The 56,102-nt window shown below is 69.5% G+C and carries 54 protein-coding genes and 1 pseudogene (1 of these 55 running past the window's edge); 31 read left to right on the forward strand and 24 right to left on the reverse strand.

Features of this window, described 5'->3' with window-relative positions:
* The first annotated feature begins 1,035 nt into the window (after positions 1 to 1,035).
* From EGM46_RS04750 to EGM46_RS04770, 5 genes are all read left to right on the forward strand, one after another.
* Positions 1,036 to 1,617: an HNH endonuclease gene (locus EGM46_RS04750; RefSeq protein ID WP_206427502.1), complete on the forward strand. Its 582-nt coding sequence runs from the start codon at positions 1,036 to 1,038 to the stop codon at positions 1,615 to 1,617.
* A gap of 1,737 nt (positions 1,618 to 3,354) precedes the next feature.
* Positions 3,355 to 3,555 carry a hypothetical protein gene (locus EGM46_RS04755; protein WP_125099034.1) on the forward strand — a complete coding sequence of 67 codons (201 nt, stop codon included), beginning with the start codon at positions 3,355 to 3,357 and terminating at the stop codon, positions 3,553 to 3,555.
* 58 nt (positions 3,556 to 3,613) lie between these two features.
* A complete protein-coding gene (locus EGM46_RS04760) occupies positions 3,614 to 3,970 on the forward strand; it encodes a DUF1801 domain-containing protein (RefSeq protein ID WP_125099035.1) in 357 nt (118 codons plus the stop codon).
* On the forward strand, positions 3,955 to 4,830 hold the full coding sequence (locus tag EGM46_RS04765) for a helix-turn-helix domain-containing protein (protein WP_125099036.1): 876 nt from the start codon (positions 3,955 to 3,957) through the stop codon (positions 4,828 to 4,830). The genes EGM46_RS04760 and EGM46_RS04765 overlap by 16 nt, the downstream gene beginning before the upstream one ends.
* 48 nt (positions 4,831 to 4,878) lie before the next feature.
* A complete protein-coding gene (locus tag EGM46_RS04770) occupies positions 4,879 to 5,574 on the forward strand; it encodes a transglutaminase-like domain-containing protein (protein WP_125099037.1) in 696 nt (231 codons plus the stop codon).
* Here EGM46_RS04770 and EGM46_RS04775 read toward each other — a convergent pair.
* From EGM46_RS04775 to EGM46_RS15190, 4 genes are all read right to left on the reverse strand, one after another.
* Complete coding sequence (locus tag EGM46_RS04775; RefSeq protein ID WP_125099038.1) at positions 5,554 to 6,210, reverse strand: Fur family transcriptional regulator; 657 nt, start codon at positions 6,208 to 6,210, stop codon at positions 5,554 to 5,556. The two genes, EGM46_RS04770 and EGM46_RS04775, sit on opposite strands and share 21 nt — an antisense overlap.
* Entirely contained in the window at positions 6,102 to 6,746 is a 645-nt protein-coding gene (locus EGM46_RS04780; RefSeq protein ID WP_125099150.1) for an MIP/aquaporin family protein, read from the reverse strand. Before EGM46_RS04780 ends, EGM46_RS04775 begins: the two co-directional genes overlap by 109 nt.
* A gap of 181 nt (positions 6,747 to 6,927) precedes the next feature.
* Entirely contained in the window at positions 6,928 to 7,161 is a 234-nt protein-coding gene (locus EGM46_RS15185) for an alpha/beta fold hydrolase (protein ID WP_431194065.1), read from the reverse strand.
* Positions 7,088 to 7,681 (reverse strand): alpha/beta fold hydrolase, encoded by a 594-nt coding sequence (locus EGM46_RS15190; protein ID WP_431194066.1) that lies wholly within the window; start codon positions 7,679 to 7,681, stop codon positions 7,088 to 7,090. The genes EGM46_RS15185 and EGM46_RS15190 overlap by 74 nt, the downstream gene beginning before the upstream one ends.
* A gap of 71 nt (positions 7,682 to 7,752) precedes the next feature.
* On the opposite strand from EGM46_RS15190, the gene EGM46_RS04790 reads away from it, so the two are divergent.
* Together EGM46_RS04790 and EGM46_RS04795 are read left to right on the forward strand one after the other, a co-directional pair.
* Positions 7,753 to 8,304, forward strand: a complete 552-nt coding sequence (locus EGM46_RS04790) for a DUF1648 domain-containing protein (RefSeq protein WP_125099039.1) — start codon at positions 7,753 to 7,755, stop codon at positions 8,302 to 8,304.
* Positions 8,301 to 9,662: a cryptochrome/photolyase family protein gene (locus EGM46_RS04795; protein ID WP_125099040.1), complete on the forward strand. Its 1,362-nt coding sequence runs from the start codon at positions 8,301 to 8,303 to the stop codon at positions 9,660 to 9,662. Before EGM46_RS04790 ends, EGM46_RS04795 begins: the two co-directional genes overlap by 4 nt.
* On the opposite strand, the gene EGM46_RS04800 is transcribed toward EGM46_RS04795, so the two are convergent.
* From EGM46_RS04800 to EGM46_RS04810, 3 genes are all read right to left on the reverse strand, one after another.
* A complete protein-coding gene (locus tag EGM46_RS04800; protein WP_125099041.1) occupies positions 9,632 to 10,540 on the reverse strand; it encodes a TIGR01777 family oxidoreductase in 909 nt (302 codons plus the stop codon). The two genes, EGM46_RS04795 and EGM46_RS04800, sit on opposite strands and share 31 nt — an antisense overlap.
* Before the next feature lie 70 nt (positions 10,541 to 10,610).
* On the reverse strand, positions 10,611 to 11,315 hold the full coding sequence (locus EGM46_RS04805) for an SDR family NAD(P)-dependent oxidoreductase (protein ID WP_125099042.1): 705 nt from the start codon (positions 11,313 to 11,315) through the stop codon (positions 10,611 to 10,613).
* A 52-nt stretch (positions 11,316 to 11,367) separates the two neighbouring features.
* Complete coding sequence (locus EGM46_RS04810) at positions 11,368 to 12,024, reverse strand: hypothetical protein (protein WP_241156187.1); 657 nt, start codon at positions 12,022 to 12,024, stop codon at positions 11,368 to 11,370.
* A 191-nt stretch (positions 12,025 to 12,215) separates the two neighbouring features.
* Here EGM46_RS04810 and EGM46_RS04815 point away from each other — a divergent pair, with 191 nt between their 5' ends.
* Complete coding sequence (locus EGM46_RS04815) at positions 12,216 to 14,399, forward strand: heavy metal translocating P-type ATPase (RefSeq protein WP_125099043.1); 2,184 nt, start codon at positions 12,216 to 12,218, stop codon at positions 14,397 to 14,399.
* A 174-nt stretch (positions 14,400 to 14,573) separates the two neighbouring features.
* On the opposite strand, the gene EGM46_RS04820 is transcribed toward EGM46_RS04815, so the two are convergent.
* The gene (locus EGM46_RS04820) at positions 14,574 to 15,068 is read right to left on the reverse strand and encodes an FBP domain-containing protein (protein WP_164512814.1); all 495 of its coding nucleotides are present in this window, start codon (positions 15,066 to 15,068) and stop codon (positions 14,574 to 14,576) included.
* Between the two features lie 81 nt (positions 15,069 to 15,149).
* Between EGM46_RS04820 and EGM46_RS04825 the strand changes: the two genes are divergently transcribed.
* Together EGM46_RS04825 and EGM46_RS04830 are read left to right on the forward strand one after the other, a co-directional pair.
* Positions 15,150 to 15,692 carry a TetR/AcrR family transcriptional regulator gene (locus tag EGM46_RS04825; RefSeq protein ID WP_125099045.1) on the forward strand — a complete coding sequence of 181 codons (543 nt, stop codon included), beginning with the start codon at positions 15,150 to 15,152 and terminating at the stop codon, positions 15,690 to 15,692.
* Positions 15,693 to 15,742: 50 nt separating this feature from the next.
* Positions 15,743 to 16,366: a CueP family metal-binding protein gene (locus EGM46_RS04830; protein WP_125099046.1), complete on the forward strand. Its 624-nt coding sequence runs from the start codon at positions 15,743 to 15,745 to the stop codon at positions 16,364 to 16,366.
* Here the strand turns inward: EGM46_RS04830 and EGM46_RS04835 are convergent.
* Complete coding sequence (locus EGM46_RS04835) at positions 16,363 to 17,268, reverse strand: LysR family transcriptional regulator (protein ID WP_125099047.1); 906 nt, start codon at positions 17,266 to 17,268, stop codon at positions 16,363 to 16,365. The genes EGM46_RS04830 and EGM46_RS04835 overlap by 4 nt on opposite strands.
* A gap of 111 nt (positions 17,269 to 17,379) precedes the next feature.
* Between EGM46_RS04835 and EGM46_RS04840 the strand changes: the two genes are divergently transcribed.
* From EGM46_RS04840 to EGM46_RS04850, 3 genes are all read left to right on the forward strand, one after another.
* Complete coding sequence (locus tag EGM46_RS04840) at positions 17,380 to 17,940, forward strand: NADPH-dependent FMN reductase (protein ID WP_125099048.1); 561 nt, start codon at positions 17,380 to 17,382, stop codon at positions 17,938 to 17,940.
* Entirely contained in the window at positions 17,937 to 18,875 is a 939-nt protein-coding gene (locus EGM46_RS04845; protein ID WP_241156188.1) for an EamA family transporter, read from the forward strand. The genes EGM46_RS04840 and EGM46_RS04845 overlap by 4 nt, the downstream gene beginning before the upstream one ends.
* Before the next feature lie 118 nt (positions 18,876 to 18,993).
* Complete coding sequence (locus tag EGM46_RS04850; RefSeq protein ID WP_206427503.1) at positions 18,994 to 19,572, forward strand: PACE efflux transporter; 579 nt, start codon at positions 18,994 to 18,996, stop codon at positions 19,570 to 19,572.
* Between the two features lie 74 nt (positions 19,573 to 19,646).
* On the opposite strand, the gene EGM46_RS04855 is transcribed toward EGM46_RS04850, so the two are convergent.
* Positions 19,647 to 20,474 carry an SDR family oxidoreductase gene (locus EGM46_RS04855; protein ID WP_125099050.1) on the reverse strand — a complete coding sequence of 276 codons (828 nt, stop codon included), beginning with the start codon at positions 20,472 to 20,474 and terminating at the stop codon, positions 19,647 to 19,649.
* 11 nt (positions 20,475 to 20,485) lie between these two features.
* On the reverse strand, positions 20,486 to 21,025 hold the full coding sequence (locus EGM46_RS04860) for a MarR family winged helix-turn-helix transcriptional regulator (RefSeq protein WP_125099051.1): 540 nt from the start codon (positions 21,023 to 21,025) through the stop codon (positions 20,486 to 20,488).
* Positions 21,026 to 21,107: 82 nt separating this feature from the next.
* Between EGM46_RS04860 and EGM46_RS04865 the strand changes: the two genes are divergently transcribed.
* Positions 21,108 to 21,755 (forward strand): NAD(P)H-binding protein, encoded by a 648-nt coding sequence (locus EGM46_RS04865; protein ID WP_125099052.1) that lies wholly within the window; start codon positions 21,108 to 21,110, stop codon positions 21,753 to 21,755.
* A 214-nt stretch (positions 21,756 to 21,969) separates the two neighbouring features.
* On the opposite strand, the pseudogene EGM46_RS04870 reads toward EGM46_RS04865, so the two are convergent.
* From EGM46_RS04870 to EGM46_RS04890, 5 genes and pseudogenes are all read right to left on the reverse strand, one after another.
* Positions 21,970 to 22,278: pseudogene (locus EGM46_RS04870) on the reverse strand (GNAT family N-acetyltransferase); the annotation flags it as partial.
* 51 nt (positions 22,279 to 22,329) lie between these two features.
* Entirely contained in the window at positions 22,330 to 23,412 is a 1,083-nt protein-coding gene (locus tag EGM46_RS04875; RefSeq protein ID WP_125099054.1) for a pirin family protein, read from the reverse strand.
* Positions 23,413 to 23,495: 83 nt separating this feature from the next.
* On the reverse strand, positions 23,496 to 24,269 hold the full coding sequence (locus EGM46_RS04880) for a lysophospholipid acyltransferase family protein (protein WP_125099055.1): 774 nt from the start codon (positions 24,267 to 24,269) through the stop codon (positions 23,496 to 23,498).
* The gene (locus EGM46_RS04885) at positions 24,266 to 24,772 is read right to left on the reverse strand and encodes an NUDIX hydrolase (protein ID WP_164512815.1); all 507 of its coding nucleotides are present in this window, start codon (positions 24,770 to 24,772) and stop codon (positions 24,266 to 24,268) included. The genes EGM46_RS04880 and EGM46_RS04885 overlap by 4 nt, the downstream gene beginning before the upstream one ends.
* 21 nt (positions 24,773 to 24,793) lie before the next feature.
* Positions 24,794 to 25,609 carry a M15 family metallopeptidase gene (locus EGM46_RS04890; protein ID WP_125099056.1) on the reverse strand — a complete coding sequence of 272 codons (816 nt, stop codon included), beginning with the start codon at positions 25,607 to 25,609 and terminating at the stop codon, positions 24,794 to 24,796.
* Between the two features lie 43 nt (positions 25,610 to 25,652).
* On the opposite strand from EGM46_RS04890, the gene EGM46_RS04895 reads away from it, so the two are divergent.
* Positions 25,653 to 26,939: a CapA family protein gene (locus EGM46_RS04895; RefSeq protein WP_125099057.1), complete on the forward strand. Its 1,287-nt coding sequence runs from the start codon at positions 25,653 to 25,655 to the stop codon at positions 26,937 to 26,939.
* A gap of 27 nt (positions 26,940 to 26,966) precedes the next feature.
* Here the strand turns inward: EGM46_RS04895 and EGM46_RS04900 are convergent, their stop codons facing one another.
* A complete protein-coding gene (locus EGM46_RS04900) occupies positions 26,967 to 27,839 on the reverse strand; it encodes a nitrilase-related carbon-nitrogen hydrolase (protein ID WP_125099058.1) in 873 nt (290 codons plus the stop codon).
* 100 nt (positions 27,840 to 27,939) lie between these two features.
* Here EGM46_RS04900 and EGM46_RS04905 point away from each other — a divergent pair, with 100 nt between their 5' ends.
* The 3 genes from EGM46_RS04905 to EGM46_RS04915 are packed head-to-tail and all read left to right on the forward strand — an operon-like array spanning position 27,940 to position 30,227.
* Positions 27,940 to 29,376 (forward strand): glycosyltransferase family 2 protein, encoded by a 1,437-nt coding sequence (locus EGM46_RS04905; RefSeq protein WP_125099059.1) that lies wholly within the window; start codon positions 27,940 to 27,942, stop codon positions 29,374 to 29,376.
* The gene (locus EGM46_RS04910) at positions 29,373 to 29,633 is read left to right on the forward strand and encodes a hypothetical protein (protein WP_241156189.1); all 261 of its coding nucleotides are present in this window, start codon (positions 29,373 to 29,375) and stop codon (positions 29,631 to 29,633) included. Before EGM46_RS04905 ends, EGM46_RS04910 begins: the two co-directional genes overlap by 4 nt.
* Positions 29,634 to 29,651: 18 nt before the next feature.
* Positions 29,652 to 30,227: a DUF4916 domain-containing protein gene (locus EGM46_RS04915; RefSeq protein ID WP_125099060.1), complete on the forward strand. Its 576-nt coding sequence runs from the start codon at positions 29,652 to 29,654 to the stop codon at positions 30,225 to 30,227.
* A gap of 229 nt (positions 30,228 to 30,456) precedes the next feature.
* On the opposite strand, the gene EGM46_RS04920 is transcribed toward EGM46_RS04915, so the two are convergent.
* From EGM46_RS04920 to EGM46_RS04935, 4 genes are all read right to left on the reverse strand, one after another.
* The gene (locus EGM46_RS04920; protein ID WP_125099061.1) at positions 30,457 to 30,909 is read right to left on the reverse strand and encodes a SprT-like domain-containing protein; all 453 of its coding nucleotides are present in this window, start codon (positions 30,907 to 30,909) and stop codon (positions 30,457 to 30,459) included.
* Positions 30,902 to 31,756, reverse strand: coding sequence for a spermidine synthase (locus EGM46_RS04925; protein WP_125099062.1), 855 nt, complete (start codon positions 31,754 to 31,756; stop codon positions 30,902 to 30,904). The genes EGM46_RS04920 and EGM46_RS04925 overlap by 8 nt, the downstream gene beginning before the upstream one ends.
* Before the next feature lie 21 nt (positions 31,757 to 31,777).
* Positions 31,778 to 32,071, reverse strand: a complete 294-nt coding sequence (locus tag EGM46_RS04930; RefSeq protein WP_125099063.1) for a glutaredoxin domain-containing protein — start codon at positions 32,069 to 32,071, stop codon at positions 31,778 to 31,780.
* Between the two features lie 89 nt (positions 32,072 to 32,160).
* The gene (locus tag EGM46_RS04935) at positions 32,161 to 32,871 is read right to left on the reverse strand and encodes a phosphatase PAP2 family protein (protein WP_125099064.1); all 711 of its coding nucleotides are present in this window, start codon (positions 32,869 to 32,871) and stop codon (positions 32,161 to 32,163) included.
* A gap of 209 nt (positions 32,872 to 33,080) precedes the next feature.
* On the opposite strand from EGM46_RS04935, the gene EGM46_RS04940 reads away from it, so the two are divergent.
* The 5 genes from EGM46_RS04940 to EGM46_RS04960 all read left to right on the forward strand — a co-directional run bounded on the left by EGM46_RS04940 (position 33,081) and on the right by EGM46_RS04960 (position 42,893).
* Positions 33,081 to 36,578, forward strand: coding sequence for a DNA-directed RNA polymerase subunit beta (locus EGM46_RS04940; RefSeq protein WP_125099065.1), 3,498 nt, complete (start codon positions 33,081 to 33,083; stop codon positions 36,576 to 36,578).
* A 35-nt stretch (positions 36,579 to 36,613) separates the two neighbouring features.
* Positions 36,614 to 40,507 carry a DNA-directed RNA polymerase subunit beta' gene (locus EGM46_RS04945; RefSeq protein WP_125099066.1) on the forward strand — a complete coding sequence of 1,298 codons (3,894 nt, stop codon included), beginning with the start codon at positions 36,614 to 36,616 and terminating at the stop codon, positions 40,505 to 40,507.
* Positions 40,508 to 40,726: 219 nt separating this feature from the next.
* Positions 40,727 to 41,776: a hypothetical protein gene (locus EGM46_RS04950; protein ID WP_125099067.1), complete on the forward strand. Its 1,050-nt coding sequence runs from the start codon at positions 40,727 to 40,729 to the stop codon at positions 41,774 to 41,776.
* Positions 41,773 to 42,255 carry a hypothetical protein gene (locus EGM46_RS04955; protein ID WP_125099068.1) on the forward strand — a complete coding sequence of 161 codons (483 nt, stop codon included), beginning with the start codon at positions 41,773 to 41,775 and terminating at the stop codon, positions 42,253 to 42,255. Before EGM46_RS04950 ends, EGM46_RS04955 begins: the two co-directional genes overlap by 4 nt.
* Before the next feature lie 2 nt (positions 42,256 to 42,257).
* Complete coding sequence (locus EGM46_RS04960) at positions 42,258 to 42,893, forward strand: spermidine/putrescine ABC transporter substrate-binding protein (RefSeq protein WP_125099069.1); 636 nt, start codon at positions 42,258 to 42,260, stop codon at positions 42,891 to 42,893.
* A gap of 42 nt (positions 42,894 to 42,935) precedes the next feature.
* Here the strand turns inward: EGM46_RS04960 and EGM46_RS04965 are convergent, their stop codons facing one another.
* From EGM46_RS04965 to EGM46_RS04975, 3 genes are all read right to left on the reverse strand, one after another.
* On the reverse strand, positions 42,936 to 44,291 hold the full coding sequence (locus EGM46_RS04965; RefSeq protein ID WP_125099070.1) for an MFS transporter: 1,356 nt from the start codon (positions 44,289 to 44,291) through the stop codon (positions 42,936 to 42,938).
* 46 nt (positions 44,292 to 44,337) lie between these two features.
* Positions 44,338 to 46,014, reverse strand: a complete 1,677-nt coding sequence (locus tag EGM46_RS04970; protein ID WP_125099071.1) for an AMP-binding protein — start codon at positions 46,012 to 46,014, stop codon at positions 44,338 to 44,340.
* Between the two features lie 259 nt (positions 46,015 to 46,273).
* On the reverse strand, positions 46,274 to 47,089 hold the full coding sequence (locus tag EGM46_RS04975) for a PaaX family transcriptional regulator (protein WP_125099072.1): 816 nt from the start codon (positions 47,087 to 47,089) through the stop codon (positions 46,274 to 46,276).
* A 294-nt stretch (positions 47,090 to 47,383) separates the two neighbouring features.
* On the opposite strand from EGM46_RS04975, the gene rpsL reads away from it, so the two are divergent.
* The 8 genes from rpsL to rplC form a co-directional block, all read left to right on the forward strand.
* On the forward strand, positions 47,384 to 47,755 hold the full coding sequence (rpsL, locus tag EGM46_RS04980; RefSeq protein ID WP_025134286.1) for a 30S ribosomal protein S12: 372 nt from the start codon (positions 47,384 to 47,386) through the stop codon (positions 47,753 to 47,755).
* Positions 47,755 to 48,225, forward strand: a complete 471-nt coding sequence (gene rpsG / locus EGM46_RS04985; protein ID WP_125099073.1) for a 30S ribosomal protein S7 — start codon at positions 47,755 to 47,757, stop codon at positions 48,223 to 48,225. The genes rpsL and rpsG overlap by 1 nt, the downstream gene beginning before the upstream one ends.
* Before the next feature lie 113 nt (positions 48,226 to 48,338).
* Positions 48,339 to 50,453, forward strand: a complete 2,115-nt coding sequence (gene fusA / locus EGM46_RS04990) for an elongation factor G (RefSeq protein WP_125099074.1) — start codon at positions 48,339 to 48,341, stop codon at positions 50,451 to 50,453.
* Between the two features lie 160 nt (positions 50,454 to 50,613).
* The gene (gene tuf, locus EGM46_RS04995) at positions 50,614 to 51,807 is read left to right on the forward strand and encodes an elongation factor Tu (protein ID WP_125099075.1); all 1,194 of its coding nucleotides are present in this window, start codon (positions 50,614 to 50,616) and stop codon (positions 51,805 to 51,807) included.
* Between the two features lie 202 nt (positions 51,808 to 52,009).
* The gene (locus EGM46_RS05000; protein ID WP_125099076.1) at positions 52,010 to 53,809 is read left to right on the forward strand and encodes a polysaccharide biosynthesis protein; all 1,800 of its coding nucleotides are present in this window, start codon (positions 52,010 to 52,012) and stop codon (positions 53,807 to 53,809) included.
* A complete protein-coding gene (locus EGM46_RS05005; protein ID WP_125099077.1) occupies positions 53,806 to 54,963 on the forward strand; it encodes a UDP-phosphate alpha-N-acetyl-D-fucosaminephosphotransferase in 1,158 nt (385 codons plus the stop codon). The genes EGM46_RS05000 and EGM46_RS05005 overlap by 4 nt, the downstream gene beginning before the upstream one ends.
* Before the next feature lie 671 nt (positions 54,964 to 55,634).
* Positions 55,635 to 55,943 carry a 30S ribosomal protein S10 gene (gene rpsJ, locus EGM46_RS05010; RefSeq protein WP_025133701.1) on the forward strand — a complete coding sequence of 103 codons (309 nt, stop codon included), beginning with the start codon at positions 55,635 to 55,637 and terminating at the stop codon, positions 55,941 to 55,943.
* Between the two features lie 14 nt (positions 55,944 to 55,957).
* Positions 55,958 to 56,102, forward strand: the 5' portion of a protein-coding gene (gene rplC / locus EGM46_RS05015; RefSeq protein ID WP_125099078.1) for a 50S ribosomal protein L3. It continues 509 nt past the right edge of the window; only the first 145 of its 654 coding nucleotides appear in the window; the start codon lies at positions 55,958 to 55,960; its stop codon lies beyond the right edge, outside the window.

Genomic DNA, 56,102 nt, shown 5'->3' on the forward strand with positions numbered 1-56,102 from the left:
TACACCACTTTACGGGGCACCACTCTGAGCGCGGGAGATGCTCGCAGGGAAGGTCTGGGCTCTGGTTGTTCATGCTTACTCCTGACAGGAGTAAGCATGCTCCGTTGCTCCCGCGGGAACAACGGCTCCTGGTCCCCATATGGAATAGCCGGCACGTGGCTTCCTCAGCGGATCGCGGAGTGGGCCTTCCCGCTTATTCCCGACAGGAATAAGCGGGTGGAGATGCGCATGCCCCGTTATTCCTGCCAGGAATAACGGGGCATCGGGGCTGCAACTGCGCAGGCTTCTGCATCTAGAAGCATGAACGAAAACTATGAGTCAATCCAGTTTCCACCGTCGTGCGTTGTTTGTGGCTCCACCATTTGCGCTCTTCGGTCTGAGCAAGCCGAAATGCTTGATCCTGGAACCTTCGTGTTCTGGTGTCTTGAAACTGGTGGGTATCCCGCATCTATCCCGCACATTCCCGGAAGACTAAAACAAGCTCCGGTCATTGGAAAGCAAATCTGATCTGCATAAAGCGAAGAACCTGGCATCCCGCACAATCTCTCGATATGGTGTACTTCTAAATCGAAAGGTCACCGGATCGATGCCGGTCGGAGCCACGAAGGAGTATTACGCCTTCACCGAACCCCCATGAGGCTTCTACTCGTGGGGGTTCTTTTGTATCCCTCGCTGAACGAGCCCAGAGCGGCAGGGGCAACGGCCCACTTCTGCCGAAATGGCGTAGGGCGCCCTCGTCGTGTTCGGCAGTGTCGGGAGCGAGCTGCCGGGATGCCACTCCATGAGGAGCGGACTTGCGCAACGTCTCTCCTCAAGTCCGGTGAGTGTTGCACTGCGGATCCTCATCTCTTCGAAAGTGCAACTTCCGGGGGGCTGGTCCCCGTCCAGGGAAAAGCCCCGCCGATGTAGTGGGGAGCAACGGGCATTTGTTCTCTAGCCGCTCGGCGGTGAGTCTCCGCTGCGCTCTCCAGCGAGGGACTTGTCGGTATCAGAGGCCCTCCGCTGTAAGCTCCTCCACTTTGCTATGGTTCGTGAGTGAGTTTCGATGACGACGTCCGCCTGCTGAAGCTCTTCGCGATGCCGAAGCCAGTGAGGATCACCGCCCGAGCGTCAAGTATCACCAATTCGTTCGTGAACGGTGTGATTCCCGTGATCGCGCCGACGGCGTCGGAGATCCGAGATGCGCTTGAGGTCTTGGGCATGGTGGCCGAGGTGTCGTGCTCGTATTGCGGCGGCACGAGCACTGAGTGGGATCATCTCCGGCCCCTCGTGGTCAACCAACGTCCGACCGGGTTCATCTCAGAGATTCAGAATCTGGTGCCGGCCTGTGGCAAATGCAATCAGAGCAAGGGGAATAAACCCTGGAAGGCCTGGATGCTGAGTGCCGCGCCGCTCTCCCCGAAGACCCGTGGTATCGCAGACCTCGCGCAGCGGGCGCTTCGGCTTGAGGACTACGAGCGCTGGCGGGAACCCACCTGCGTGGATTTCGAGTCGCTCGTGACTCCCCAGCTCTGGCAGCTGCATTGGCAGCACCACGCGACGGTGCTCGGTGCGATGCAGGAGGCTGAATCGGTTGCGGCGCGCATTCGTGCGGAGATCACGGCAGCGGCGCGGTGATTCCACGCAGTATCAGCGCTCGAGCGAACTTGCCGGCAGTGTGAGCGCCAGGTAGAGGACCGTACAGACCGCTGCGAACACGCCGCCGGTGCCAATGCCGCGCCGCGGTCGTCACGCCAGCGCTCCCACTGCGTCACTCGTGCGTCAATGGCGGTGAGCGCTCGCGCAAGACGATCCCAAGCTGCTGGATCACGGGTGACCAGATCGCGCCGCGCCTGCTGTCGTAGGGCGGTCGGCTTTCAACGAAAATCAACGTTCCAGTAGGCGGGCCACCAAGCATGACGAAGAAATCTCGCCAACGCGTAGCCCTTTGGAAAGGCAACTCCGACTGTGGGACAAGTCACTATGTGTCTGCCATTCAACTGGCTGGTGCGGGAGCAGCAAACTACTCGGAACTTCCGGGAAAGCACCCGTTCGAGGCTCGTGCCTCGACATCTTGTGGCGGAATTGGGCGACATTGTGGTTGCGAACGGGTGTCTTCTGTCGTCATTGTCCAGTCAGTGAGCTCTCGTCCCTATTCAGAACTTCAGACTCTCTGTGCCGAACACCGGGGCCACCTCGGTTCGGAGCGTTCGTGAGGGAATCGCGAGCCCTCTAACCTGGACGAAGCCCTCTTTGTTTGTTTGGAGGAAGAGGCTCTCGGAGAGGAAACCCACTGGTGCAGAGTAGCGATCTCGACCTTGATTCCCCAGTGTTCGCTGAGCATCCTCAAGGTTGGCGAAGTCCAAATCAAGTGTTTGACGGGTTCCTCCTTTGTTGGGCGCTTGAGATGCAAGTGCGACGGCAGATCGCCCCTGAGAATCCTCTTCAGGATCTTGCAGAGAGACTGCCATCACGCTTCATGCACGATTCTCTCGGGGGGCTTGTCGGGGGCTTTCACGCGGCTGATGCAAGATGGTTCAGCGGGCAGGCAGTACCACGTCTCGTTGCTTTCGCGGCTGCGGCTCGAGTGTACGAGCGATTTGAGCCCCACTGGTCGCCACTTCTCCACGATTGGGGGCGATACAGCTCAGCCCTAGCGGAAGCGACTGGCGGGGCAGACCGGCTATCTGTGTTCCAAGAGCTTCACGGGAATGTTGCGCGTGGCTTGCTCGCTGCTCGAGTGGAACGCGCCTACTCGGGCTCTCTAGAGCTGTCTAGCGCTGAGGAATGGTTTGCCAAAGGAGATGAAGAGCTTCTTCGTGCTACTGCAAGTGGTTCTGCACCATCGTTCCTAATTGGGGGAACACCCGTCCCTGTGCCGATTACGGCCGATGAGCTGAAATCGTCAGTTTGGAGTTGTGCGAGGGTACTGGTGAGGGCCGGAGACGTTGGGGAGATTCTCGAGCGATACTCGTCGCAACGAGGCCAAGTGGAGGACATTCTGGACCGAGGCTGCCAGCGTGCAGAAGGAATTGTTGAGCTAGGCCTCAATCCTCGCTTCCAGAACCTTTGGCCAGGCTGGTCGTAGTCCCTTCTTGGAGGACGCTCAGTATCTGGGTGGCGAGGCCCCTGCTGTCCGCTGTGAGTGTGAGGAGAGACTCAGTGTCGCCGGTCCCGGCACTCTGGGCTCGCGCCCGTCTCACTCACCATGGCGTTCAAGAAGTGCCCGACTGAAGTGCCGGACATTATCTGGATAGCGACAAGGAACGGTCCTGCTCTGGGCGCGACAGCGCTGCTGGTAGGAGGTCCGCGCGGTTGGTTGCTCGGTCGAGACCAGAGGCATCGGCGACGCATAGGTGATCTACAATGTTCAGCATGACTCAGCACGAGACGCCGCAGCTCCCGTCCCCGAAGATCCTGCTCCCGCTGGGCATCGTCCTCATCGTCCTCGCGGTACTCGGGTTCATGTTTCTTGAGCTGCACGTCGTATCGGGCGCGTTCGCGGTACTCATCGGGCTCGCCGGTCTCGGCATGACGGTGCAGAGCATCATCCGGCTCCGGAAGGGCGAGCGCTGATCCCGGCGCGGCTGAGCGCTGCACACTACCCGCACCTCCCCGACGAAAGGCAGCCACCATGGATGAACGCATTGCGCAGTTTCTCGCCGGGCTCGAGCAGGACGGCGACGAGCGGTTCCGCATCGTGACGGAGGTGCGCGAGATCTTTCGCACGCGCTTCGCAGACGCCGAGGAGACCTTCAAGTACGGCGGTCTGCACTACCTGATCGATGGCGCGGCCTTCGCGGGGATCTTCGCGTACACGCGGCACGTGAGCGTGGAGATCAACGGCGCAGCGCACCTCGACGACCCGCACGGACATCTCGCCGGCGTCGGCGGGAAGTCCGGCCGCAAGCACGTGCGGCTCGACCGGGCGAGCGACGTCGCCGACAAGCGGGTGGGCGAGTACCTCGCGCGCGCGTGGGAGCTGTTCTGACGGAGCCAGTGCAGCCCTGGTCGGGCACGTTGACGCTCTTCCCTGGCGCGGTGCTGTTTCAGGGGCTGGGCGGCGATGCGGCGTGGCACGCGCACCATGCCGTGCAGCTGATGAGTGCCGAGCGCGAACCGCTGATCCTCGCGACGCGGCCACCAGCGGGCGAGCCGGGCGGCGGCGTGCCGCACCGCCGGGAGACGCGCGCAGCCCTGATCCTGAGCGGGATCCCGCATGAGGTCAGGTGCGCGCCGCAGCCGCTCCTCCTGCTGCTCGTTGAACCGTTCGGGCCACGTGGCCGCGCCCTGCGCGACGCCGCGAGCGCCACCCCAGCTCACCTGCACGCTGCGGAGCACGCGCTCGCGGGAGCGTCCAGCGCCGGGGCGGAGCCAGCCGAGCTCGCTGAGGCCATGCTCGCCGCGGTGGTGCCCGGCCTGGTGCAGGCGCCGACGCCGTCGTCCGAGGTGCGCGCTGCGCTCCGCCACATCGAGCGTGCCGCGCCACACGGCGAGGTTCGCCTCGCGCGCGCCGCCGCTGACGCGAGCCTCTCGCCGTCGCGGCTCACCCACCGTTTTTCGGCGGAGACCGGCATCCCGTTTCGTCGCTACGTGCTGTGGGTGCGGATCCGCCTCGCGGTCGAGACCATCGCGGGCGGGGCGCGCGGGATTTCCGAGGCCGCGGCGGCCGGCGGATTCAGCGACGGCGCACACCTCAGCCGCGTGTTCAAGCGGAACTTTGGGCTGCCGCCCTCGGCGCTGCTCGGCATGCGGGTCTCGGAGGGGAGCTGGGCGGAACGGGCGCCACGCGACGCGGCAGCCGGGAGTACCGGCACCGGCACCGGCGCCGACACCGGCGCCACAGAATAGCCGCAACGTTCAAGACCGCGACGCGTGCGCCCCCATAGCGTTGCCGTCATGGACACACACCTGAACGCAACCCCGGTGCTCGACTTCGATCACCCGTCGATCCAGTCCCTGCTCGCTGCGCGAGGGTGGGCAGCGCTGGATCGCGATGCGCGGATCGCCGCCGCCTACGACTTCGTGCGCGAACTCCCGTTCGGCTACAACCTGTCGGACGATCGCGCGGCGTCGGAGGTGCTGAGCGACGGCTACGGGCAGTGCAACACGAAGACGACGCTGCTGATGGCGCTGCTTCGCGCGCTCGGGATCCCCACCAGGTTTCACGGCGCCACGATCCACAAGCGGCTTCAGCGCGGCATCGTGCGCGGTGTGGCATACCGGCTCGCACCGGAGAGCATCCTGCACTCCTGGGCGGAGGTCGAAGTTGACGGAGCCTGGGTGGGCCTTGAGGGAGTGATCCTCGACGCGCCGTACCTCGCCGGGCTGCGGCGCCGGGTTCGCGTGTCTGGCGCGTTCCTCGGTTACGGGGTCGGTACGGAGAACCTCGCTGATCCGCCGATCGCGTGGTGCGGAGCGGACACGGCGATTCAGCAGACCGGCGTCAACCGGGACTTCGGGGTGTTCGACGATCCAGATGCGTTCTACGCGAGATACGGGGCAAACCTGACGGGCCTGCGCGGCGTGATCTATCGCTCGGTGGTGCGGCCGCGGATGAACCGGCGGGTGGCCTCAATCCGCGCGGCTGGTTGATCCCGCGCCGCTGTCTGATCCCGCGCTGCTGTCTGATCCCGCGCTGCCGGGTGACGCCGCGCCGCAGGCCGCGCAGACCCCGAGGTAGGTCACCTCGACGCCGATGATGGTCATGCCGTCGGCGCCATCGCGCGCGGCGGCGGGGGCGGGGAGCTTCGCCGCTGGCACGTCGACCACGCTGCCGCAGTGCACGCACTGGACGTGGTGATGCGCGGCGTCGTCAGCGATCTCGTAGAGCGCCGCACTCGAGGCCGGCGGGCTGATGCGCTGCAGGATCCCCACCGCGGCGAGATCCTGCACGATGTTGTGCACCGACTGCTGCGTGAGGGAGGGAAGTTCGGGCGTCACGCCGCGGTGGATCGCCGCGGCGGAGCTGTGCGGGTGGTCCGCGAGGTATGCGAGGGCCGCCTCGCGGCCGGCGGTGACGCGGAGCCCGTGCGCGCGGAGGAGCTCGGCGTGCGTGCCGGCAGCGCGAACGGGGCCGCGGCGATCAGCCGCGGCCCCGTCTCGACGCGCAGGGGACAGTGTTACGCCTCCTGGGTGATGCGATCGTCCGCGTTCAGCGCGCGGAACACGAGGCCAGCGAGCAGGCCGCCGACGAGCGGAGCGAGGAGGTAGAGCCAGAAGTTCGACCACGCGAAGGTGCCGTTGATCGCGAGCCCGAGCGCCACGGCCGGGTTGAAGCCGCCGCCGCTGATCGGGCCGACTGCGAGTGCGCCGACGAGCACGGTCGCACCGATCGCGAGGCCGTAGAAGGAGTTGTTCGGGTGGTCCTTCGAGGTGGCGACGTTGAGCACCACGGTGACGAGGGTGAAGGTGACGACGAGCTCGGCGACGAACGCCGGGAGGAGGTCGATCTGCACGGCCTCGGTGGCCGGCGGCACGACGAGTGCTGCGACGGCGACGGCGACGGCGGCACCGACCGCCTGGCCGACGACGTAGAACACGAAGTCGCGTGCGCTGAGCGCGCCGCGCACGAGCGCGCCGAGCGACACTGCGGGGTTGAAGTGGCCGCCGGAGATGTGGCCGAACGCGTAGACGAGCACCATGAGCGCGAGACCCACGGCGAACGGGGTGAGATCGCCAGCGTTCGCGATGGCGGTGATGATGGCGAACACGAACAGGAACGTGCCGAGCGTTTCGGCGGCAACGTTGCGAGCAACAGTAAGCACGGGATCAGGCTTTCTCTCGGGCGTGAGCCGCTCCAGCGTGCGCGCAGCGACCCATTCTGATAAATACCTGGGAACAGTAGCCAATTCGAGCCAGTGTGCCGAGCGGGAAATTCTCAGCTCCGGATCCCGCAATCCAAAAAACTGCGCGTGAGCTGGGAAAAGTTTCCTGGGAACTGCGAAATTAGTGCGTGTGCAGTGTCTCGCTGAACTCGATGAGCAGTGACGCGACGGGCTGTGGGCTCTTGATGATGGCCTCGTGACCGCGCCCGTCGATCTCCGCCATGCGCGCGTGCGGGATCGCGTCGGCGACCTCGCGCACCCAGCCGCGCGGGCACACGCGATCAGTCTCGCCGCGCAGCACGAGCGCCGGCGTGGTGAGCCGCGGGCAGACGCGCTCGAGCCGGTGCCGCAGCATCACACGCAGCTTCGCAATGAACCAGCGTGGACTCGTGTGCAGATACTCCCAGAGCCCGGTGAGGATCACCTTCGGGCTCTCCCCGGCCAGATCCTGCAGCATGCGCGCCGCCTGCCGCAGCGCCGTTCGCTCGTGCCGGTTCACGGTGGGGGGCGATCAGCGCGAGGCCGGCGACGAGCTCCGGGTGGTGGAGCGCCACCTCCGCGACCACCTGCGTGCCCATGGAGTGGCCGACGAGGATCACCGGGCCGGAGGTTTCCGCGCGAATGAAGCGGGCAAGGAGCTCGCCGGTCTCCTCGATCGTGGTCTCGCTGCCCGGCTCGGGGGAGTCGCCGAAGCCGGGGAGGTCGAGGGCGAGCACGCGGCCGCGCGCGGCGAGCTCGGCCCCGACACCCGCGAACGTCGCGCGTCCCATGCCGATGCCGTGGACGAGGACGAAGGTGAGGCCGGCCGGCCCCGGGGTGTCGCTGACGGCGATCTCGATGTCGCCCAGCCGTGTGCGCCGATCGCTCCCGCTCATGCAGACACCCTAGCGAATGCGGTGGCCGCAGCGGTTGGCACCGTTCCAGCCGTCCTTGTTAGTGTGGCTGGATGAGCGACGCGAGCCCGGAACAGAGCCCGGAGACCGGGCCGATCGAGACGGGTGCGCCGCGCGGGCGTCCCGCGCGGACCTACACGACGGGAACGGTGACTCGCGTGCTGCGCTGGGTTGCGGTGGGGGTGATGGTGCTCACGATCGCGGCGGCGCTGCTGAGCTACCCGAGCCTCCCCGAGGAGGTACCCGTGCACTTCGGGCTGAGCGGGGAGCCCGATGCGTGGGGGCCGAAATCGAGCATCTTCCTCCTGGTGGGCATTGGGGCAGCGGTGGTGTTCGGAGTCGCGTGGCTCTCCGCGCACCCGGCCTGGTTCAACTACCCGTCGACCGTCACCAGGGAGAACGCGCAGGAGCACTATCGCAACGGCGAGCAGATGATGGTGTGGCTGCTCCTGTGCCTCGCGGTGCTGTTCAGCGGCATCCTGTTCAGCTCACTCGCGCCGATCACGGTTGGCTGGCTGATCGCGGCGGCCGGCGGTGGGATCTTCGTGTCGCTCGGGGTGGGCGTCGCGAGGATGTTCCGGATCCCGGAGGCGGTGCGCGCATGACCACGCTCGTGTGGCTCCGTGATGACCTCCGGACCGCCGATCACCCAGCACTCGCCGCAGCGGCCGACGACCCCGGCGGGGTGGTGGTCGCGTACGTGCTCGACGAGGAGTCGCCCGGGGTGCGGCCGCTCGGTGGCGCGGCACGGTGGTGGCTGCACCACTCGCTCCTGGCGCTCGGGGAGCGCCTGGCCGAACTCGGGGTGCCGCTCGTGCTGCGGCGGGGGGCTGCGGCGCGCGTGATTCCCGAGCTGCTCGCCGAGAGCGGCGCGAGCCGGGTGCTCTGGAACCGGCGCTACGGCGCCGAGCGCGCGGGGGACGCCGCGCTCAAGGCGACGCTCCGTGAGCGCGGGATCGCGACGCACTCGTTCCCCGGCGGGGTACTGTTCGAGCCGGGCTCCGTGGTCACGGGGCAGGGCACGGCCTACCGCGTGTACTCGGCGTTCTGGCGCGCGTGCCTGGCCGGCCCGCCGCCAGCGGCCCCCCTTCCTGCCCCGGCAGCGCTCACCGCGGCCGAGACGCAGCCGCGCAGTGACGAGCTCACCGACTGGGCGCTGCTGCCCACCAGGCCGGACTGGGCCGGCGGCCTTGCGGCGCGGTGGGTGCCCGGCGAGGCCGCAGCGGAGGCCGGGCTCGAACGCTTCCTCACCGAGCGCGCCGAACGCTACGCCGCCGAACGCGACTTTCCGGACACCGAGTCCGGCTCGGAACTGTCGCCCCACCTGCGCTGGGGTGAGGTGAGCCCGCGCACCGTCTGGCACCGCGCGCTGTCGGCCGGGGTGGACGCCGGGATGTTCCTCTCGGAGCTGGGCTGGCGCGAGTTCGCGTGGCACACCGCGTTCCACGCGCAGGACCTCCACCGTTGCGGCCTGAACGCGCAGTTCGACGCCTTCCCCTGGCGCACGGAGCCCGGATTCGAGCTCGCCGCCTGGCAGCGCGGCGAGACCGGATTTCCGCTCGTCGACGCCGGCATGCGCGAGCTGTGGGCGACGGGGTTCATGCACAACCGGGTGCGCATGGTGGCGGCGTCCTTCCTGACGAAGAATCTGCTCATCGACTGGCGGGTGGGCGAGGCCTGGTTCTGGGACACGCTGGTGGACGCCGACGCGGCGAGCAACCCGTTCAACTGGCAGTGGGTGGCCGGCTGCGGCGCGGACGCCGCGCCCTACTTTCGCATCTTCAACCCGCTCACGCAGCAGCAGCGCTTCGACCCCGCGGGTGGCTACGTCGCACGGTGGGCCCCGGAGAGCCTGCTTACGCCAGAGATTGTGGATCTACGCGCGAGCCGCGCCCGGGCGCTCGCGGCCTACGATCAGGTGCGCGGCGGCGGTCAGGCTGCCGCGGGACCGAGCGCCAGCTGAACCGCGTGCTCCGCGGTCTCCGAGGTGAAGGTGAATCCTGAGTCGAGGAGCGCTGCGGGGACAACGTTCGCGTCGGAGAGGAGCAGTGAGTCCGCGGCAGCGCGACCGAGCCCGAGGCGCAGCGCCCACCGCGGCGCCGGCACGAGGAACGGCCGGTGGAGTTCTGCGGCGAGCGCCCGACCGATCTCGTTCGCGCTCGCGGGCTTCGGCCCGGACAGGTTGACCGGGCCCGTCAGCCGATGATCGATGATGTGGCGGATCGCGCGCACCTCGTCGCGCAGCGAGATCCACGGCCAGATCTGTTCGCCGCCGCCGAGCGGGCCGCCGAGCCCGAAGCGGGTGAGCAGGATCATCGGCTTCAGGACGCTCTCGGGGTGCAGCACCGGGGCGGTGCGGATGAGCGCGAGCGGCGCCGCGTCGCCAGCCTCCCGCGCCGCGCGCTCCCACTCGGCGGAGAGCTCCGCGAGAAACGTGGTGCCGACCGCGCTGGTTTCCGTGAGGCGCTCGCCCGGCCGGTCCCCGTAGAAACCGACGGCCGAGGCGGAGACGATGTGTGGGGCGTCAGCCCCCAGCTGTCGCGCCGCCGCGGCGATCGTGCGCGTCGGGTCGAGGCGTGACGCGCGCAGTTCGCGCTGATAGCGCGGGGTCCACGGGAGGCGCCCGATGCTCGCCCCGCACAGGTTGACGATCGCGGTCGCGCCGCGAAGCAGCTCTGGATCAAGCGGCGCAGCCCCCGGCCGCCACTCCGTCTCGTCTGCGGCGCGCGGCGCGCGCCGCACCAGGCGCTCGACGGCCACGCCGTCGGCACGCAGCGCGGCGCTCAATGCCCCGCCGATCAGCCCCGATGCTCCGGCAATGATCACCCGATCCCGCTGCATAGCCCCTCCTCCGTGCCCATCGCCGCGGCGCGGTGACCGCCCCGCGGTGGGCTTCAGCGTACTCGCTCAGCTAGAACCGGTCATCCAGGATCGCCGGGAGCACCAGTTCGCGCACGAACGTGGCACTCGACAGGCCGAGCACCGTGCGCACCACGTCGACCACGTCGTGGACCGGGATGAGGGTGCCCGCCCCGCGCTGCGCTGCGGTCTCGCGCGGCACCGACAGTTCGTCCTCGGTGTTGAGGTAGCCGAGCTGCAGCGTGGTCACGGCGAGCCGGTCCTGGCGGTAGTGCTCGCGCAGCGCGTCAGCGATCCCGTTCAGCGCCGTCTTCGACGCGCCAAATGCGAGCTCTGGCCGCCCGCTCCGCGGCAGCGCGGAGGTCGAGCCGGTGAGAATTACGCGCGGCCGGGCGCTGCCGAGGAGCCGCGGCAGCAGACGCTGAAGCAGGAGGAGGGGACCAGCGATGTTCGCTGCGAGGAGGCCGAGGGTGGTCTCGTCGCGCTCCTCGGTGAAGCGGTACTCGTCGCTGAACGCCGCGGGTTCCCACACGCCGAGGTTGTAGAGCACGGCGTCGAGCGTCGCTGGCGCGGCCGCGGCGACGGCGTCGGCCGCCGCTCCGGGATCGCTGAAGTCGGCCGCGATCCAGCGCTCCGGGTGCGACGCGGCCTGCGGCACGGCGCGTGCGACGCCCCACACCTCGTGCCCGTCGGCGGTGAGGGCGGTCATGAGTGCTCGGCCGAGACCGCGGCTCGCGCCGACGAGGAGAATACGCATGGATCGCAGTATGGCACAGCCGTCCTCGCGCGCGGCGTGGTGCCGGTGCGGCTCAGTGCGTCGGTGTGCGATCGGTCGCGGCGATCTGCGCGCGAAGCTCGGTGACGAGCGCCGTGAAGTGCGCGTTGCACGCGTCGATCTCGCGGTTCAGGGCGGTGCGCCCGCGTGCGCTGGGCGCGCGCTCGAGCTCCAGCGCCTGATCGCGCACGCGGTCGAGCTGCAGCGCGATGCTCGCAACGCTCCGCAGCGCGTCGGCCGTGTCGGCGCTCGCCGCGAGGAACTCCACCCACCGGCCGAGCGCGCGCGAGAGCAACTGTCGCTCGGCGACCACCCGCTCGCGGAGCGCCGCAAGCTCGGCTGGCCAGGCGGGCTCGGGCAGATCGGGATCGAGGCCCGAGAGGCTGCGCGGCACGACGGTGCCGCGCGCGATCTCGCTCTGCTCGTCGTCGGCGAGGTCGTGGAGGAACTCGGTGAGGGCCAGCCGCGTGACCGGCGCCCAGCGGCGGGCGGTGGAGCGCGCCACCACGCGGTCGACGACGAGCACGGTGAGCAGGAACGTGACGAGGCCGGCGGCGAGCCCGGACAGGACGACGAGGTCCTGCCAGATGCCGGTGGCGACGTCGAGCCAGATCACCACGACGATGACGGCGAGGCCGCCGAGCACCCCGGCGATGCGGATGGCGCGCCTGCGCGGGAAATCCTGGCTCATAGTGCCTCCTGGCGGGGATCGGGGTGCCTCCACCCTAGTCCGCTCCGGTCGGCGGAGCGGACTAGACCGGAGCATCGGCGGAAGGCAGAATGGCTGGTAAGGCGGCAAAAACGAGCAAGCGGGAATACCCCCAGGGGGTATTTCGTTGCACTGGGAGCCGGGCAGCCACGCTCGGTCCGATGAGGAAAGGGATGACGATGACCGACACCCACACGCCGCACCCGGATGCGCACGCCGGCCATGATGCGCACGCTGATCACGCGGGGGATACCGCGCACGCCGATCACGACGCGCACGCCGATCACGACGCGCACGATGCGCACGCCGGCCACGGATCGCACGGCGGCCATGGTGACCACGTCGCCCAGTTCCGGCGCCTGTTCTGGATCATGCTCGCGCTCGCGATCCCGACGGCCGCGCTCTCCGGCATGTTCGCGATGATTCTTGGCTACGAGCTGCCCGCCTGGCCGTGGCTGACCTGGGTGCCACCGATCCTCGGCACCGTCATGTACGTGTGGGGTGGCCGGCCGTTCCTGAGCGGCGCGGTCGACGAGATCCGTGCGCGGAAGCCCGGCATGATGCTCCTGATCGGCCTCGCGATCACCGTGGCGTTCCTCGCATCGTGGGGCGCCAGCCTCGGCCTCCTCGATCACCAGCTCGACTTCTGGTGGGAGCTCGCCCTGCTGATCGTCATCATGCTGCTCGGGCACTGGGTGGAGATGCGCTCGCTCGCGCAAACCACCTCGGCGCTCGACTCGCTCGCCGCCCTGCTCCCGGACACCGCGGAGCGCGTGGAAGACGGCGAGATCGTCGTCGTCGCCCCCAGTGAACTGCGCGTTGGCGACCTGGTCGTGGTGCGGCCGGGCGCGAGCGTGCCGGCCGACGGCCGGGTCGTTGCGGGGCGCGCGGCCATGGACGAGTCGATGGTGACGGGCGAATCGCGCACGGTCACCCGCGAGCCGGGGGACCGCGTCACCGCGGGCACGGTCGCCACGGACTCCGGACTGCGCGTCGAGGTCACCGCGACGGGCGACGATACGGCGCTCGCCGGGATCCAGCGCCTCGTCACGGAGGCGCAGAACTCGTCCTCGCGCGCGCAGCGCCTCGCCGACACGGCGGCGGGGTGGCTGTTCTGGTTCGCCCTCGGGGCCGCGGTGCTCACGGCGATCGCTTGGACCCTCTTCGGCCAGCCGGACGAGGCCGTCGTGCGCACCATCACCGTGCTCGTGATCGCGTGCCCGCACGCGCTTGGCCTCGCGATCCCGCTCGTCGTGTCGATCGCGACGGAGCGCGCGGCGCGCGGCGGGGTGCTCGTGAAGGATCGACTCGCCCTCGAGAGCATGCGCGTCGTCGACGCCGTGCTGTTCGACAAGACCGGAACGCTCACGAAGGGTGAGCCGACGGTGTCCGAGGTGGCCATCGCCGAGGCGAGCGGCGGACTCGACGCGGACGGCGTGCTCGCGCTCGCCGCAGCGGCCGAGGCGGAGAGCGAGCACCCGCTCGCGAAGGCGATCGTGCGAGCTGCGCGGGATCGGGGCCTTGCGGTTCCGGCGTCCTCGGGCTTCGCGTCGTCGCCCGCGGTCGGGGTGACCGCGACCGTGGACGGCGCGCGCATTCGCGTGGGCGGGCCCTACCTGCTCGCCGAGGAGGGGGTCGAGGAGTTGTCGGCCGTCGTGCCGTGGCGCGAGCGGGGCGCGATCATCCTGCACGTGCTGCGGGACGGCGTGGTGGTCGGCGCGCTCGCGCTGAGCGATGAGATCCGCCCGGAGTCGCGTGAAGCGGTTGACGCGCTCCACGCGCTCGGGGTCAGTGTCGTGATGATTACGGGCGACGCCCCGGCGGTGGCGCACACCGTGGCGGCCGAGCTCGGTATCGATCGCGTGTTCGCTGGCGTGCGGCCGGAGGACAAGGCGGCGAAGGTGCAGGAGCTGCAGGCCGAGGGGCGGCGCGTGGCGATGGTGGGCGACGGCGTGAACGATGCGCCGGCGCTCGCGCAGGCCGACGTTGGGCTCGCGATCGGCGCGGGAACGGACGTGGCGATCGCCTCGGCCGGCGTGATCCTCGCGAGCGACGATCCGCGTTCGGTGCTGTCGGTGATCCGGCTGTCGCAGGCTGCCTACCGCAAGATGCGGCAGAACCTGTGGTGGGCGGCTGGCTACAACCTGGTGTCGGTGCCGCTCGCAGCCGGCGTGCTGGCTCCCATCGGGTTCGTGCTGCCGATGTCGGTTGGCGCAATCCTGATGTCGCTGTCGACCATCGTGGTGGCGCTCAACGCGCAGCTGCTGCGCCGGCTCGACCTGCGCCCGGATGTGGTGACGCGCGAGATTCTCGACTCGGCGCCCCCGGCCACGGCCCAGGCTCCGGTCCCGGCCTAGGCTCCGGCTGGCCCCGCCCCCGCCCCCCCAAATCGCAGCGACTCTGATTCGGATCTGGGCCCCCGATCCGGATCAACCCCGCACTAAATGGGAGATTGGACCGGAGTGAGCAAGGGCTGCGGGCGGGGGCGGTGGGCCCGGGTGCGGGCGGGGGCCGGGGCGGCAGGCCCCGGGCTAGCCCGGGGTGAGGACTCCGTCGATGAACGCGGCCGCGCGGGACGCGAGCTCCGCGCGGTGCGCGGCGACGAGCTCCTCCGCCGGCGGATCGAGCGGCGTGAGCGGTCGGAGCGCGTTGACGCGCGCGTTGCAGTCGAGATCGACGCAGAGGTACGTGCCGATGGTCGACATGCGGCGCTCGGCGAGCCCGGTCGGCGCGACGAAGAGCGACACCTGCTCGAAGCGGCGCGGGATCCGGCAGAGCTCGCACATCACCGCGCGGCCAGCCGCGGTGCGGGTGCGCGTGGTGGTGAGCATGATCCCGCGCAGCGGGCCGCCGTGCGCGGTGAACAGGTAGCCGCGCTGCAGGGCGCTCGGGTCGCGCCAGCCGAGGAAGTCGCGCTCGCTCCAGGCCGGCCGCGGCGGGCGGGCCGACATGCGCACGGTGCGCCGGGTCGGCTGGTCGATGTTGCCGAGCGCGGCGCGAAGCTCGCTCAGGGTGTGCGGGGGCACTGGCTCTCCTTCGGTTAAATCTGTACGACTGTACAGATTAGTGGACTAGGCTGGATTCGTCCACCGGGGAAGCGAGGATCCATGGCCTACCTGCCACGCGAGGAGCGCCGCGCTGCGATGATCGACGCCGCGCTCGCGGTGATCCGCGCCGACGGTTTCGCCGCGGTGTCGGCCCGCTCGGTCGCGCAGGCGGTGGGCGGCTCGCCGGGGCTCGTGCACCAGCACTTCGCCTCGGTCACCGAGCTCACCGGGCTCGCCTGGCGGCACTACGTCGCGGGGAACCTCGCGGAGTTCTCCGCTGCGGTCGGGGGAGCGGGGGCCGCGGCCGTTCCCGAGTTCTTCGCGAACCACCTGGACGAGGACCGCGCGGCGGAGCTCGGGCTCTGGGCCGACGCGCTGGCGCACGCGCTGCGGGTGCCGGAGTTCGGCGAGGTCTTCGCCGGCACCCTCGCGGAGCTCGTCGACGCGCTGCGCGGGGCCGATCCCGATCTGACGGAGCCCGAGGCGGATCGGGTGGTGCTCCTTGGCATCGCGCTCGCCGGCATGCGCCGGGTGGCACCGGAGCGCTACGGCGTCGCGCGCGTCGTCGAGATCGTCGGCGCGGAGCGGGGCGTGACCCAGTAGCGCGCGTCGCGTGCAGGCGTCCTTCAGCTTTCGCTGACACGATACCGGGTATGGGTATCTCAGCCGCGCGTGTGCGCCCCGTCCTCGTTGCCACGGCGATCGCCGCGACCGTGCTGCTCGCCGGCTGTTCGGCCGCGCCGGGGGCCGGCCAGTCGGCCGCCGCGAGCGAGAGCACGGGCGCTGCCGCGGGCGCCGCCGCCGTGCTGGCCGAGCTCGGCATCGACGCGAGCGACCCGGTTGCGCTCGTCGACGGACTCGAATCGCTGCCGGTCGCTGACCGGCCGGAGGGGTTTGTCGCGCAGGTCATGCCGACGGAAGTGAAGGTGCAGCCCGAGCAGGCCGGTGAACTCATCGTCCCGGTCGCGGACGACCAGTTCTATCTCTCGGTCGCGCCCTACCGCACGCAGACGCACCCCTGCACGTTCCACGTGCCGACGTCCTGCCTCGGCGAGCTGCAGAACACCGAGATCCAGCTCCGGATCACCGACGCGGCGAGCGGGAACGTGATCGTCGACGAGGCGCGCACCACGGCGGACAACGGCTTCACCGGCGTGTGGCTGCCGCGCGACGGCGAGTTCACCGTCGAGATCACCGCGGACGGCGAGACCGCAACGGAGACCGTGCGCACGGGGGCGGAAGACCCCACCTGCATCACCACGCTGCAGCTCAGCTAGGGGCGTGCGACACGCTGCTCCCCGGCCGCGCGCTGCGCCAGCAGGATCTCGCGGAATCGCTCGGCGGCAGGCGACGGGTTGAACGCGTTCCAGATGAGCACCTCGTGCCGCCGCGGCGTCGGCGAGACCGAGAACGCGGCGATCCGGTGCGACTCGCGCTGCGCGACCACCGCGGGGAGCAGCCCGACGGCGAGCCCAGCTTCGATGAGGCGCAGTGACGAGTCGAGCGCGCTGCTTTCGAACTGGACGTCGCGTTCAAGCCCCGCACTCGCGAACGCCCGGTCGCTCTGCGCCCGGGCCGGTGAGCCTGCTGGGAAGTCGACGAAGGGCTCCGCGGTGAGCTGTGCGAGTGGCACGCGCCTGCGTCCGGCGAGCCGGTGTGCGCGGCTCACGACGCCCATGAGCAGCTCCGCGCCGAGGAGCGCAGCCCCAACGTCCTCCGGCAGCGTCGGTTCAGGCAGGCCGAGCACGGCGACGTCGATGCGACCGGCCCGCACGCGCTCGATGAGCCGGTCGCTGTGGTGTGTTCGCAGGGTGATCCGCACCGCGGGGTAGCGCGCGCGGAACTCGGCGAGTGCGGCGGGCACGTCGACCGTGCCGGTGGTGGGAATCGTGCCGATGGTCAGCGTGCCGCGAATCTCACCGGTCGCCGCGGCCCCGGCGCTCGCGGCGCTCGCGGCGGCGTCGAGCGCCGCGAGCGCGTGCGGGAGGAACGCCTCGCCCGCCGGGGTGAGCGCCACCCTGCGGCTCGTGCGCGCGAAGAGCGCGTAGCCGAGCTCGCGCTCGAGCACGGCGACCTGGTGGCTGAGCGCCGACTGCACGACGTGGCACTGCTCCGCGGCGCGCGTGAAGTGCTTCGTCTCGGCGACCGCCACCACGTACCTGAGCTGTTGGAGTTCCACCGATCAATCGTGAATCACGATTGATTGCATGTCAACTATGCGTTGGACTCATGAGTCTTCCACCCCGAGGATGGGAACGCCGGGGAGGTGCTCCGGCGGAAACGGAGACCCATGCGTATCGGACTGCTGAGCGGCAGCATCGCGAGCGACTCGATCAACACGGCGCTGCTCGGGGCGCTCGCCCACCTCATCGACGGGCGCGCGGAGCTCGTCCCGGTCGAAATCACCGAGCTGCCCGTGTACGGGCGGGACGCCGACGCCGACCACCCCGCGGCAGCGCGGGCGTTCAAGGAGCTCGTGCGCGGGCTCGATGGGCTCGTGATCGCGACGCCGGAGTACAACCGTGCGATCCCCGCCGCGCTGAAGAACGCGCTCGAGTGGGGCTCGCGCCCGTGGGGCGAGAACATCTTCGCCGGCCTGCCGGTCGGCATCGTCGGCGCATCGCCTGGCACGATCGGCACGGCGCTCGCGCAGCAGCAGCTGCGCGCCGGGCTCGCGTTCCTCGACGCCCCGACGCTCGCGCAGCCCGAGGTGTACCTGCGGTGGCACGACGGCATGCTCGACGACGCGGGGCGCATCGCCGACGCGGGAACGCGCGCGTTCCTCGAGGGGTGGTCGAACCGCTTCCTCGCGCACGTCGCGCTGCACGCGCGGGCGGCGGTGCGCTCGTGAGCGCCGCGCCGGCGCAGTCGCCCGCTCGGCCGAGCCCCGCGACGCGTGCCGGGGCCGGGCGCGGGATCGGGGCCGCGACCGCGCTCACCGCGCTCGCCCCCATGATCTGGGGCACCACGTACTTCGTGACCACGGAGTTCCTGCCGGCCGGGCACCCGCTCTTCGCCTCGCTCGTGCGCGCGCTTCCCGCGGGGCTCGTGGTGCTCGCCTGCACCCGCGTGCTGCCGCGCGGCCGGTGGTGGGGGCGCACGCTCGTGCTCGGTGCGCTCTTCATCGGGGTGTTCTTCCCGCTCCTCTTCGTCGCGGCCGAGCGGCTGCCCGGCGGCGTCGCCGCGACGGTCGGCGCGCTGCAGCCCATCATTGTCGCGGTGCTCGCGCGCGTGCTGCTCGGCGACGCGGTGTCGCCAGCGCGGCTCGCCTTCGGCGCGCTCGGCGTCGGCGGCGTCGCGCTCATCACCCTCACGCCGCAGGCGCGACTCGATCCGATCGGGATCCTGGCCGCGCTCGGCACCGCCGTCTCGCTCGCGCTCGGCCTGATCCTCGCGAAGCGGTGGGGGAGGCCGGCCGGGGTGGGCCCCGTGGCATTCACGGGGTGGCAGCTCACCGCTGGCGGACTCATGCTGCTCGTGCCGGCGCTCGCGTTCGAGGGGATCCCCGCGGGGATCGACGGGCCGGCGCTCGGCGGGTACCTGTGGCTGGCGCTCTTCGGCGGGCTGATCTCTTACACGCTGTGGTTCGGCGGGCTCGCGCGGATCCCGATCGCCGCGGCGTCGTTTCTCGGTCTGCTCTCGCCCGTGGTCGCGATCAGCATCGACGTGCTCGTGCTGCACGCCGAGTTTTCCGCATGGCAGGTGCTCGGTCTCGCGCTCACGCTGCTCGCGCTGGTGGGCGGACAGCTCGCCGGGAAACGGGAATTGCAACTGAAAGAGTCGTGATTCCCCACTTCTGCAACGAAATCAGTTGTGATACCTTTATCTCGCTGCCGTATCCGCGCAAAGTATGAGTGTCCACTCCGGGCGCTCCGCGGGCGGCGGATCCAACTGGAGTGATACCGTGACCGCCACCGGCCACACCTCAAGCGCGTTCGCGCCCACCCTGTCCACCGTCGCAGACACCCTCGTCGAGGCCGTCGATACCGCGACGCTCCGCATCGCTGGCGCGGCACCGGCCGAGCGCCAGCTCCGCTTCTTCCAGGCGCGCCCGGTGCTGCGCCGCGTCGCCTTCGTCGCGGGCTACGAGGGGCTCAGCGTGCTCTTCACCGTCGTGGTGCTGAGCTCGCTGCTCGGCCACGGAGGCGGGCAGTCGACCCTCACCGCCGTGCTGCTGTCCACCACGGCGACCATCTGGAACTACGTCTGGAACACGATCTTCGAGGCGATCGAGCGCCGCACGGGCGCGACGGGCCGCGGCGTCGGCTCCCGCGCGCTCCACGCCATCGGCTACGAGGGCGGCGTGCTCGTCTTCACGATCCCCCTCGTCATGTTCATGCTCGGGCTGGGGCTCATCGAGGCGATCCTGCTCGAGGGCGGCCTGCTGATCTTCTTCCTCGTGTTCACCGTCGTCTATACCTGGGCGTTCGACCGCGTGTTCGGCCTGCCGGCGTCGGCCCTCACGGGGGCCGAGGCGCACTAAGGCCGCGCGGCAGACGCCAGGGGGCGCTGCTCGGGGTGATCCCGATCAGCGCCCCCGGCGTCTGCGCTGCGCGCCTAGCCCATGATCTTCGCGAAGGTATCGCGAATGCCCTGCTCGTTCCACGACCACACGTCGTCGCCGCGCAGCACGGCGTCGGCCCCGCCGTCGCAGTAGATCGTCTGCCCGCAGCAGTGCGTGTTCTGCTCCGAGGTGAGCCAGATCAGCAGGTTCGCGATGCTCTCCGGCGGCTGGTGCGAATTCAGCGGCATCGGCACCGAGCGATCGACGAGCGCACGGCCCTCCTCGCTCGCGAGCAGCTCCTGCGTCATCGGCGTGACCACGGTGCCTGGGCCGACCGCGTTCACGGGGATCCCCGCGCCGGCCCAGCGCGCCGTCGGCGCCTCGCGGCGCACCCAGCGAGAGATCGCCTGCTTCGAGGACGAGTAGATGAGGTTGCCGGTCTGCGGGTCGCTCGCCAGCTGCTCGGCGATCGCGCGCGCCGCCGCCTCGTCGTCGCTGAGGAGCGCCTCAACGAGCGGGGGCGCGACGGGCTGCAGCGACGCCATCGAGGAGATGAGCGCAACGCGCGGCGCCGCCGAACGCGTGAGCGCCGGCTGCATCGCCTCGAGGAACTCGGTCATGCCGAAGTAGTTCACCGAGGCCGTGATCACCTTCGGGATCGCGAGGCCGGCGCAGGCGATGACCGCGTCGACGGTGCCGCCGGCGAGCTTCGTGGCCGCCTCGGCTGCGGCGAGCCGACCCTCGTGAGTCGAGAGATCGCCGGACACCTCGACGCCCTGCAGATCGACGCCGATCACGGTGTTGCCTGCGTCGCGCAGCAGCTGCGTGGTGGTCTTGCCGATCCCGGAGGCTGCGCCGGTGACAACATAGGTGCGGGACATACGTGTTCCTTTCACTGAGGGGGTGTGGTGAGCAGCCCCGCGGCGAAGCGGGGAAGCAATGCGGTGAGTGCCTGGCGGTCGCGCGGATCCCACTCGAGCGTCGCCGCCGTGATCATCGCGACGCCCGCGCGGAAGAGCTCCGCGAAAATCTCCTGCCCCTGCGCCGAGAGCGAGATCCGCACCGAGCGCCGATCGCGGGGTGTGGCGGAGCGGGCGAGGAGTCCCTGCGCCTCCATGCGGGTGATGAGCTTCGAGGTCGACGGGCGGCTGAGGCGAAGGTCGCTCGCGAGCGCGCTCGGGGTCGTGTCGCCCGCCGCGATGCCGAGCAGGTACAGCGCGCGCACCGCGACGGGGTCGAGGGAGATGCCGGCGGCCGCGGTGACCCCGCGCTGCATCTCCGGCGACGACCAGTGCGAGATGAGCCGCGTCAGTGCGAGCAGCACCGCCCCGGTGTCACCGGTGCTGGGAATCGGGGTGGCGTGCTCGAGCGGGATCGAGGCCGTGCCAAGAGCGCCCTGATCGGGGAGATTGCGCGGTGAATCGTGCACCATGCCTCGCACTCTACGCCCAATAGTTGCCCGAGGCAACTATATTGTGCTCGCGATGTTCAGGAACCGCGCCTAGGGTGGCCCCATGGCACGCATCATCTTGTTTGGCGGCCACGGCCGCGTCGCACTTCTCACCGAACCGATCCTGGCCGCGCGCGGTGATCAGGTCACCGCGGTCATCCGCTCGTCGGAGCAGACAGCTGCGGTCGCCGCCGCCGGCGCAACGCCGCACGTCGCCGACGTCGAGACGCTCGACGAGCACGCGCTCGCCGAGCTCATCATCGGGCACGACGCCGTGGTGTGGTCGGCCGGCGCGGGCGGCGGCAATCCGGCGCGCACGCGCGCGGTGGATCAGGACGCCGCGATCCGCACGATGACCGCGTCGGCGCTCGCCGGGGTGCCGCGCTTCATCATGGTGTCGTACTTCGGCGCCGCGCCGGATCACGGGGTCCCGGCCGACCACTCGTTCTTCCCGTACGCCGAGGCGAAGGCCGCCGCCGACGAGCACCTGCGCAGCACCGCCCTCGACTGGACGGTGCTCGGGCCGAGCACGCTCACCGAGGAGGAGGGGAGTGGCCGCATCGACGCGCGTGCGGCGGAGTCCGGCTCGGTGTCGCGGGCGAACGTCGCCGCGGTGATCGCCGCGGTGCTCGCCGACCCTGGCACGGCGCGCCGCACGATTCGCTTCAACGACGGCGAGACGCCGATCATGCACGCCCTCGCTGCGCGCTGAGCCAGCCGCCCGCCGTCCCCACCCCCGCCCCGCCCCCGCCCCGCCCGCCGGCCACCACGCCGCCCGCCCACCCCCTCGCTCACCGGATCGGGGTCACTCAGGCAGGGTGTCGCGCTCGTGGGGCCGCCGACACCCTGCCCAAGTGACCCCGATCCGGAAGGGGAGGTGGGGGTGGGATGGGGAGGTGGGGACGGTGGGGTGGGGTGGGCGGCGGCTACGGCGCCTCAGGCCACTCGATCGTTCCCTCGAACTCGGGGTGGCGGCGCAGCCACGCCGCAACGAACGGGCAGCGCGGGATGATGACGAGGCCCTCGGTGCGCGTCTGCTCCAGCGCGGCGGACACGAGCGTGCCGCCCAGCCCGCGGCCACCAAACGCCGGATCGATCTCGGTGTGCACGAAGTCGCGGCGTGTGCCGCCCGCTCGGCTGCGGTACTCGGTGAAGCCGGCGAGCGCGCCATCGACGGTGATGGCAAACCGCTGCTTCGCGGCCTCGTGGAGCACCTGAATCTGCTCGCTCATCTGTGATCTCCTTCGGTTGTGCGTGGGGAAGTGGTGCGTAGTGCGCCGGCCGCGCTACGGCTGCCTGCGCGGCACGAGCCTCGTGATCGGCAGCGGCGGCGCGGGCAGCGGCGGGGCCGGCTCATCGTCCGGGAGCGCGAAGCGGTGCGGGTCGACGGGCGCCACATGGCTGAGCTCCGCGCCCGGGTGGCTCGCCGACGGGGCGGTCACCGCCGGATCGGGGACCCCCGCGGCAGCGATCCTGCCCTGCCAGTCGGCGCGCGCACGCGCGATGTCCTCGTGGCTGCGGCCCATGAAGTTCCACCACATGATCAGCTCCTCGCCCAGCGGCTCGCCGCCGATGAGGAGGACGCGCGCCCCGTCGGGCCCGGTGGTGAGGCAGATCGTGTCGACGCCGAGCGGTGCGAAGCCGAGCTCGGCCGGGGCGATCGCGAGCTGCTGCGCGTGCTCCCCGCTGCCGCGGGTGAGCGAGACCGCGCCGGCGTCCACGAGCACGGCGTGTTCGAACGCTGGGCTCACCCGGAGCGGCAGTACCGCGCCGGGCTCGAGCCGCAGCTCGGCGCCGACGAGCGGGGAGAACGTTGGCACCGGGGACGCCTCGCCGAGCAGCTCGCCGAGGAACACCTGCGCTGCCCAGCCGAGGCCGCGCTTGACCGGCGGCTCGTAGTGCGCGAACCCCGGATCGGTGTCGGCCGCGTCCCGCGGGAGCGCCACCCACAGCTGTGCGCCGTGCAGCACGGTCGTGGCCGCCGTGGAACGCTCCGAGTGGCTGATCCCGCGGCCGGCCGTCATGAGGTTCAGCTCGCCGGGGCGCACGAACGCGTGGTGCCCGGCGCTGTCGCGGTGCTCGATCTCGCCGGAGAACAGCCAGCTGACCGTCTGCAGCCCCGTGTGCGGATGCGCGGCGACGTCCATGCCGCCGGAGTGGGCGACGTCATCGGGCCCGTAGTGGTCGAGGAAGCACCACGCACCAACGAACGACCGCGCACGCTGGGGCAGGGTGCGCCGCACCGACATCGCGCGCACACCGCCGAGCGGTACGTCCCGGGGCTCGATGATCATCGGCTGCTGCGCCGCGCTGGCGCGCTCACGATCAGCGCACAGCGTTTCCTCTGGCGCAGCCTCTGGGTTGCTCATCGGGACTCCCTCCGGACGCCGCGGCCCTGATCCGGGCCACCGAACACCCCCAGTGTGCCACGGGGCGGCGCGGCGAAGCTGGGCTAGGCGCGTGTCTCACCAGTGGCGGATGAGGGGTCGCCAGGGGCACCCTGGGCGTGGGGATCGGTGTGGGGCCCGGTCGGCGCGTCGGTCTGCGCATACGCGCCGGCGCGCGCCTGTCCGGTGAGCTGCTGGATGGCCCGCATGATGCGCTCGGTCGCCTCGCGGCGCGCCTGGCCGGCGGGGAGCCCGGCCAGATCAGCGAGCGGGATCGGCGCGCCGTAGCGCACCGCCACCCGCGGCGGGCGCGAGCCGTCGTGGCCGCGGAGTTTCCGGTTCGTACCGACGAGCCCGACGGGCACCACGGTCGCGCCCGTCTCGAGCGCGAGCCACGCGGCGCCGCCCCGGCCGCGGTAGAGCCGCCCATCGCGCGAGCGGCTCCCCTCGGGGAACACGACGAACACCTTGCCGGCCGCGAGCACCTCGCGGCCGGCGGCGAGGGCCTGCTGCGCCGCGCCGCTCGCCTCGCGGTGCACGGGGATCGCACCGATCCCGCGGAAGAACCAGCCGCCCAACCGGCCGCTGAAGAGCGACGCTTTCGCGAGGAACTGCACCTGTCGCCGCGACGTCGTGGGGATCAGCACCGTGTCGAGGCCAGCGAGGTGATTGCTCGCGAGCAGCACCGGGCCCGACTTCGGGAGGTGCGTGCGGCCCGTGACGCGCGGGCGGTAGCGCAGCCAGAGCAGGGGCCGCAGGAGCGCCCGCCCGATGAAGAACACCGGCCCGGGCCTGGCCGGGCGGCCCGCCTCCCGCGCCGCGCCGCCGCCGCCGGTCACGAGGCCCGCGTCTCCGCCGAGTCGGCCGCGAGCAGCGCAGGGAACACCAGCTCCGTGTTGAGCGGGGCGAGGTCATCGCGCGCGAGCGCCGGGTCCACCCACTCCAGCTGCGCGATCTCCGCCTGCGGCGCCGCCGCCGAAGCGCCCGGCACGAGCGGGTGCGCGAACACAGTGGCCTCGACGAGGTGCCCCGGCTCGTTCGCGGCCGCCGTGCGGAAGACGCCGAGCGGGCGCAGCGCCTCGCGATCCAGCTCGAGCCCGAGCTCCTCCCAGCACTCGCGCACGGCGGTGTCGCGGGGATCCTCCCCTGGCTCGTGCTTGCCTCCGGGCAGCATGAGCGCGTTCGTGCCGCGCTTGCGCACGTTGAGCACGCGCCCGAGCTCGTCGCGGAGCACGACGGCGCTCACCCGGATCGTCGGCGGTGTCGCGGCCGCCTGGCCCGCGCCAGGCACTCGCTCGTGCTCGGAGGCGGCCGGCTGCGATGATTCGGGTGCGAAGCTCATTCGTCGATGATAGCCGCGCGGCTAGCTCGGGTAGTCGGGCGCAGCTGGCAGCTCGAAGAACTCCTCGAGGGTGGTGATCCCGGTGCGCGCGAGCTCTGCGGCGAGGTCCTCGCCAACGTAGCGGAAGTGCCACGGCTCCGGCATGAACCCGGTGACCTCCTGCTTGCCCGCCGGGTAGCGCACGATGAAACCGTGCTCGCCGGCGTGGGCGGCGAGCCACTGCCCGGCGGGAGTGTCGCCGAAGCAGGCATCGAGGTAGCACGCGCCGTGATCGTCGAGGTCGACGACGAGCCCCGTCTGATGCTCCGAGTGGCCGGGGCGCGCGGAATAGCTGTCGGCGGCGGCCGCCCCGTCGCGGGCGACGTAGCTGTCGTACAGCGCCACCTGCGTCGCGTAGTCGCGGTACGCGCTGATCACGCGCACCTCGTGACCCGCGGCGGCCGCAGCGGCGAGCAGTTGCTCCACCGCGCGCGCCGCCGGCTCGCGAAGCGGCTGCGTGAACTCGTTCTCGATGCCCTCCGGCAGCACGAGGTCGCCCGGCGCGAAGTCGACGGGTGAGAGCGGCCGCGCCTTGTTGCTCACCACCCAGATCGACGCCGGATCATCCACCGAGTGCGCCGTCCGGTCGAACTCGGGCTCGGCTGGGGCCTCGGGTGCTGGCTCGGACGGGCGTGCCGACTGCGGGGCCGTGCTCGTCGCGTCCGGTGCCGGTGCGCGGCCGGTGTCCGGCTCGGGCGCGCAGCCGGCCAGCCCCGCACCGAGCACGCAGGCGATCCCGAGCGCGACTGCCGCGCTGGCGCGCCGGTGACTGGGGGATGCTGAGGCGGGGAGACGCATGGCCACAGCCTAGCCGGGGCCACCGCGCGGTTAGGCTGAACCCATGACGGACGGCAGAGACGACCCCGCTGGCACCACTCCCACAGGCGCGCGCCGCCGCATGTCCCGCGGCATGAAGCTGTCGATCTGGATCGCGGCTGCCGCACTCGCGCTCGCCGCAGTCGCGGCTGGTGCGCTCGCCATCCTCCCGAAGCGCGCGGACACCGCGGGCGCGACGCCCACCGCGACGCAGCCCCCGACGCGGACCCCGAGCCCCACGCCCGAGCCGGATCCCGAACCGGAGACCCCGGCACCCGTGCACATGATCGCGATGGGCGACATGCTGCCGCACGACGCCGTGAACGCCGCGGCGGAGAAGGCCGGCGGCGGCTACGACTACGCCCAGTTCTTCACGGGCATCCGCGCACAGCTCGACGCGGCCGACATCACCTTCTGCAACCAGGAGGTGCCGAGCGCCGGGGTCGAGTTCGGGGTGAGCGGCTATCCGACGTTCAACGCGCCGACCGAGTTCGCCCGAGACCTCCGCGAGGGGGCCGGCTGCGACCTCGTGAACACCGCGACCAACCACACGGCGGACAAGGGAACCGCGGGCATCGCGGCCACCCGCGCCGCGTGGGACGCCCTCGCGCCTGCCGGGGTGTCCGGGGCGAACCGCAGCGCCGCCGAGCAGCGCGAGGTTCCCGTATTCGAGGCCGACGGGGTGCGCGTCGCGCTCGTCTCCTTCGCCGAGTACTCGAACGCGCCCATCGATGGGGTCTCACTGAACATGATGTCGGACACCGAGCTCGTCACCGAACTGCTCGGCACCGCGCGCGCCTCCGCAGACGTGGTCGTCGTGTCGGCGCACTGGGGCACGGAGGACTCGCACGAGGTCAACGACGCGCAGCGCGCCTTCGCGCAGCGCGTCGCCGACCTCGGCGCCGACGTGGTGATCGGCACCGGGCCGCACGTGCTGCAGCCCGTCACCTGGCTGGATCGCGCAGGCGGCGGGCGCACGCTCGTCTGGTACTCGCTCGGCAATATGCTCAACACGCAGCTCGAGCTGGATCAGCGCACCGGCGTGATCGCGGGCTTCGACCTCGTGCGCGACGCCCCTGACGGCCCCGTCCGCGTCGAATCGCCCACCGCGATCCTCACGTACATGCACTACGACTGGACCGCGGAGCAGGAGGCCGCGGGCGATCTGCTCGCGCGCAACTCGCTCAGCATCACCCCGCTCGCCGGCGCCGACGCGCTGCTCGAGCGCACACGCTTCGGCACGACGGCCGCCGCCCAGCAGGCCGCCTCGGCCGCGATCCTCGGCCCCGACGTCGAGGTGCTGGCGCAGTAGCGCGGGCTCGCGGCCGGCCGCCGTGCGTTAGCTGGTGAGCCCCCGGTAGTGCGCGGCGTCGAGCCGGTCGGCGATCACGGGGAACTCCGCGCGCACGGCGGCGGGGCGACCCGCCTCGACGGTGACGATGCGCACCTCCTCCTCGGCGCCGAGCTCCGCGATCACCCGGCCAGCCGGATCCACGATGCGGCTGAACCCGCCGAGCTCCACCTCGCCCTGCGCGCCGCACGCGTTCACCGCGACGACCCACATCTGGTGCTCGATCGCGCGCGCCTGCGTGAGCACGCGCCAGTGCTCGCGCCGCGCGGCGGGCCACGCGGCCGGCACGATGACGGTCTCGGCGCCCCGCTCGCTGAGCTCCTGCCAGAGGCCGGGGAAGCGCAGGTCGTAGCAGGTGATGCTGGCGGTCGCGCCGAGCGTCGCCGGCACCACGCTGAGCGACGTGCCCGGCGTGAGCAGCTCGGCCTCGAGCGACTCGTAGCCGAACACGTGGATCTTCCGGTAGGTCTGCGCGATCTCGCCTGCGGCGTCGACGAGCACCGCGGTATTGTGCAGCGCGCCGGCCGCGTCACGCTCGATGATGCTGCCGAGGTGGATCGCCGCGCCGAGCTCGCGCGCGAGCTCCCGCACCATGGTCACGGTGGGGCCGGTGAGCGACTCGGCGAGCTCGGCGTAGCGCTCGAACGAGAAGTAGCCGGCGCTCCAGAGCTCGGGGAGCACGTACAGCTCGGCGCCTGGGTGCGCGCGGAGCAGGGCGGCGACGCGCTCGATGCGCTCCGCGCGCGACTCTTCGCGCGGGCTTGCGAGCTGCACGAGCGCGATGCGGTGCTGCCGGGCCGTGTCGCCCGGCGCTGCCGTCGCCGCTGCATGGGGGGCTGGGTGCTGCGCTGCGGAGGTCATATCCCCACCCTAGTCAGCGCGAATGCGTGCCCCGCGGGCGGCACCCTGGCATAATCGCAGCAGTGCGGTGTGGTGCCGCCGGGGATGAAGCGGGTGTGGCATGCGCGGAACAAAGTTTCAACGCGGCGTCGGCGTCGTGGTGGTGCTCATTGTGGTGGCCGCGGCAGCGATCCTGATCTGGGGTGTGTCGGCCACCGAGCCGCCGCCGCTCTGGGCGCCCGCGCACGCCACCCTTGCCGGGGTGTGGACGGTGCTCTACAACTCGCAGCTCCCGTCGACCAACGTGCTGCTTATCGCGATCGCGATCGCGCTGCTCGTCGGCGCGGGCATCGCGCTGGCCGAGCGGTTCGTGACGAACCGGTACCGGCGCAGCCCGGCGACCGTGCAGCGCCGCGCGCTCACGCCGCGGCGGGTGATGGCCGAGACCCGCGGCGTGTACCACGGCCCGATCACGGTGACCGTGCTGATCCCGGCGCACAACGAGGAAGCCTCCCTCCCCGCGGCGCTCGCCTCGCTCGCCGCGCAAACCCGCCGCCCCGACCGCATCATCGTGGTCGCGGACAACTGCACCGACCGCACGGTCGAGGTCGCGCGCCGCGCGGGCGTCGAAGTGTTCGAGACCGTCGACAACCGGCACAAGAAGGCCGGCGGCCTGAACCAGGCGCTGCGCGGCCTGCTGCCGACGCTCGGCCCGAACGACACCGTCATGGTGATGGACGCCGACACGGGCCTGGGGGAGCGATTCCTCGAGGTTGCTGAGCAGCGGTGCGCGGCAGACCGCGCCCTGATGGCCGTCGGCGGACTGTTCAACGGCGAAGAGGGGCACGGCCTGATCGGGCAGTTCCAGCGGGACGAGTACACGCGCTACGCGCGGCAGATCCGGCGCAGGCAGGGCCGGCCGTTCGTGCTCACCGGCACCGCGACGGTCTTCCGCGCGACCGCGCTGCGCGCTGTCGCCGAGGCGCGCGGGAGCGAGCTGCCCGGCATCGCCGGCGACGTGTACGATACGATCGCGCTCACCGAGGACAACGAGCTGACCATCGCGCTGAAGTCGCTCGGCGCGCTCATCACCTCGCCGAGCGAGTGCACCGTGACGACCGAGCTGATGCCCAGCTGGCGGATGCTCTGGGCGCAGCGGCTGCGCTGGCAGCGCGGCGCGCTCGAGAACCTCGGCGCGTACGGGCTTACGCCGGTCACGTTCCGGTACTGGGCGCAGCAGCTCGGGATCGGCTACAGCACGATCGCGCTGACGAGCTACCTCGCCCTGATGATCATCATGCTGCTGTCGATGGATACCTGGGTCTGGTTCCCGTTCTGGCTCGGCGTTGGGGCGCTCTTCGTGGTCGAGCGCGTGGTGACCGTGTGGGAGGGCGGGTGGCGTGCGCGGCTCCTCGCGCTCACCGTGTTCCCGGAGCTCGCCTATTCGCTGTTCCTGAACATCGTTTTCCTGCAGGGCATCATCGACATCAGTCTCGGCAAATCTGGCGCGTGGAAGCACCTGCCAAGTACGGAGCCGGCGAGCGGAGGGGCGGCATGATCGCGATGCTGATGAACGAGCTGAGCTGGCGGAGCGGGATCCTGTTCGATCAGGGGATCCTCAGCACCCACTGGTTCACCGTGTTCGCGACGTTCGTGGCGATCAACACGCTCGGCTACGTGGCAATCACGGTCGTGAAGGTGCTGCCGCTGCCGCGTTTTCGGCGCACCGACGGGCGCAACCGGCGCGCGGAGACCCGGGGGATTCTCCCTGAGGATCCCGCGACGTCGCTCGACGTGCCGGAGGAATCCCGGTGAGTGGGGCACAATGGCCTCATGAGCATCGACACCGCTGAACTGCCGGAGCCCGAGGGGCCTGAGGATCGCCCGGCGCCCGCAGGGAATCCCGGCTGGCTCAGCGCTGAGGAGCTGGACTTCGTGCGCGGTCGGCTGCCGATCGTGTACGTCGAAGCGATCCCGGTGCGGCTCGACGGTCTCGGCAAGGTGGCGGAGGTGGGGCTCCTGCTGCGGAGCACCCCGGACGGGGTGATGACGCGGGCGTTCGTGTCGGGGCGCGTGCGGTTCGGCGAGCCGCTCCGTGAGGCGCTGTTCCGTCATCTGGAGGATGATCTCGGGCCGATGGCGTTCCCGCAGATGCCGACCTCGCTCGTGCCCGTGCAGGTCGCCGAGTACTTCCCGATGCCGGGCATTTCCGCATTCGTCGACGAGCGGCAGCACGCGGTGTCCCTCGTCTATGTGGTGCCCGTGACGGGCACCTGCAACCCCCGGCAGGACGCCCTCGAGGTGACCTGGATGGCGCCGGAGGAGGCGCTGTCGGCGGACACGCTCGCTGAGCTGGGCGGCGGCCGGGGTGCGCTGCTGCGCCAGGCGCTCGTGAGCGTGGGCTGCTAGCCAGCTCGCCGGTTATCTGCCCCTCCCGTTGTCTGCCGCACCCGTTGTCTGCCCCACCCGTTGTCTGCGAGCCCTGCTCAGCCCAGTTCCCGCTCATTCACACGGAGAAATCTGGTATTTCGGAGGGATTCGCGTGCAAGCCTCCGAGTTTCGCGATTTCTCCGCCTGGAATGGTGCCCGGGGCGCGCAGCGCGGGGCGCGCGGGGCCCGGGCAGCAGGGGGCGCGGGGCTAGGCGCGGCGGCGCCACGTGATGAGGTGGGCGGGGGAGAAACCCCTGCTGCACTTTCCGCACGAGGTCTGCCTGGTCGGCCTCCGGAACCGGAAGTGCTCGTGCCCGCCAGGGCACTGCCCAACCCACGGCGCGTGCTCATGCGCGATCTCGCCGTCGTGCGTGCGGCCTCCCATGTAGCCGAGCTCGGCGGCGATGCGCCGCCAGCTCGCGCCGTGCCCCGCCTTCGGGCCCGCGATCGCGTGCGCCACCTCATGGAGCAGGACCTGATGGATCTCGTCGTCCTCGAATTTCGCCGCGAGGTAGCGCGACACGGTGATCCGGTGCTCGGTGAAGTTGCACTGCCCAGCACGCCGCTTCGCGTGATCGAAGCCGAACGACCACACGGCAGGATCCAGGTGCGCGCGAATGAGCGCCTCCGCCCAGACGCGCACGCGCGCGAGATCAGCCACGCTCGAACAGCTCTCTGGCCGGCAGCGGAGAAGCGACGGCCGTCGCGTCGGTCACGGCGCGCGCGCCCCGGCTGAACTCACGAAACTCCGTGCCGACGAGCATGCGGGCCGGGTGCGGCCCGCCAGCGAGGAGGCGCGGCAGCCAGTCCAGTGACTCGAGATCCGTATTCGAGGCGACGAACACGACGTTGCCGAAGCGACGCCCCTTGAGCACCTGCGGCTCCGCGATCGCCGCGACCGAGGCGAACAGCTGCGCGAGCGTCGCCGCCTGCCCGCGCACGAACGGCAGCCCAGCGCCGTCCGCCGCGTTCACCACCACGAGCCCGCCCGGCGCGAGGAGCGGGCGAATCAGCTCGTAGAACTCAACGCTCGACACGTGCGCCGGGGTCTGCGCGCCAGCGAAAATGTCGACGACCACGAGGTCCATGGCGCCCTGCATCCCAGCGGGGAGCTTGCCGAGCACCGCGCGCGCGTCGCCGCGTCGCACCCGGATGCTCGCACGCTTCGGCAGCGGCGCCGCCTCGCGCACGAGATCGACGAGCTCGCCCTCGAGCTCCACCACCTGCTGCCTGCTGCCCGGACGGGTGGCCTCGACGTAGCGCGGCAGCGTGAACGCCCCGCCGCCGAGGTGCAGCGCCGACACCGGCGCGCCCGGCGTGCGGAAGAGGTCGATCACGTGGCCGATCCGGCGGATGTACTCGAAGAACAGCTCGCTCGGGTCGGCGAGGTTGACGTGGGACTGCGGCGTGCCGTCGACGACGAGCTGCACCGCGCCGGGGACCCAGCGGTCTTCCTCGACCTCGGCGCTCAGGCCAGACGAGAGGGTGATGGGATCGGGGAGCTTCATGGGTGAGATGTCCGCTCGGGGTTACGCGCGGCCCAGCCCCAACTCCTCGATCTTGCGCTGCAGATCGGCGTTGGACGGCTCGACCTGGTGGCTCGCGTCTGGGTAGAGGATGACGGGGATGTTGGTGCGGCCGCTGATGTCCTTCGCCACGTCTGCCGCGGCGGGATCCTGCACCAGATCGACGTAGCGGTACTGCACGCCGGCGCGGTCGAAGACCAGCTTGGCGCGGCGGCAATCGCCGCACCAGTCGGCCCCGAACATGACGGTCTCGGTGGGGGCTGTGGTGGCCTCGGTGGCCTCGTTCTGCTCGCTCATGCCGTCATCCTACGCGCGTGGCGCGGGCGCGGAGCGGCATTCCGCGGAGGGCGGAGTGCACTGTGGAGAACTCGCAAAAATCACGCGGCTCAGCGAGATGTGCGCGAGGGTCGACCCGGGCCGGCAGCGACGCCCCGGAACCACAGCCAGCGCGCGAGGAGCGCGACGCACGCGCCGAGCAGGCCGCCGGCGAGGACGTCGGTGAGCCAGTGCGCGTGCAGCGCGGTGCGGCTCCACATCATGAGCAGCGGCCACGCGCAGGCCAGCACGATCGTCAGCTGCCGCAGCCGGCGCGAGACCCCGGGCGTCGCGAGCACCACGAACGCAAGCGACACCGCGAGCGCCGCGGCGCCGAGCGAGTGGCCGGACGGGAACGAGCTGCCGTGCACGGGGTAGAGCTGATCCCAGGGGCGCGGCCGCAGCGCGAACGACTTGAGCGCCTCGGACAGGAGCACCCCGCCGAGCATCGCCGTGGCCAGTGCGCCTGCGTCGCGGCCCCGGCGCAGCGCGAGCAGGAGCGCGACCGCAATCGCGGCGCAGGCCGCGCCGCCGAGGCCGCCGCCGATCTCCGCGAAGAAGACCGCGACGGCGTACGGCAGTGAGCCACGGCTCACCCCGGCGACGCCGTGCCACCAGACGTCGATCCCGAACGGGCCGCCGGTGGTGAATCTGAAGAAGCAGCTCGCCCCGATCACGAGCGCAACACCCACCCACGCCCACGGTGCACTGGCGCGCAGCCGCGCGTCGGTCGCGGTGGCGCGCTGGCGGCGCTGGCCCGAATCGGGGGAGCGGTGATCCATGTCGATACCCTAGAGGATCCGTGCTGGACAGCCGGTGAATACCCTGTTATCGTTGATAGTTGCACTTCGGACACTAGTGTGCCTGCATATGGCGGTGGGCCCCGGGAGCTGGCGCGTCAGCGCAGATGAGCCCCGATTTGTGTTTCGTTACAGGCAATTCTCGCAAGACCAGGTCAACCGGCCCGACGGGGCCCACGGAGGTAGTTTCCTTGGCTGCTGCGCGCAACGCATCGTCATCCACCCAACCGAAGAACGGACGCGCACACCAGCGCCTCTCCTTCGCCAAGATTTCCGACACGCTGTCGGTGCCCAACCTGCTGGCACTGCAGCTCGAGAGCTTCGACTGGCTCGTCGGCAACGATGTCTGGAAGGAGCGCGTCGCCAAAGCCCAGGCCGAGGGACGCGACGACATCGCACTGAAGAGCGGTCTGGAGGAGATCTTCGACGAGATCTCCCCGATCGAGGACAACGCTGGCACCATGCAGCTGTCCTTCGAGAACCCGATTCTCGACGAGCAGAAGTTCACCATCGAGGAGTGCAAGGAGCGCGGCAAGACGTACGCGGCTCCGCTGTACGTCGAGGCGGCGTTCTACAACACCGAGACCCAGGTGCTGAAGAGCCAGACGGTCTACATGGGCGATTTCCCCATCATGACCGACAAGGGCACGTTCATCATCAACGGCACCGAGCGCGTCATCGTGTCGCAGCTGGTCCGCAGCCCCGGCGTGTACTTCGATCGCACGCAGGAGAAGACCTCCGATAAGGACGTTTTCACCGCTCGCGTGATCCCGAGCCGTGGAGCATGGCTCGAGTTCGAGGTGGACAAGCGCGACCAGGTCGGCGTGCGCATCGACCGCAAGCGGAAGCAGTCGGTCACCGTGTTCCTCAAGGCGCTCGGCATGACGAGCGAGGAGATCCTCGAGGAGTTCGCCGGCTACGAGTCCATCGCGCTCACGCTCGAGAAGGACGGCATCCTCACGCAGGAGGAGGCCCTCAAGGACATCTACCGCAAGCAGCGTCCGGGCGAGCAGGTCGCGATCGAGGCGGCGCGCGCGCTGCTCGACAACAGCTACTTCAACGAGAAGCGCTACGACCTCGCCAAGGTGGGTCGCTACAAGATCAACCGCAAGCTCGGGATCGATGCGCCGATCACCGACTCGGTGCTCTCGCTCGAGGACATCGTCTCGACGATCAAGTACCTCGTCGGCCTGCACGCAGGCACCGAGACGCTCCCCGGCGTCCGCGACGGTGAGGCCATCGACGTGCGCCTCGACACCGACGACATCGACCACTTCGGCAACCGTCGCATCCGCGCCGTTGGCGAGCTGATCCAGAACCAGGTGCGCACCGGTCTCTCCCGCATGGAGCGCGTCGTCCGCGAGCGCATGACCACGCAGGACATCGAGGCGATCACGCCGAACACCCTGATCAACACGCGTCCCGTGCTGGCCGCGATCAAGGAGTTCTTCGGCACCTCGCAGCTGTCGCAGTTCATGGACCAGAACAACCCGCTCGCCGGCCTGACGAACAAGCGTCGTCTTTCGGCGCTCGGCCCCGGCGGTCTCTCGCGTGACCGCGCAGGCGTCGAGGTGCGAGACGTTCACCCCTCGCACTACGGCCGCATGTGCCCCATCGAGACCCCGGAAGGCCCGAACATTGGTCTGATCGGCGCGCTCGCAACGTTCGCGCGCATCAACGCGTTCGGCTTCATCGAGACGCCGTACCGCCGCGTGCTCGACGGCAAGGTCACCGACCAGGTGGACTACCTCACCGCGCACGAGGAGGACGAGTACCTCATCGCGCAGGCCGGCGCCCCGCTCACGAAGGACGGCAAGTTCTCGGAGAAGCAGGTGCTCGCGCGCCCCCGCGGCTCCGAGGTGGTGCTCGTCGACGCCGAGCGCGTTGACTACATGGACGTCTCGCCCCGCCAGATGGTGTCGGTCGCGACCTCGCTGATCCCGTTCCTCGAGCACGACGACGCGAACCGCGCGCTCATGGGCGCGAACATGCAGCGCCAGGCTGTGCCGCTCGTCCGCTCCGAGTCGCCGGTCGTCGGTACCGGTATGGAGGGCTACGCGGCCATCGACGCGGGTGACGTGGTCACCGCCGCGAAGGCCGGCGTTGTCGCAGACGTCTCGGCTGACGTCGTCACCATCCAGGAGGATGAGGGCGGCACGAAGAGCTACTTCATGCGCAAGTTCGATCGCTCCAACCAGGGCACGAACTACAACCACCGCGTCATCGTGAAGGCCGGCGAGCGGATCGAGGCCGGCGAGGTCATCGCCGACGGTCCCGCAACGGAGAACGGCGAGCTCGCGCTCGGCAAGAACCTCCTCGTCGCGTTCATGTCCTGGGAGGGTCACAACTTCGAGGACGCGATCATCCTGAGCCAGAACCTGGTGAAGGACGACACGCTCTCGTCGATCCACATCGAGGAGTACGACGTCGATGCGCGCGACACCAAGCTCGGCAAGGAGGAGATCACGCGTGATCTCCCGAACGCCAGCATGGAGGCGCTGAAGGATCTCGACGAGCGCGGCATCATCCGCATCGGCGCAGAGGTCGCGCCGGGCGACATCCTCGTCGGCAAGGTCACGCCGAAGGGCGAGACCGAGCTCTCGGCCGAGGAGCGTCTGCTCCGCGCGATCTTCAACGAGAAGAGCCGCGAGGTGCGCGACACGTCGCTGAAGGTGCCGCACGGCGTCTCCGGCACGGTCACCTCCGTGAAGGTGTTCGACGCGGAGAACGACAACGACGACGAGCTCGGCTCGGGCGTCAACCAGCGCGTGGTCGTCTACATCGCCCAGAAGCGAAAGATCACCGAGGGTGACAAGCTCGCCGGCCGTCACGGCAACAAGGGCGTCATCTCGAAGATCCTCCCCGTCGAGGACATGCCGTTCCTCGCGGACGGCACGCCCGTCGACGTGATCCTGAACCCGCTCGGTATCCCCGGTCGAATGAACTTCGGTCAGGTGCTCGAGATCCACCTCGGCTGGATCGCGAAGCAGGGCTGGAAGGTCGACGGCTCGCCCGAGTGGGCTGCGAAGCTGTCGCAGGCCGCGCTCGAGGCTGCGCCGAACACGAAGGTCGCCACCCCCGTGTTCGACGGTGCGTCCGAGGCGGAGATCGCAGGTCTCCTCGACTCGACCCTGGAGACCCGCGACGGCGAGCGTCTCATCGACTCGAGCGGCAAGACGCGCCTCTTCGACGGTCGCTCCGGTGAGCCGTACCCGTACCCGATCTCGGTCGGCTACATGTACATCCTGAAGCTGCACCACCTGGTCGACGACAAGATCCACGCGCGCTCGACCGGCCCGTACTCGATGATCACCCAGCAGCCGCTCGGCGGTAAGGCCCAGTTCGGTGGCCAGCGCTTCGGTGAGATGGAGGTGTGGGCGCTCGAGGCGTACGGCGCAGCGTACGCGCTGCAGGAGCTCCTCACGGTCAAGTCCGACGATATCCTCGGCCGCGTCAAGGTCTACGAGGCGATCGTGCGCGGCGAGAACATCCCGGAGCCCGGCGTGCCCGAGTCGTTCCGCGTGCTCATGAAGGAAATGCAGTCGCTCTGCCTGAACGTCGAGGTGCTCGGGGCTGACGGCCAGGCCGTCAACCTGCGCGACAACGACGACGAGGCGCACCGCACCGCGGAAGAGCTCGGCATCAACCTTTCGTCCCGCTTCGAGACCTCGTCTGTCGACGAGATCTAAGCCGGATCAGACCTTTAGCTACCAAGGAGAACATTTTGCTCGAGGGTACGAGTTTTAACGAGCTGCAGATCCGCCTCGCTACAGCTGAGGACATCCGCAGCTGGTCGTTCGGTGAAGTGAAGAAGCCGGAGACCATCAACTACCGCACGCTGAAGCCGGAGAAGGACGGCCTGTTCGGCGAGCAGATCTTCGGTCCCAGCCGGGACTGGGAGTGCGCGTGTGGCAAGTACAAGCGTGTCCGCTACAAGGGCATCGTCTGTGAGCGCTGTGGCGTCGAGGTCACGAAGTCGTCGGTGCGCCGTGAGCGCATGGGCCACATCGAGCTCGCCGCTCCCGTCACGCACATCTGGTACTTCAAGGGTGTGCCGTCGCGTCTCGGCTACCTCCTCGACATGGCGCCGAAGGACCTCGAGAAGGTCATCTACTTCGCCGCGTACATGATCATCGACATCGATGAAGAGGGCCGCCACGAGGATCTCGCCGAGCTTGAGGCCGAGCTGCGGCTCGAGCTGAAGGCGCTCGAGGACCAGCGCGACATCCAGATCGCGCAGCGACAGCAGCAGGCCGAGTCGGATCTCGCCGCGCTCGAGGCGGAGGGGGCGAAGGCGGATCAGCGCCGTCGCGCTGAGGCCTCGGCCGAGAAGGAAATGACCGCGATCCGCAAGGGCTTCGACGACGACATCGCTCGTCTGCAGCGCGTGTGGGAGGACTTCCGCAACCTCAAGGTGGGCGACCTCAAGCCCGAGGACGCGGTCTTCGCCGACCTCATGGACCGCTACGGCGACTACTTCGAGGCCTACATGGGCGCCGAGGCGATCAAGAAGCGCCTCGAGGCGTTCGACCTTGACGCCGAGGCCGAGACGCTGCACCTGCAGATCGCCGAGGGCAAGGGCCAGAAGAAGATCCGCGCGATCAAGCGCCTGAAGGTCGTCAGCGCCTTCCTGCAGACGGGTGCGAGCCCGGCCGCGATGGTGCTCGACGTCGTCCCGGTGATCCCGCCGGAGCTGCGCCCCATGGTGCAGCTCGACGGTGGCCGCTTCGCGACCTCGGATCTCAACGATCTGTACCGACGCGTGATCAACCGCAACAACCGTCTGCGCCGCCTGCTCGATCTCGGGGCTCCCGAGATCATCGTGAACAACGAGAAGCGCATGCTCCAGGAAGCCGTTGACGCGCTGTTCGACAACGGCCGCCGCGGCCGCCCCGTCACGGGCACCGGCAACCGTGCGCTGAAGTCGCTCTCCGACATGCTGAAGGGCAAGCAGGGCCGGTTCCGTCAGAACCTGCTCGGCAAGCGCGTCGACTACTCGGGCCGTTCGGTCATCGTGGTCGGCCCGCAGCTGAAGCTGCACCAGTGCGGTCTGCCCAAGCAGATGGCGCTCGAGCTCTTCAAGCCGTTCGTGATCAAGCGCCTCATGGATCTGTCGCACGCGCAGAACGTGAAGGCCGCGAAGCGCATGGTGGAGCGCGCGCGCTCCGAGGTGTGGGACGTGCTCGAGGAGATCATCCGCGAGCGCCCCGTGCTGCTCAACCGCGCACCGACCCTGCACCGCCTCGGCATCCAGGCGTTCGAGCCGCAGCTCGTCGAGGGCAAGGCGATCCAGCTGCACCCCCTCGTGTGTGCCGCGTTCAACGCCGACTTCGACGGCGACCAGATGGCCGTTCACCTGCCGCTCTCGGTCGAGGCGCAGGCTGAGGCACGCGTGCTCATGCTCGCGTCGAACAACATCCTGAAGCCGTCGGACGGCCGTCCGGTGACCCTGCCCTCGCAGGACATGATCATCGGTCTGCACCACCTGACGACGATCAAGGAGGACGTGGTCGGCACCGGCCGCGCGTTCGGCTCGATCGCCGAGGCCATCCTCGCGATGGACGAGGGCACCCTCGACCTCGGTGCGAAGGCGAAGATCCGTCTCACCGGGTACACCGATGCGCAGGGCGTCACGCACGACAAGCCCGTGCTCGTCGAGACCTCGCTCGGCCGCGCCATCTTCAACGAGGCGCTGCCTGCCGACTACGTGTACTTCGAGGCAGTTGCGGACAAGGGCTCGCTCTCGACCCTCGTCAACGACCTGGCTGAGCGCTACCCGAAGGTGGAGGTCGCTGCGACCCTCGACCGGATCAAGGACGCCGGCTTCTACTGGGCCTCGCGCTCGGGTGTCACCGTTGCCCTCTCGGACATCGTGACGCCGTCGAACAAGGCGGAGATCATCGCGGAGCACGAGAAGCGCGCCGCGAAGGTCCAGCGCGACTACGATCGCGGCATGATCCAGGACAGCGAGCGCCACAAGGCACTCACCGAGATCTGGACGGAGGCGACCGACGAGGTGGCCGCCGCCATGCGCGACGCGTTCCCCGCGGACAACACCATCTTCCGTATGGTGTCCTCGGGTGCTCGTGGTAACTGGCTTCAGATCCGCAACATCGCCGGTATGCGTGGCCTCGTGTCGAACCCGAAGGGCGAGATCATCCCCCGCCCGATCATCAACTCGTACCGCGAGGGCCTGTCGGTGGCGGAGTACTTCATCGCGACCCACGGTGCGCGTAAGGGTCTCGCGGATACCGCTCTGCGTACCGCCGACTCGGGTTACCTGACCCGTCGTCTGGTGGACGTGTCGCAGGACGTCATCATCCGCGAGGAGGACTGCAGCACCCGCCGTGGCCTCGACCTCCCGATCGCCGCAGCGGACGCCAACGGCGTCCTGGTGCGCGACGAGGACGTGGAGAACTCGGTCTACGCTCGCACCCTCGCCGCCGACGCGGTCGACCCGTCGGGCGCCGTGGTCGCCGCGGCCGGTTCGGATGTCGGCGACGTGCTCATCGACCAGCTCGTCGCTGCCGGTGTCACCGAGATCAAGGTGCGTTCCGTGCTCACCTGTGAGTCCGCGGTTGGCGTCTGCGCCACCTGCTACGGCCGCTCGCTCGCGACCGGTCAGCGCGTGGACATCGGCGAGGCCGTCGGCATCATCGCGGCGCAGTCGATTGGTGAGCCGGGTACCCAGCTGACGATGCGTACCTTCCACACGGGTGGTTCGGCATCGGCCGACGACATCACGCAGGGTCTGCCCCGCGTGCAGGAGCTCTTCGAGGCACGTACCCCGAAGGGTGCGTCCCCGATCGCTGAGGCCGCAGGCCGCGTGACGATCGAGGACACCGAGAAGAGCCGTCGCATCCTCCTCACGCCGGACGACGGCACCGAGGAGAAGGCGTACCCCGTGCTGAAGCGTGCGACCCTCCTCGTTGAGGACGGCGATCACGTCGAGCTCGGCCAGCCGTTCCTCGCTGGCACGCTGGATCCGAAGGACATTCTGCAGGTCGGCTCGACCGAGAACGGCAAGCACATTCCCGGTGAGCGTGCCGTGCAGAAGTACCTCGTTGAGGGCGTGCAGGGCGTGTACCGCTCGCAGGGTGTGCCGATCCACGACAAGCACATCGAGGTCATCGTTCGACAGATGCTCCGCAAGGTGACCGTCGTCGATCACGGCGAGACCGAGCTGCTGCCCGGCGAGCTCGTCGACCGTTCGCGCTACCAGCGGATCAACCGCGAGGCGCTGCTCGAGTCGAAGCGCGTCGCGACGGCCCGTCCCGAGGTCATGGGGATCACGAAGGCCTCGCTCGCGACCGAGTCGTGGCTGTCGGCTGCCTCCTTCCAGGAGACCACCCGCGTGCTCACGCAGGCGGCGATGGAGGGATCGAAGGATCCGCTGATCGGTCTCAAGGAGAACGTCATCATCGGTAAGCTCATCCCGGCCGGTACCGGTCTGAGCACCTACCGCGACGTCACCGTCGAGGCGACCGAGGAGGCGAAGGCGGAGCGGTACCCGAACCGCCTGTTCGCGACCGAGGGCACCTTCGACGAGAACGACCTCTCGTTCGTGGACTTCGACAGCTTCACCGCTGACGAGTTCAACCCCGGCAACTACAGCTAGGGTTCCAGCCGGCTGAGCCGGCACACGCGCGCGGGCGCTCGCACTTCGGTGCGGGCGCCCGCGCTGCGTTTTCGCGGCGCAGCGATCCCGATCGAGACGTCTCAATTTCGTTGGATTCGGGCGCGTACGCGGGTGAAAGGGCCGGGGAGCTTGTACTGTGGCGGCACAGACACCGAGCGTGCGGATCACACGCTCGGCGCAGCAACGAGAGGTGAACCCATGAGCGAGGACCGCGAGACGCCCGGCGCGAGGGCAGCGGAGACCCCCGAGGCAACCGGCGTCCCCGGTGCGCCCGTCGAGGAGGTTCAGGCCAGCGAGACCGAGGTGCTGCGCGCCGTGCAGCGCTCGCGCGACACCGCATCCGACGATGCTGCGGCTGCAGCAGGCGATGCGGCTGGCGCGGCCGACGCCGCACCAGCCGCGGATGCGGCGGGCGAGGCGGCATCGGACGCGCCCGTCGGACAGGCGGACCTCGACGAGGCCGAGCGCGCGCGCCGCGCAGCGATCAGCGAGGTGGACACCCAGCTCGACATGTCCCCTGCGCCCACCACGAGCGCCCCGGCCACCGTGCCCGACTACGAGGAGCTGCCGAGCGCTGCGCCGGGCGCCGAGCCCTTCGGCGCCGCGCTTCCGCCCGCGCGCGACGGCGAGATCCGCGTGAGCGCCGATCACCCCATGGCTGCGCTGTACACGCAGACGCCGATGCCGCCCGAGCTGCGCGGCAACCGCGGCGCTGGTGTGCTCATCTCGCTGCTCTCGACCGTGGTGTTCGCCGCGCTCTACTTCGGCGTCATTGCCGCCTGGGTGTCGCAGTACTTCCCGCCGTCGACCTTCGTGAGCGAGGGGCTGCTGCCGTGGCTGACCTCGCTCAGCTTCATCATCCCCGTCGTCACGTTCTTCGTTGCCTCGGTGCTGCTCGTGCTGATCGTCGGCCGCGCCGGCTGGTGGGCATACGTGCTCGGCGGCTTCCTGGTCGCCGCGCTGGTGTGGGGGAGCGCGACGCTCGCCCTCGGCCAGTTCGGCACGCCGTACGCCTCCGCACAGGAGCTGCTCCCCGGCTTCTCGATCGGGATCGATTCCGCGATGGCCCTCGTGCACCGCTTCGGCCTCACGGTTCCCGCGCTCGCGGCTGCCGCGGTGGCCCGCGAGGTGACCGTGTGGTTCGGCGCGTGGATCGGCGCGCGCGGCAGGCGCATGAAGCTCCGCAACGCTGAGGCGCTCGCCGAGTACGAGGCGGCGCTCGCAGAGGTCCAGGCGAAGCAGCCGTGAGCACAGGGCCCCGCCGTGGGGTCACCCGCGGGTACGTGGGGGCCCTGATCCTCGCCGCCGTGATCGTCGCGGTTGCGCTGCTCGTTGCCGTGTGGGGCGGGCTGACGCTCGCGCTCGAGCGCATGCCGGTCGCCACCCCAGCGGTGCCCGTGTGGGCCGCGCCGCTCGTGCTGCTCCTCGCGCTCGGCCTGCTCGCCGCGGCGATGTGGGCTCAGGCGCTCACCCTGCTCCGCGGGCGGCGCACACCAGCATGGGGCCAGCTGATCGCGGTCGCCGCCGGCGCCTACCTGCTCTGGGGGCTCGCCGGCAGCCTCGCCGGGATGCACCTCGACGACACCTGGCTCAGCCCGTTCGCGATCACGCTCGCCGCGATCTGGCTGCTCGCGCAGCTGCTGTTCTGGGCGGTGCTTGCGCGCCGCGTGTACACCGACCGACCGCCGCCGCGCTGGCCGTGGGAGCGCACGGAAGACGAGGAGTGAGCGTGGCGGCAACGATCGCGGATCGCGTCTCCGGCGCCGTGGACGCCTGGCTCCGCTGGGTGCCGCGCTGGAGCCCGGGATCGCACCGCGGCCGCGCGCGGCTGTGCGCGCGGTGCACGGGCTCGCCGGTGCTCACGGCCGCGGGGCTGTCCGGCGACGTGCCGCACCAGGTGACGCACGCGCTCGTGTCGCGGCTGCAGCGCATCATCGACCGCCAGGTGGACGAGTTCACGGCGGCGGAACTCCCCGCACTGCACGCCGAGCTCACGCACGATGAACTCTGGCGTGCCGGCGGCTACGACCCGGCCGCGAATCTTGCCCCGGAGTACGAGGGCCTCGATCCGGATCCGGAACCCGGCGACGACGCGCAGCCGTTCCTGTTCACCCTGTCCGGGCTCGCCGAGGAGTCCCAGCCCGCGCCTCCGCTCCCGCGGCCCCCGCTCAGCCAGGCCGAGAAGCGGCAGATCCGCGACGAGATCGCGCGGGCGGACGCGTACGCGGAGGAGTGCGGGCGCGAGGTCTGCTTCGCGCTGCTCGACCACCGTGAGCGCATCACCTCTGCGGTGGCGCGCTTCGTCGAGCCGCAGATCCGCGCGATGCTCGACGAGCTCAGCCAGGGGCTCGAACCGCCGCAGTAGTCGTGCGGAAGCCCGAGCCAGCGGAGGCTGGCCCGCTGCGGCCTACGCGGCTGTGAGCTGGCGCCGCTTCGGGACGATCGTCACCGCGACTGCGGCGAGGACCGCCACGAGCGCGAAGGTGATGAAGTTCCACTCGACACCCACCTGCAGCGCTGCGATCCAGCCGCCGAGCAGCGGCCCGGTGATGGCGCCGATCCGCGCGAAGCTGAGCGCCCAGCCTGTCGCGGTCGCGCGGATTGCCGGCGGGTAGTAGTCCGTGATGTAGCCGGTAAGCACGAGCGAGGTGGAGATCGAGCCAACCCCCGAGATGCCGACGAAGATGAGGTTCGTCAGCATCGAGTTGGGGAACATCATGAGCAGGCACGCGACCGCGCCGAGCAGGTAGAACACCACGAGCACCGGGCGCGCACCGAAGCGGTCGGCGAGCCAGCCGAGCGCCAGGCCGCCGACGGCCGAGGAGAGACTGAACACCAGGAGGAATGCCAGGGCGGGGCCCAGGTCGTAGCCGCTCTCGCGCATGATCGACGGCAACCACGAGTTCAGGCCGTAGACGAGCAGCAGCCCGGCGAAGAGCGCAACCCAGAGCGCGATCGTGGCCCGCAGCGAGGACCGGGAGAACAGGCCGCGTAGGATCTGCCACCACTGTGGCCGCGGGCGAGCGGTCTCCGCTGCGGCGGCCCCGCCGCCGGGGGTGTCAGGGGCCGCCCCCTGCTGCGGAATGTACGGCCGGATCCGGAGCCGCTCGGCGAGCTGCGCCGCCTGCGCGTGGCTGCCGCGATTCTCGAGCGACTCGAGCGACTCGGGAAGCAGCACGGCGATGACGGGCAGGAGCAGCACGGGTAACGCGCCGATCGCCACCACCCACCGCCAGCCGAGCGGCTCGAGCAGCAGCATGGCGACGATGGCGGACACGACGATCCCGAGCGAGTAGCCGGAGTACATGATGCCGTAGTTCAGCGCCCGCTTGCGGGGCGCAGAGTATTCGATGGTGAGGGCGGCGGCGACCGGGACGATCCCGCCCATGCCGAGCCCACCGAGGAAACGGAACAGCCCGAACACCTCTGGCGTCGGGGCGAGCGCCGCGCCCAGCTGCATCGACGTGAAGATGAACATCGAGATGAGGAGCATGCGCTTGCGACCGAGCCGGTCGCTCAGCGTGCCGATCGCGAGCGCGCCGATGAGCATGCCGACGAGCGCCCACGATGCGAGGCCGCCGAGCTCGACCGGGCCGAGCGACCAGGCCCGGTACTCCGCGAGCGAGGGGAGCACGGCGCCGATCACGCCGACGTCGTAGCCCTCGGAGAGAATCGCGAGCCAACAGCAGAGCAGCACGAGGCCGGTCACGGAACGGGGGACCGGCCAGTCGGCGGCCCGCGGTGCGGTATGGGTTTGGGACATCGTTGTCTCCTTCGGTTCGAGCGGAGCCTCGCGGGGCGAGGAGTCGCTAATCTCCGTGCGTGCGGGCGGATGGTGCGGCGAGCCCCGAGTCGCGCTGCGCGCTGGCGGCGCGCTCGCGGAGCACAAAGTGCTGGACCTTGCCGCTGGGGTTGCGCGGGAGCGCGTCGAGGTAGTCGATCCGGCGTGGGCACTTGTAGATGGCCAGCTGGTCCTTCACGTGGGCGAGGATCGAGTTCGTGAGATCCGACCCGGCGGTGGTTCCTGCGCGCGGCACGACGTACGCGCTGACGATCACTCCCTTGTCCGGGTCCGGGCGACCGATCACCGCGCACTCGAGGACGCCGGGGTGGGTGCTGATCACCTCCTCAACCTCCGGCGCCCCGACGTTGTACCCGGCGGTGACGATGATCGAGTCGGACCGTGCCTGGAACGTGAAGTAGCCGTCGGCGTCGCGCACGTAGGTGTCGCCGGTGACATTCCAGCCGTTTCGCACGTAGTCCGCCTGCCGTTCGTCGTCGAGGTAGCGGCACCCCGTCGGCCCGATCACCGCGAGGTGTCCCGCTTCGCCAGGCCCGAGCTCCGCGCCGGTGTCGTCCAGGATGGTGGCGCGGTAGCCGGGGACCGCGCGGCCGGTCGCCCCCGGCCGGATCTCGTCGCCCGCGGCCGAGACGAACACGTGGAGCATCTCGGTCGAACCGATCCCGTTGACCAGGCGAAGCCCGCTCGCCTCCTCGACGGCGGCGAAGACCTCGGGCGGCAGGTGCTCGCCGGCGGAGACGCCGATGCGGAGGTGCGAGAGCTCGGCGGCGTAGCCCTCTTTCAGGATCGTGCGGTACCCGGTCGGCGCGGTGTAGAGCACCGTGATCCCGAGCTGGTCGATGACTTCGGCGAGCTGGAGCGGCCCTGGCTTCTCGAGCAGCACCATGGCCCCGCCGCTGCGCAGCGGGAACACGACGAGCCCGCCCAGCCCGAACGTGAATGCGAGCGGGGCGGTGCTGGCGCTCACGTCGTCGGGGGTGAGGCGGAGCGTGTGCGTGGCGAACGTGTCGGCGTTCGCGAGAATGTCGCGGTGGAAGTGCATCGTGACCTTCGGTGAGCCGGTCGTTCCCGAGGTCGCGCCGAAGAGCGCGACATCGTCGGCGGCCGTCTGCACCGCGGTGAAGTGCGCGGGGTGCGCGTCGCAGCGCGCCGCGAAGTCGTCGGCAGCCTCGCCGGTGAGCACGACGCGGTGCGCTGGCACGTGCGCGTGCAGGGTCGTCGCTATCTCGTCGAGGGTCTCGGCGTCCACGAACGCCCCGGCCGGGCGCACCTTGGCCAGCACGTTCCCCACCTCGTGCGACTTCCAGGCGGTCATGGTGGTCACGACGATGCCGCCGGCCTTCAGCGTGCCGAGCCAACAGGCCACGGCCCACGGGCTGTTCGCCATGCGGAGGAACACGCGATTGCCCGGCACCAGGCCCAGTTCGGTGGTGAGGAGGTGCGCCACCTGATTGGCGCGGCGCTGCAGCTCGCCGTAGCTCCACGAGGTACCGTCGGCGAGCAGGATGGCCGACCGCTCCGCGCCGTACCGCGCGGTGGTGACGTCGATCAGCTCCGCTGCGGCGTTGAGCCGATCCGGATACTGGAGCTCTGGCAGGGTGAACTCGAGCCGCGGCCAGGCTTCCTGCGGGGGAAGCATGTCGCGCGCGAAGGTGTCGGTGTATGCACTCGGAGAAAGCTTCATTGCTTTGCTCCCTTCCTGAAAACGGCGGGGCGGGGAGGGGGTGGCTCAGCGGGGCCGCGGATGATGACCGGCGGCGACACCCAGTGAGGTGTCACAACCCTGACGGTCGTCATGGAACTGCAATGTAGCACCGGCGCGGTTGCGCGTCACTGGCGAGCCGAGCGCCGCCCATCAGATTGGGTAGTTTTGTCTCGAACTGCGTGCTTCGCCTGCGAGTTTCTTGAGTGCGAAGCAGTCGATTGAGTGCGAAACCTCCGCGCTACCGCAGAGTGAGCCGAGTGTCTGCGTACTCGGCCGCGGCGACCGAAAAGCGATCGTGGATCGCGTGGAAGAGCGCCTCGGCGGCGATTCCCGGCCACTGCGCGGGGAGCGCGGCCAGGGGCAGCCCGGGATCAAGATAGGGGAACCGGCGCCACGCGGTGATCGCGGACACGTATGTCGAGAACGCGGAGGCGCCGCTCGCCGGCTGCCGGAGCGCGCCGCCATGGGTGGCAAGGAACTCCTGGTAGCGGGCGGCGATCGCCGGGAGGTCCCACCACTGGGCGAGCTGCTGCGTTGCGCGCTCATTGTTCACGTGCGTGCCGAGGAAGAGGTCGACGTAGCCGGCGAGCCCGCGCTCGGCGAGCGCAGCGCGCGCCTCGTCGAGAACGTGACCGGGCGCGATCCAGAGCCCGCCGTTCACCTGGCCAAAGCCCAGCTGGGTGAGGAGCGAACGCAGTCGGTGGCGCACCGGGCGCTCCCGTTCGGGGACGGTGAACGACGCGAGTAGCCAGGGGGAGGTCGGCTGGGCGCGCTGCTGCGCGAAGATCCGGCGGTCGCCCGCGGCATAGACGGACTCGAGTGCGTCGGAGAGCCGGTATGCGGCGATGCCGCCCGTCCGCGTGCTGATGAGCATGCCACGGCCCTTGAGCCTCGACACCGTCGACCGAACGGCGCCGGGTTCCACCCCGAGGTCGGCCATGAGGGAGATGAGATCCGCCACCGCGACGGGCCGCGTGCGTGCGTAGATGCCGAAGACGGTGATGATGAGGTGCTGGGGCCTGGCGCTCGTGTCTGCGGCGGTGGCGTCGCTCATGCTGTCGCAGTGTAGTGGCTCGCCTCGTCCCTTGCGCGGCACGACGCGAGCGCGTAAAGTTGCTTCTTGGTGTGCTCCAGCGTACTGAGCCGTGCCTGCACGGAGCCGGAAGGGGGAGCGCGCCACGGGACCACCGCCCCTCGGGGCGGTACCCCCACGGCATAGCTGCACTCAGGGAGGGACCTCGCGTTCGCGCGGGCGATCGACCAGCAGCTCCGTGCCCGCGCAAGCGGGCGCACATGCTCAAACCATTGCAGCATTCCTGTCACCGTGCAGGAGTACATAGGAGAATCAGTGCCAACTATTCAGCAGTTGGTTCGCAAGGGCCGGTCGCCGAAGGTCTCCAAGACCAAGGCTCCCGCTCTGAAGGCGAACCCACAGCAGGCCGGGGTATGCACCCGTGTCTACACCACCACCCCGAAGAAGCCGAACTCGGCGATGCGTAAGGTCGCTCGTGTGAAGCTCCGTAACGGGACCGAGGTCACCGCCTACATTCCTGGCGAGGGTCACAACCTGCAGGAGCACTCGCTGGTGCTCGTGCGCGGTGGTCGTGTCAAGGACCTCCCCGGTGTCCGCTACAAGATCGTGCGCGGCGCGCTCGACACGCAGGCGGTCAAGGACCGTCAGCAGGCTCGTAGCCGCTACGGTGCAAAGAAGGTGAAGTAATGCCCCGTAAAGGTCCTGCTCCCAAGCGCCCCGTCGTCGCCGATCCCGTATACGGCGCCCCCATCGTGAGCCAGCTCGTCAACAAGATTCTTCTTGATGGCAAGAAGGGTCTTGCCGAGCGCATCGTCTACGGTGCACTCGAGAACGTTGCCGAGAAGTCCGGTCAGGACGCAGTGACGGTCCTCAAGAAGGCGCTCGACAACGTGCGCCCCACGCTTGAGGTTCGTTCGCGTCGCGTCGGCGGCAGCACCTACCAGGTGCCCGTCGAGGTGAAGCCGCACCGCGCGAACACGCTCGCGCTGCGCTGGCTGACCAGCTACGCAAAGGCTCGTCGCGAGAACACGATGACCGACCGTCTCACCAACGAGATCCTCGACGCATCCAACGGCCTCGGTGCCGCGGTGAAGCGTCGCGAAGACACGCACAAGATGGCCGAGTCGAACCGCGCGTTCGCTCACTACCGCTGGTAATCACACCCCGGTAGACCCAGGGGGTGGGTGGCATCGCCGCGCGCGATGCTGCCCACCCGCTGCGGGGCACACCCCCGCAATCCAAACTTTCACCCCCACCCGGAGGAGACCCCGTGGCACAAGACGTGCTCACCGACCTGAGCAAGGTCCGCAACATCGGCATCATGGCTCACATTGATGCCGGCAAGACCACCACCACCGAGCGCATCCTGTTCTACACGGGTGTCAACCACAAGCTGGGCGAGACCCACGACGGTGCCTCGACGACTGACTGGATGGAGCAGGAGAAGGAGCGCGGCATCACGATCACGTCTGCCGCCGTGACCTGCTTCTGGAACAAGAACCAGATCAACATCATCGACACCCCGGGCCACGTCGACTTCACCGTCGAGGTGGAGCGCTCGCTCCGCGTGCTCGACGGCGCCGTCGCAGTGTTCGACGGCAAGGAGGGCGTTGAGCCCCAGTCCGAGACCGTGTGGCGTCAGGCCGACAAGTACGGCGTCCCCCGCATCTGCTTCGTCAACAAGATGGACAAGATGGGCGCGGACTTCTACTTCACCGTCGACACCATCATCAACCGCCTGGGTGCGAAGCCGCTCGTGATGCAGCTGCCCATCGGCTCGGAGTCGGACTTCATCGGTGTCGTCGACCTGCTGTCGATGAAGGCGTTCGTCTGGGAGGGTGACTCGAAGGGTGACGTCACCCTCGGTGCGAACTACGAGACGCAGGAGATCCCCGCTGACCTTCAGGCGCGCGCAGAAGAGTACCGTGCGAAGCTCGTCGAGACGGTCGCTGAGACCGACGACGCGCTGCTCGAGAAGTTCTTCGGTGGCGAGGAGCTCACGATCGACGAGATCAAGGGCGGCATCCGCAAGCTCGTCGTGAACAACGAGATCTACCCCGTCTACTGCGGCTCGGCCTTCAAGAACCGCGGCATCCAGCCGATGCTCGACGCGGTCGTTGACTTCCTGCCGAACCCGCTCGACGTCGGCGCGATCGAGGCGCACGATCCCCGCGACGAGTCCGTCGTGATCGAGCGTCTGCCGAAGGCTGACCAGCCGTTCTCGGCGCTCGCGTTCAAGATCGCCGTGCACCCGTTCTTCGGTCGTCTCACCTACGTGCGCGTCTACTCGGGTCAGCTCGACTCGGGTGCCCAGGTCATCAACTCGACCAAGGGCAAGAAGGAGCGCATCGGCAAGATCTTCCAGATGCACGCCAACAAGGAGATGCCGGTCGACAACCTCACCGCTGGCAACATCTACGCGGTGATCGGTCTCAAGGACACCACCACTGGTGACACGCTCTGCGATCCGGACAACCAGGTCGTGCTCGAGTCGATGACCTTCCCGGAGCCCGTGATCGAGGTCGCCATTGAGCCCAAGACCAAGGGTGACCAGGAGAAGCTCGGCGTCGCCATCCAGAAGCTCGCCGAAGAGGATCCCACGTTCCGCGTGAGCCTCAACGCCGAGACCGGCCAGACGGTCATCGCCGGCATGGGCGAGCTGCACCTCGACATCCTCGTGGACCGCATGAAGCGCGAGTTCAAGGTCGAGGCGAACGTCGGTAAGCCTCAGGTGGCGTACCGCGAGACGATTCGCCGCGAGGTGCCGAAGTACGACTACACCCACAAGAAGCAGACCGGTGGTTCCGGTCAGTTCGCAAAGGTGCAGATCGCGCTTGCTCCGCTCGAGGTTGAGGGCGACAAGATCTACGAGTTCGAGGACAAGGTCACCGGTGGCCGCGTCCCGCGCGAGTACATCCCGTCCGTCAACGCGGGTATCCAGGACGCGATGGAGTACGGCATCCTCGCCGGCTTCCCCGTCGTCGGTGTTCGTGCGCAGCTGCTCGACGGCCAGTACCACGACGTCGACTCCTCCGAGATGGCGTTCAAGATCGCCGGCTCGATGGCGTTCAAGGAAGCGGCACGTCTTGCACAGCCCGTCATCCTCGAGCCCATGATGGCCGTCGAGGTCCGTACTCCCGAGGAGTACATGGGCGACGTCATCGGCGATCTGAACTCGCGTCGCGGGCAGATCCAGTCGATGGAGGACGCATCGGGTGTCAAGGTTGTGCGCGCACTCGTGCCGCTCTCCGAGATGTTCGGGTACATCGGTGATCTCCGGTCGAAGACCAGCGGTCGTGCGGTGTTCTCGATGACCTTCGACTCCTACGCGGAGGTTCCGAAGGCTGTGGCTGATGAGATCGTTCAGAAGGCTAAGGGCGAGTAACTCCGTCCGTCGGCCGGCGGCAGCTCACCCGGTTGCCGCCGGCCACCCCGCTCGGGTCGCGATCACCGTCCTGAGCTTGTAACATAGGTACACACCCCGTACTCGTGCTCTCCGAAACCGTCGGAGGGTGGCGGTACTCGATGTCCTGAGGAGGACCATAGTGGCGAAGGCCAAGTTCGAGCGGACCAAGCCGCACGTAAACATCGGAACGATCGGTCACGTCGACCACGGTAAGACCACCCTTACCGCGGCGATCTCGAAGACGCTCGCCGACAAGTTCCCGTCTGACGTGAACGTGCAGCGCGACTTTGACACGATCGATTCGGCTCCTGAGGAGCGCCAGCGCGGCATCACCATCAACATCTCGCACGTTGAGTACGAGACCGACAAGCGCCACTACGCGCACGTTGATGCTCCCGGTCACGCTGACTACATCAAGAACATGATCACCGGTGCTGCCCAGATGGACGGCGCTATCCTCGTGGTCGCTGCAACCGACGGCCTCATGGCTCAGTCGAAGGAGCACATCCTGCTCGCCAAGCAGGTTGGCGTTCCCTACCTCCTCGTTGCGCTGAACAAGTGCGACCAGGTCGACGACGAGGAGATCCTCGAGCTCGTCGAGATGGAGGTCCGTGAGGAGCTCACCAAGAACGGCTTCGACGGCGACAACGCTCCCGTGGTCCGCGTGTCGGGCTACCAGGCGCTGCAGGGCGAAGAGAAGTGGGTCAACTCCATCCTCGAGCTCATGGAGGCCGTGGACAACAGCATCCCGGACCCCGTGCGTGACAAGGACAAGGCGTTCCTCATGCCCGTCGAGGATGTCTTCACGATCACCGGCCGTGGCACGGTCGTCACGGGCCGCGCCGAGCGTGGCACGCTGAAGATCAACTCTGAGGTCGAGATCGTGGGTCTGCGCCCGACGCAGAAGACCACCGTCACCGGCATCGAGATGTTCCACAAGCAGCTCGACGAGGCGTGGGCTGGCGAGAACTGTGGCCTCCTCCTCCGCGGCACCAAGCGCGAGGAAGTTGAGCGCGGTCAGGTGATTGTCGAGCCCGGCTCGATCACCCCGCACACCAACTTCGAGGGCACTGCCTACATCCTGAAGAAGGAAGAGGGCGGCCGCCACAACCCGTTCGAGACGAACTACCGCCCGCAGTTCTACTTCCGTACGACTGACGTGACCGGTGTCATCACCCTCCCCGAGGACAAGCCGATGGTTATGCCCGGCGACACCACGGACATGTCGGTCGAGCTGATCCAGCCGATCGCTATGGAAGAGGGCCTCGGCTTCGCGATCCGTGAGGGTGGCCGCACCGTCGGCGCCGGCACGGTGACCAAGGTTGTCTCCTAAGTTCTCACGAACTCAGGCGCTCTGCGTCAGGTAGAGCGGCGGTTTCGGCCGTAAAGCCCCCCGGGATTTCTCCCGGGGGGCTTTCCCGTTCCCTCATCTCTTTTCGTTCCTGGGTGGGGGAGTCGGCCCCCGCGCACCCCGCGCGGTATTCTCGTGTGTGACCCGGAGCACGGGTCACGCTCGACGAAGGAATGGAGCCCGGGTGCCGCAAACCCTCAGCGAACGGATCGCGCACTTCGCGCGTCAGTACGGCCTGCTGTTCGCGCTCGACGCGCTCTCCTGGGCCGGCGCGGTGCTCGCCGCGCTGGTGCTGCGCTTCGACTTCAACCTGAGCCGGATCCACTGGGGGTGGACCGCCGTCGTGATCGGCGCAGCGATCCTCCTCCAGCTCGTGGGCGGCTGGCTCTTCTGGATCTACCGCAACCGCTACGAGGTCGGCAGCTTCGACGAGGTGCGGGCGCTCGTGCTCAACGTCACCGCCGTGATGGTGTGCGCCTGGCTTGTCGCGTACTTTGTTGGCTACGGCAACGGGATCCCGCGCAGCACGTTGATCATTGCGGCCCCGATCGCGTTCAGCCTGATGGGGGTCTCGCGGTACATCCTCCGGCTGTACGCCGAGCGGCAGATGAAGCCGGGCGAGGAGGCCGAGCGCACGCTGCTCTACGGCTCCGGGTATCTCGGCGTGCAGACCGCGAAGCGGCTGCTCACTGACGCGGCTGGCGCCGCCCTTCCCGTCGGCTTCATCGACGACGACCCGATGAAGCGCAATCACGAGGTGCGCGGCGTGCGCGTGCTCGGCAGCTTCGAAGACCTCCCGCGCGTGGCACGCAAGACCCGCGCGACGCGCATCATCGTCTGCATCGGCGACGCCGACGCCGCGCTGATGCGCCGCGTGGACAGCGCGGCCGACCGCCTCGGCATGACCGCAATGGTGCTGCCGCCGCTCGACCAGATCCTGCGCAACGCCTCGGCGATCTCCGACGTGCGCGCGCTCACCATCGAGGACATCATCGGACGCCACCCCGTGCGCCTCGAGACTGAGTCGATCGCTTCCTACCTGCAGGACAAGCGGGTGCTTGTCACGGGCGCCGGTGGCTCGATCGGCGCGGAGCTGTGCCGCCAGCTGGCACGCTTCGCCCCCGACGAGCTCATCATGCTCGACCGCGACGAGACTGCGCTGCAGGAAACGCAGCTCTCGATCAGCGGGCACGGCCTGCTCGACACGAACGACGTGGTGCTCGCCGACATTCGTGATGCGGCGACGCTCGAGCGGCTGTTCGTCGAGCGCCGGCCCGAGGTCGTGTTCCACGCCGCAGCGCTGAAGCACCTGCCCATGCTCGAGCAGTACCCCGACGAGGCGTGGAAGACGAACGTGCTCGGCACCCTCAACGTGCTCCGCGCCGCGCAGGCCGCCGGCGTCAGCACTTTCGTCAACATCTCGACGGACAAGGCAGCCAACCCGACGAGCGTGCTCGGGCACTCGAAGCGCGTCGCCGAGAAGCTCACCGCCTGGATGGCCGAGCAGACCGGGCAGCGCTACCTCTCAGTGCGCTTCGGCAACGTGCTCGGCAGCCGCGGTTCGATGCTGCCGACCTTCCGCTCCCTCATCGAGGCCGGCGGTCCGCTCACCGTCACTCACCCCGAGGTGACCCGCTTCTTCATGACCATCCCGGAGGCGTGCCAGCTCGTGGTCCAGGCCGGCGGCCTCGGGCGCCCGGGCGAGGTGCTGATCCTCGACATGGGCGAGCCCGTGAAGATCATCGACGTTGCCCGCCGCATGATCGCCCAGTCGGGGAAGAACATCGAGATCGTCTACACCGGGCTGCGCCACGGCGAGAAGCTCCACGAGGAGCTCGTCGGGGAGGGCGAGGGCAACGAGCGCCCGTTCCACCCGAAGATCTCGCACGCGCACGTCGACACGATCTCCCCGGATGTGCTGGATCACGACGGCTGGATCGCGCGCCTCAATCTCACCGATGCCGCAGAGGAGCGCGTGCAGTGACCCCCCTCGCCGTTGCCCTCCTCGCCGGCGGGCTGACGCTCGCGCTCAGCCTCGCGCTGCCCACCGTCGTGAAGCCGCTGCTCGTGCGGCTCGGGATCATGGACGTGCCGAACGAGCGGTCGTCCCACGAGCGGCCCGTGCTGCGCGGCCTCGGGCTCGCCATTCTCATCGCGATGCTGGTGGGAGGCATCGTCGCCGTGCTGCTGTTCGCGGTGCCTGGCTGGTCGGGGCACGCGGTCTGGGATGTGCTCGTCGTCGTCGTGGGCGGATCCCTCCTTGCTGGCCTGCTCGGGCTCGCCGAGGATCTGCGCGGGATCAGTGTGCCGGTGCGCAGCGCCGCGCTGCTGCTCATCGCGGCGGGCTCCGCGACGGGCGTGCTGTTCGCGGTCGGCCGGTTCGGTGACGCGGGGAACGGAGCCGGTCACGGGCCGGGGCTCGCCGGGGGAGCGGCGCGCCCGCTCATCGGTCCGCTCGCCGAGTACGGGCCGCTGAACTCCGTGACGGTGAGCGCGCCGCAGCTGCCGATCTGGGGTGCCGTGCTCGTCGTCGTGTACGCGGTGCTGTTCATCTCGAGCTACATCAACGTCGCGAACTTCATGGACGGGCTCAACGGGATCAGCGGCTTCCACGGCGTGATCGCCGGCCTCACGTTCGCGGCGATCGGCGTGTTCCAGGACATGCCGTGGCTGCTCGCGGCCGGGCTGATCCTCGCCGCCGGCTTTGCGGGCTTCCTGCCGTGGAACCTGACGAAGCCGGGCGCGTTCATGGGGGATGTTGGCAGCTACCTGCTTGGCGGCGCGACCGCGGTGACGAGCTTCGCGGCGCTTATCGCCGGTGCGCCGCTCCTCGCGACGATCGGCCCGATGGTCATCTACTTCGGCGACGTCGGGGTGACGCTCGTGAAGCGGGTGCGTGCTGGCAAGCGCTGGGACGAGCCGCACAAGGAGCACACGTACCAGCGGATCCAGCAGCGCGGCTACTCGCACGTCCAGGCGTCCGGCATGACGGCGGCGTGCACGCTCGCGGCGTCGCTGCTCGGCCTTGCCTCGTGCTTCGCGCCGCTGTGGGGCACGCTGCTGCTGCTCGTGGGCGGCGTCGCGGTGCTGCTCGTCTACTTGGCGCTCCCGCGCGTGCTCCCGGCGCGCGCGGCGTAGCTGGGGGCTGGGGGCTGTGCTGCCCGCCGGGCCGGCCACCCGTTACGCCCCCTCCGCGCCCGCCCACGCCTCCGCTGACATTGAGTTGGGGTTTGCTCCGCTCAGCGTCAACCGTTCCGGCTCTCTCCCCAACAAAGATCTCGGGAGAGGTTGGGTGGGGTGTGCGGGCTCGGGATCGGGATCGGTGTGAGTTTGTGCCGGTATGCGCGCGCATAGCGGGCTGGAGTCACACTAAATTCGGGGGAGGGCGGGCGCGGGATCGGGGAGCGGGTACGCGCGGGATCGGGAGCAGGGCGCGCAGCCGGGATTTCCGCGCGAACACGCGCGACACGCCCGGGTTGCACGAAGCATATTCCGTGTGTCAGAATAGACAGGTTCAGTACTCCGCGCTTCGGTGCGGATCACTGCCAGGCAGTGCATAATCACCCGGTCCGCCGGGGTTAGGCCGCGGGTAGCGAACACAACCACACGCCAAACGGCGGCCAGACTTTGTCCGGCCGTCTTTGTGTGTGCGGGCCACGTGCGAGAGCGCGTGGTTTTGACAGGTGAACAGAGACCCAGCACATGCGCCTCGGAAGGGGTGCCGCTGCCAGGGCGCTGGTACGCAAGACGTCCAATGCCGCTCGCCCCTCGGGGTGCGCAGTACGACGCAAGTAGAAAGTAGAGATGTCATGGCGGGACAGAAGATCCGCATCCGACTGAAGTCGTATGACCACGAGGTCATCGACAACTCCGCGCGCAAGATTGTCGACACGGTGACCCGCGCAGGTGCCACTGTGATCGGCCCCGTGCCGCTCCCGACGGAGAAGAACGTGATCGCTGTGATCCGTTCGCCCCACAAGTACAAGGACAGCCGCGAGCACTTCGAGAAGCGCACGCACAAGCGTCTGATCGACATCGTCGATCCCACCCCCAAGGCCGTCGATTCGCTCATGCGTCTCGATCTCCCGGCCGACGTCAACATCGAGATCAAGCTCTAAGGGGGGATCGAATCATGGCAGTAGAACGCAATGTGAAGGGTCTCCTGGGCACCAAGCTCGGTATGACGCAGGTCTGGGACGAGAACGGCAAGATCGTTCCGGTCACCGTGATTGAGGTTGCTCCCAACGTCATCACGCAGATTCGCACCCCCGAGGTCG

This window comes from Leucobacter chromiireducens, assembly GCF_003917135.1.
GTDB lineage: Bacteria > Actinomycetota > Actinomycetes > Actinomycetales > Microbacteriaceae > Leucobacter > Leucobacter chromiireducens_A.

Bases quoted from the DNA above. Each gene is read 5' to 3' on its own strand.
- EGM46_RS04815 (WP_125099043.1), top strand. From the start codon at position 12,216: ATGACGATGACCGACACCCACACGCCGCACCCGGATGCGCACGCCGGC.
- EGM46_RS04885 (WP_164512815.1), bottom strand. From the start codon at position 24,772: ATGAGCTTCGCACCCGAATCATCGCAGCCGGCCGCCTCCGAGCACGAG.
- EGM46_RS04895 (WP_125099057.1), top strand. From the start codon at position 25,653: ATGACGGACGGCAGAGACGACCCCGCTGGCACCACTCCCACAGGCGCG.
- EGM46_RS04810 (WP_241156187.1), bottom strand. From the start codon at position 12,024: ATGAGCCAGGATTTCCCGCGCAGGCGCGCCATCCGCATCGCCGGGGTG.
- EGM46_RS04930 (WP_125099063.1), bottom strand. From the start codon at position 32,071: ATGAGCGAGCAGAACGAGGCCACCGAGGCCACCACAGCCCCCACCGAG.
- EGM46_RS04755 (WP_125099034.1), top strand. From the start codon at position 3,355: ATGACTCAGCACGAGACGCCGCAGCTCCCGTCCCCGAAGATCCTGCTC.
- EGM46_RS04795 (WP_125099040.1), top strand. From the start codon at position 8,301: ATGACCACGCTCGTGTGGCTCCGTGATGACCTCCGGACCGCCGATCAC.
- EGM46_RS04865 (WP_125099052.1), top strand. From the start codon at position 21,108: ATGGCACGCATCATCTTGTTTGGCGGCCACGGCCGCGTCGCACTTCTC.
- EGM46_RS04840 (WP_125099048.1), top strand. From the start codon at position 17,380: ATGCGTATCGGACTGCTGAGCGGCAGCATCGCGAGCGACTCGATCAAC.
- EGM46_RS04770 (WP_125099037.1), top strand. From the start codon at position 4,879: ATGGACACACACCTGAACGCAACCCCGGTGCTCGACTTCGATCACCCG.
- EGM46_RS04900 (WP_125099058.1), bottom strand. From the start codon at position 27,839: ATGACCTCCGCAGCGCAGCACCCAGCCCCCCATGCAGCGGCGACGGCA.
- EGM46_RS04905 (WP_125099059.1), top strand. From the start codon at position 27,940: ATGCGCGGAACAAAGTTTCAACGCGGCGTCGGCGTCGTGGTGGTGCTC.
- EGM46_RS04915 (WP_125099060.1), top strand. From the start codon at position 29,652: ATGAGCATCGACACCGCTGAACTGCCGGAGCCCGAGGGGCCTGAGGAT.
- EGM46_RS04790 (WP_125099039.1), top strand. From the start codon at position 7,753: ATGAGCGACGCGAGCCCGGAACAGAGCCCGGAGACCGGGCCGATCGAG.
- EGM46_RS04925 (WP_125099062.1), bottom strand. From the start codon at position 31,756: ATGAAGCTCCCCGATCCCATCACCCTCTCGTCTGGCCTGAGCGCCGAG.
- rpsG (WP_125099073.1), top strand. From the start codon at position 47,755: ATGCCCCGTAAAGGTCCTGCTCCCAAGCGCCCCGTCGTCGCCGATCCC.
- EGM46_RS04760 (WP_125099035.1), top strand. From the start codon at position 3,614: ATGGATGAACGCATTGCGCAGTTTCTCGCCGGGCTCGAGCAGGACGGC.
- EGM46_RS04875 (WP_125099054.1), bottom strand. From the start codon at position 23,412: ATGAGCAACCCAGAGGCTGCGCCAGAGGAAACGCTGTGCGCTGATCGT.
- EGM46_RS04890 (WP_125099056.1), bottom strand. From the start codon at position 25,609: ATGCGTCTCCCCGCCTCAGCATCCCCCAGTCACCGGCGCGCCAGCGCG.
- EGM46_RS04975 (WP_125099072.1), bottom strand. From the start codon at position 47,089: ATGAGCGACGCCACCGCCGCAGACACGAGCGCCAGGCCCCAGCACCTC.
- EGM46_RS04950 (WP_125099067.1), top strand. From the start codon at position 40,727: ATGAGCGAGGACCGCGAGACGCCCGGCGCGAGGGCAGCGGAGACCCCC.
- EGM46_RS04860 (WP_125099051.1), bottom strand. From the start codon at position 21,025: ATGGTGCACGATTCACCGCGCAATCTCCCCGATCAGGGCGCTCTTGGC.
- EGM46_RS15190 (WP_431194066.1), bottom strand. From the start codon at position 7,681: ATGAGCGGGAGCGATCGGCGCACACGGCTGGGCGACATCGAGATCGCC.
- EGM46_RS15185 (WP_431194065.1), bottom strand. From the start codon at position 7,161: ATGCTGCGGCACCGGCTCGAGCGCGTCTGCCCGCGGCTCACCACGCCG.
- EGM46_RS04805 (WP_125099042.1), bottom strand. From the start codon at position 11,315: ATGCGTATTCTCCTCGTCGGCGCGAGCCGCGGTCTCGGCCGAGCACTC.
- rpsJ (WP_025133701.1), top strand. From the start codon at position 55,635: ATGGCGGGACAGAAGATCCGCATCCGACTGAAGTCGTATGACCACGAG.
- EGM46_RS04825 (WP_125099045.1), top strand. From the start codon at position 15,150: ATGGCCTACCTGCCACGCGAGGAGCGCCGCGCTGCGATGATCGACGCC.
- EGM46_RS04935 (WP_125099064.1), bottom strand. From the start codon at position 32,871: ATGGATCACCGCTCCCCCGATTCGGGCCAGCGCCGCCAGCGCGCCACC.
- EGM46_RS04830 (WP_125099046.1), top strand. From the start codon at position 15,743: ATGGGTATCTCAGCCGCGCGTGTGCGCCCCGTCCTCGTTGCCACGGCG.
- EGM46_RS04965 (WP_125099070.1), bottom strand. From the start codon at position 44,291: ATGTCCCAAACCCATACCGCACCGCGGGCCGCCGACTGGCCGGTCCCC.
- EGM46_RS04970 (WP_125099071.1), bottom strand. From the start codon at position 46,014: ATGAAGCTTTCTCCGAGTGCATACACCGACACCTTCGCGCGCGACATG.
- EGM46_RS04855 (WP_125099050.1), bottom strand. From the start codon at position 20,474: ATGTCCCGCACCTATGTTGTCACCGGCGCAGCCTCCGGGATCGGCAAG.
- EGM46_RS04800 (WP_125099041.1), bottom strand. From the start codon at position 10,540: ATGCAGCGGGATCGGGTGATCATTGCCGGAGCATCGGGGCTGATCGGC.
- EGM46_RS04910 (WP_241156189.1), top strand. From the start codon at position 29,373: ATGATCGCGATGCTGATGAACGAGCTGAGCTGGCGGAGCGGGATCCTG.